This window comes from Rahnella bonaserana (assembly GCF_019049675.1).
Taxonomy (GTDB): Bacteria; Pseudomonadota; Gammaproteobacteria; order Enterobacterales; family Enterobacteriaceae; genus Rahnella; species Rahnella bonaserana.
This window is the reverse complement of record NZ_JAFMOW010000067.1, coordinates 57,672-115,342: the sequence shown is the minus strand read 5'-3', so window position 1 is coordinate 115,342 and position 57,671 is coordinate 57,672. Positions and strand designations below refer to the sequence as shown.

Sequence of the window (57,671 nt, the reverse complement as noted above, 5' to 3'; positions counted from 1 at the left end):
GTTTTCGAAACACATGCACGTTCACTTTAAACATATTTATCTAAGGTGAACTATTTTAAATAAATCGGAGGGTTACATTATGGCAGATCAAGATATTTATCTTATTAAAAAAAGCTCGGGAGTGGACAATTGCCCGGACGGTAAATTATGCTTATTTACTAACGTGGGTTTCAACAAGGTAGTAGGCGATATTCTGGTCATTTCTCCTGATATTCAGGTAGATCAGGCACAATTAGAAAGCTATGGATTCATCCTTGGCGAAGGGGGCGGCGTTTCGAGCGTCGTCAATAATATGAGTCAGGCTGCTACATTGGTGTCGGGAATTTATCTTGATGGGCAGACGCTGGCAGTCTCTGCGGGGAAGGAAATTTCTTCACTTTATGATTATCCTCTTGGAAGCAATTCCTGGAATGACGCGGTGCGTTCGGTGGTGAGTGCCCCGGTGAATGAAGTAAATCTGGTAATACTGGCTGAAAGTGATTTTAGTGTTGGTATTGATGAACGGTATTTATTTAAATGTAAAATTGAAAATAATAGTGCAACCACAGTAGAAAATGTCACGATTAATGTGACGATTAATAATACAGATATTATCTCTGTGTCTACGGTTCCTGCCGTTACTGTTCCTGCGAACAGTTCCGTTATTCTTCGAATTCCGGTAACAGGAAAAGCGGTAGGTTCAACAGAACTGGTGTGCAGATTACATGCCCCCATTGGTGTGATCAATACGGGTAATAATGTGGTCACTACATTGGTTCATGTGACTGAACCAAAACCATTACAAGTTACTCAGCAATTAATGTCCCACTGGAAATTAGTCTGGGACCAACCCGAATATATTTACAGTTATCATCTGGTGCTCACATCCCGGGATGAACAAGTGAGTTCCTGGGAATTGTCGTTTGTTCTGCCTGAAAGTGCAGAGGTCAGCCCTGATTGGCTGAAAACGAATGCTAACTGGATCATTTTGAATATTGAAAAGTCTGTAGAGGGCCACGTTTATCTGGAAAGCAGAGCGGGACACATTATCGGGCCAAATCAAGATGTGCCCCTTGATATACAGATTATTTACCCTGGAGAATCAAGTGATTACGACGTAATCAATAATTTACGGCTTGAGCAACTAAGCTAAAACGCCGGGTATCTTCAACGCGAGATAGCGTCTGGCAGGCGATTTAAGTGCAGGAAATGCACGCAAAATCAGCAAATGATCATCAGCTGGTTCCATCCGGACGTTAAGACGCCCGCTACCGAAAGGGGCGGGCGTTTTTTATATCCGTTCGGCTAAATGTTAAATATAATAATTAAATATGTTTTACATTAAAGCTATATTTTTTATCTATTCATACCTTCATATGAAAGCTATTTTCACATAAGCTATTATTTTAGATCGATTTTTTTGGTTAATGTGATGAGTGTCATGCTGTTTTAATGTTTAATTATTGTTATGTGTTTGTGTCTGATTTTATACTCAAGGCCTTGGTTAGTTCACATCAAGAATTAACCCTTCTTGCAGCGCTTTCAGTCAAAATGAGGTATTTCACATGTACAAAACTCCTGTCAGCCTTCTGGCTTTGCTTATCGGTTCAGTTCTTGCGCCGGTCTCACAGGCTGCACTTCCCGGAAAGCCAGGCCTCGGTGCGGATGAGACGACGTTTTCCATCGTTGATATTAACCAGTCAGCCACGGCCTATAACCAGCTGGTCACAGTGAAGAATGCGGCAAATGTTACTGTAACCTGGAATTTGTGGACGGGTGACGCCGGGCAGACGGCCAAGGTGTTACTGAACGGTACGCAGGTATGGAGCGGTCCGTCCGGGGCGACGGGTAGCGCAACATTTGCGGTCAGTAAAGGTGGGCGTTATCAGTTGCAGGTCGCGTTATGTAACAGCGAAGGCTGTACCACCAGTGACGCCAAACAAATTGTGGTGGCAGATACCGACGGCAGTCATCTGCTGCCGTTAACCAGCACTCTGAAGGAAAACAACCAGCCTTATAACAACAAGTCTGGCAAGGTCGTTGGTGCATATTTTGTGGAGTGGGGCGTTTATGGTCGCGGATTCTCCGTGGATAAAATCCCTGCGCAGAACCTGACACATATCTTGTACGGCTTCACGCCGATTTGCGGCGGGGACGGTATTAACGACAGTTTAAAAAGTATTGAGGGCAGTTTTCAGGCCTTGCAACGCGCCTGTGCGGGACGTCAGGATTTTAAAGTTGCAATACACGATCCCTGGGCTGCGGTTCAGATGCCTCAGCAAGGTGTCAGTGAATATTCAGCACCTTATAAAGGTAATTTTGGCCAGCTGATGGCGCTGAAGAAAGCCTATCCAAACCTGAAAATTGTCCCTTCCATCGGTGGCTGGACGTTGTCAGACCCGTTCTATTTCATGAAGGATAAGGCGAAACGAGACGTCTTCGTGGCTTCGGTAAAAGAATTTCTGCAAACCTGGAAATTTTTCGACGGTGTGGATATTGACTGGGAATTTCCGGGCGGTGGCGGTGAAAACCCTGCACTGGGCAGCACGGCGGATGGCGATACCTATGTGCAGCTGATGAAAGATCTGCGGGCGATGCTTAATGAATTGTCCGCCCAGACAGGAAAAACCTATGAACTGAGTTCGGCGATCAGTGCAGGCCGGGACAAAATTGATAACGTGGATTACAGCGCTGCGCAGCAGTATATGGATCACATTTTCCTGATGAGTTACGACTTCTATGGGGCTTTCTCACTGACGACGCTGGGGCATCAAACTGCGTTGTACGGATCCGCCTCGAAGCCCGATACCGATTACACCACCGATCATGGTGTGCAGGCATTGCTGTCACAAGGTGTGACGCCGGGCAAAATCGTGGTGGGCGCCGCTATGTACGGGCGTGGCTGGACAGGGGTGAAGAATTTCCAGAATAACGATCCTTTCACCGGTACCGCGACTGGACCTACCGCAGGTACCTGGGAAAATGGCATTCTCGATTACCGTCAGGTGGCGAAGCTTAAAGCCAGCAGTGACTGGCAGTACAACTATGATACGGCGGCTGAAGCACCGTATTTGTGGAAGCCTTCCACCGGTGATTTGATCACTTACGATGACAACCGCTCAGTGATCGCCAAAGGTAAATATGTTCTGGCTAATCAGCTTGGCGGCCTGTTTGCATGGGAAATCGATGCGGATAATGGCGATATTTTGAATGCCATGCATGAAGGCTTGGGGGACGGCAGCGGCGGCGGCACAACGAATCTTGCGCCACTGGCCAGTGCGGGCACGAACCAGAACGTGACCGGTCCGGTGACTGTGGTACTTGATGGTTCAGCCTCCCGTGACCCGGAAAATAGTGCGCTGACGTATCAGTGGACCAAAGTCTCCGGCCCGGCAGTGACGCTGACCAACGCAGACAAAGCCAAGGCGCAGTTTAACGTCCTTACTACCGCACAAGATCAGGTGTGGGTATTCCAGCTCAAGGTGACTGACCCGCAGGGGCTAAGTGCTACCGCGCAGGTTCAGGTGACAAACTCGGCGGTTCAGGCGAACCAGCCGCCGGTGGTGACGCTGCCAGCGACCATGACCGTAACGGCAGGTAACACCTTCGCGCTGGTCGCACAGGCAACGGACGCTAACAGCGATCCGCTAACCTATCAGTGGACGTTACCTGCCGGTCTGAACGCCAATTCGCTGACCACCAGCGCCATCAACGTTACAGCCCCGGCGGTCACCAGCAGCACGGTGTATCCGGTCAGTGTAATGGTCAGCGACGGAAAATCATCCGGTACGGCCAGCTTACAGCTGACAGTAAACCCGGCGACCTCGGGCGGATGTGGCGTGACAACGGATCCTGCGGCAGCACAAGTGCCTGCCTGGGAGAGCAGTAAAATCTATAATACCGGTGATGCCGTAAGCTACAACCAGCTGATATGGAAAGCGAAATACTGGACACAAAACAATCCGCCATTGCGCAGCAGCGATCAGTGGCAACTCGTCAGCAATATCACTTTGCCTTACGACAATGCGGCCACCTATGTTCAGGGTGAAATGGCCACTTACGGCGGCCATAACTGGAAAGCGAAAGTCTGGACACAGGGTGTGACGCCGGTTGCGGGTGACAACTGGCTGGATCTCGGGGCCGTCAGTTGTCCGTAAATCCTTTCATGGAATTCAACAGGGCCTGAGGGCCCTGTTATTCATCGTGTTTACGGCAGTTATTAAATGTTAAAAATACTTTATGATGAATGCATATTTTGTCGATATGAGTTCACTGATGATTTTAATAATTTATGCCCATCCCTATCCGCGCCATTCAAGAGCCAATCAGGGGCTGCTGTCGGCAGTCAGTGATTTGCCCGACGTCGAAGTGCGCTCGCTCTACGACCTCTATCCCGATTTCAATATCGATATCGCCGCCGAACAGAAAGCGGTTGAACGCGCGGATCTGGTGGTCTTCCAGCATCCGATCCAGTGGTACAGCCTGCCGCCGCTGATGAAGCTGTGGATCGACAAAGTGCTAGAGCACGGCTGGGCCTACGGTCATGAAGGCAATGCGCTGAACGGAAAACATTGCCTGTGGGCGGTGACGACCGGTGGCAACGAGCACCATTTCGAACTGGGCGATCACCCTGATTTTGATGTGCTGGCGCAGCCGCTACAGGCGACCGCGATTTATTGCGGCATGCACTGGCTGCCGTATTTTGCCGTTCATAACACCTTCATTTGTGACGAAGTTGCGCTGAAGGCGGCGGGCGAAGAATACCGCCGTCGTCTGACAGCATGTCTGAGCCTGAAAGAAGGCTGTCCGCCGGAGGTGAGTCTTGGATAACCATAACCTGATGATTGAGGGGCTGATTTATCTCGGCTCGGCGGCGCTGTTTGTGCCGATTGCGGTGCGTCTGGGTCTGGGTTCCGTACTCGGATATCTGATTGCCGGTTGCATTATCGGTCCATGGGGACTGAAGCTGGTGTCAGATGCGGAGTCGATTCTGACCTTTGCAGAAATCGGCGTGGTGCTGATGCTGTTTGTCATCGGGCTGGAGCTGGATCCTAAACGGTTATGGACTATGCGTGCTTCGGTCTTTGGCGGTGGCAGCATCCAGATGGTCGGCTGCGGCGTGGTGCTCAGCGCGTTCTGTTATTTCCTCGGGCTGGACTGGAAAATCGCGTTGCTGATTGGCCTCACGCTGGCGCTGTCCTCAACGGCCATCGCCATGCAGGCAATGAGCGAGCGCAGCCTGACAGCGTCACCGATTGGACGCAGCTCGTTCGCCGTGTTGCTGTTCCAGGATATCGCCGCCATCCCGCTGGTGGCGATGATCCCGTTACTGGCAAGCACCGGTGAAGCGACTACGCTGATGAGTTTTGGCCTGTCGGCGGCAAAAGTGGCCGGTGCGCTGGTGCTGGTTATTCTGCTCGGACGCTATGTCACGCGGCCATTACTGCACTTCGTGGCGCGCTCAGGCATGCGTGAAGTGTTCAGTGCCGTTGCGCTGTTTCTGGTATTCGGTTTCGGCATCTTGCTGGAAATGGCTGGCATGTCGATGGCGATGGGCGCGTTTCTGGCTGGCGTATTGCTGGCAAGTTCTGAATACCGTCACGCGCTGGAAAGCGATATTCAGCCATTCAAAGGCCTGCTGCTCGGCCTGTTCTTCATCGGCGTCGGGATGTCTATCGACTTCGGCACGCTGGTCCATCAGCCATTACTGATTGCCACATTGCTGATCGGATTTATGGCGCTGAAAGCCGCTTTGCTGTGGCTGATTGCACCCTGGCTGGGTGTGCCGAAAAAACAGCGTGGCCTGTTTGCCATTCTGATCGGACAGGGCAGTGAATTTGCCTTTGTGATTTTCAGCACTGCGCAAATGGCCGGCGTGTTGCCGGTGGAATGGTCAAAGGCGCTGACGCTGGCCGTTGCACTATCCATGGCGGTGACGCCATTGCTGCTGGTACTGTCCGCGCGGCTTGAACGTAATGCGCCAAAAGATGATCGTCCGCAAGACACCATTGATGAAGAAAATGCGCAGGTAATTATCGCCGGGTTCGGGCGTTTTGGTCAGATTGCCGGTCGTCTCTTACTGGCAAATAACGTGCATACCGTGGTTCTTGACCACGATCCGGACCACATCGAAACGCTGCGTAAATTTGGTACCAAAGTATTTTACGGCGATGCCACGCGCGTTGATTTGCTGGAATCGGCAGGGGCTGCGCAGGCCAAAGTGCTGATTAACGCCATTGATGATGTGGAAGCAAATCTTCAGCTGACTGCGCTGGCGAAAGAGCATTTCCCGAATCTGAAAGTGATTGCCCGTGCGCGTGATGTCGATCACTGGTATCAGCTGCGCCAGTTAGGTGTCGAAGCGCCGGAGCGTGAACTGTTTGAAGGTTCGCTTCGTGTCGGTCGTGATGTGCTGGAAGCGCTGGGGCTGGATGCCTACGAAGCCCGCGAGAAAGCCGATCTGTTCCGCCGCTATAACCTGAAAATGCTGGAAGCGACTATCGAGAATTACGAAGATACTGAATTCCGCATCGCCAGTATGCAGCGTGCGAAAGATATGCTGACGGCTGCCATCGAGCAGGATCAGGTTCGTCTGGCTTCCGGTCAGCAACAGGGCTGGCGCGGCAGTATTGACGGAAAAGCCCCGGAGAAAGAGGTGATTGAAGCGAAGGGGTAAAAGACTTAAACAGAAAACCGGTGCCTGATGCACCGGTTTTTTTCTTTCAGAACTCAGCTCAGTGCGACTTTAATACCTAAACCAATCAGCACGCCACCCAGCAGCTTATCGATAATTTTTTGCGCTTTTGCCAGACCGCGACGAACCGGCGGACTCTGGATCAGTAATGCCAGTGACGGCCACCAGATAGCGGATAAACCAACGATAATCGAGGCATACCACAGCTTCTCGCCAAGGCTTGAGTTGATCTGCAAAACCTGGGTGAACATCGCCAGGAAGAACAGCGTTGCCTTAGGATTCAGCAGATTACACAGATAACCCTGCACGAACGCCGTACGCAGTTTCACCTGCTGCGGTGCCAGCCCGTCGAGATTCATTTTACTGTTGCTGCGTGAAAATAAGGCCTGAATACCGACCCAGATCAGATAAGCCGCACCGACATATTTCAGCAAATCGAATAACCACGGCGTGGTGGTGATCACCACCGCCAGACCCGCCACGCAGTAAGACATATGCGTGATCACGCCACAAATCACACCCAGTGACGTCATGAGTGCAGCGATGCGCGGATAGCGGGCCGCATTTTTGATGACCAGAAAGAAATCAGGGCCGGGAGAAAGCATGCCGAGGAAGGCAATACTGGCAACAAAAAGGGTGGTTTCAAGCATGAAAATAACCGTCGTCAATGTTCAGAACAAAAGAAGGCGGCATGATACGCCAATCCCCGGTAAGTTAAATCACTCTTATTGCTTTTTTTGCGGGCGGTGAATGGTATGCAGGATCCGGTCATAGAATACCCGGTGCGTGAAAGCCCTGAGGCGCATCATCAGCGTGAAATTACCCGGTTGTGCATCGAATGTGCCCTGATGCTGTTGCAGCATGGCGCGGAAAGTATGCTGGTCGAACAACTTTCGGCCAGGCTGGGTATCGCGCTGGGAATGGACAGGGTTGAAAGCTCGATCTCTGCCAATGCCATTGTGCTCAGCACGCTCAGCGGTGGTTACTGCCTGACGTCAACGCGTAAGAATGTCGATCGCGGGATCAACATGCAGGTGGTGACGGAAGTTCAACATACGGTGATCCTGGCCGAGCATAAACTGCTCGACAGCGCGCTGGTGGCAAAGCGCCTGCAAAAAATCCAGCCGCTGCGCTATCCGCGCTGGCTGATGGTGCTGATGGTGGCGCTATCCTGCGGGTGTTTCAGCAAGCTTAACGGCGGCGGATGGGATGCTTTCATCGTGACCTTTTTAGCCAGCGGCGTCGCTATGGCCGTACGTCAGAGCCTCACTGCGCAACACATGAATCCGCTGATCAACTTTTGCTGTACCGCCTTTGTGGCGACGTCCATTTCAGGGCTGCTGTTGCGGCTGGGCATTTTTGAACAGTCATCAAACGTCGCAATGGCCGCCAGCGTGTTATTGCTGGTGCCAGGCTTTCCGCTGATTAACGCCGTGGCGGATATGTTCAAGGGACATGTGAATACCGGGCTGGCACGCTGGGCGATGGCAAGTTTGCTGACGCTGGCAACCTGCATTGGTGTGGTCATGGCAATGGCGTTTTGGGATTTGCGGGGTTGGTCATGAATCTTTTATGGGCACTGATCGAGGATATGCTTTTTGCCGCGGTGCCTGCCCTGGGCTTTGCAATGGTATTTAATGTCCCGCGCCGGGCATTACCCTATTGCGCACTGCTCGGCGGGCTCGGCCATGGCACCCGGATGTTACTTATTCATGGCGGGATAAACATTGAGTGGGCGTCCCTGCTGGCGGCTTTACTGATTGGCATTATGGGTATTCGCTGGTCACGATGGTTACTGGCCCATCCTAAAGTTTTCACCGTTGCCGCCGTTATACCCATGTTCCCCGGAATATCAGCCTACACGGCGATGATTTCCGTGGTAGAGATTTCACACCTTGGGTATAGCGAGGCATTGCTGTCGACGGCGCTCACTAATTTTCTGAAAGCCAGTTTTATCGTCGGGGCTTTATCTATCGGATTATCATTACCGGGATTGTGGCTGTACCGTAAACGCCCCGGTGTGTAAGGGTTGTTGTACAACACAGCGATACAGGACGAAATGCAGTTTAACAGTTCAGCATTTTCGACTGAATTACGGCGAAAGCTTCCGGCTTTTGACCACTCTTTCGGGTCTGAGCTGGCACTTTTGACGGGGAATATCCCGGCAGGGTTAACGCTCTCTTATATCTTTGTAAAGCGCAGGTCTTCCTATCGACGGCTGATAGGGCTTTCCGTATAGTGTCAGCTCTTTTTTCGGGTCACGCTCCAATTCCTTTTCTACACAGGGCTTCACAATGATTATTAGCCTGATCGCCGCACTGGCGACCGATCGCGTTATTGGCATGGAAAACGCTATGCCTTGGCATTTACCCGGTGATCTGGCCTGGTTCAAGCGTAATACGCTGAACAAACCTGTCATCATGGGACGCAAGACGTTTGAGTCAATCGGACGCCCATTGCCTGGCCGGCTGAATATCGTCATCAGCTCTAAACCGGGCGAGCATGAAGGCGTGACCTGGGTAACGTCCGTTGACGCTGCGCTGGCGGCTGCCGGAGATGTGGAAGAAGTGATGGTGATGGGCGGGGGCCGCGTTTACGAGCAGTTGCTGCCAAAAGCTAACCGCTTATACCTGACTCACATCGACGCAGAAGTCGAAGGCGACACGCATTTCCCTGATTACGAGCCGGATGACTGGGAAAGCACTTTCAGCGAATTCCATGATGCGGATGAGCAGAACTCCCACGGTTATTGCTTCGAAATTCTGGAACGCCGCGCCTGATCTCTGATCAGTCCAAAATAAAAAAGGCACCCTTTGAAGGTGCCTTTTTGCTGTCTGAATGTTGACGATTGAGTTAAATCGCTTTCGGGATCTCAGACTGCTCTTTTTCACTTTGGCGTTTTGACGGCTGCGTGAAGTAGGTTTTATCTTCCCAGCGTAACATCGTCAAATCTCCGCCCCAGCAACAGCCGGTATCGAGTGCGTAAATACCTTCCGGTGCGCCTTTTCCTTCCAGTGACGCCCAGTGACCAAACGCAATGCTGTAACCCGCTTCCTGTACCGGACCCGGAATATCAAACCAGGGTTTGAGAGGTTTTGGCGCGCTTTCCGGCACATCTTTGCAAATCATATCCAGCTGACCGTTAGGGAAACAGTAGCGCATACGGGTAAAAGCATTGGTACTGAAACGCAGGCGTGCCAGACCGGAAAGCTCAGGGTGCCAGTTGTTTGGCATATCGCCATACATTGCATCCAGAAATAGCGGATAGGTATCGCTGCTCAGCACGGATTCCACTTCACGGGCGCACATCTGCGCTGTTTCGAGATCCCACTGAGGCGTGATCCCGGCGTGCGCCATGACCAGCTTCAGTTCCTCGTCTACCTGCAACACCGGCTGGCGTCGCAGCCAGTTGATCAGCTCATCAGCATCCTCGGCTTCAAGCAAAGGCGTGATGCGATCTTTCGGTTTGTTAAAGCTGATACCGGCGTAAACCGCCAGCAGATGCAGATCATGGTTACCAATTACTATGCGAACCGAGTCGCCCAAACCGCTGACAAAACGCAGCACTTCGAGAGAGGATGGACCGCGGGCAACCAGATCACCGGTCAGCCACAGGACATCATTTTGCGGATCAAAATCCACCTGCGCCAACAGCGCCTTGAGTTCATCGATGCAGCCGTGAACGTCACCAATAAGATATGTCGACATGAGGATTAATTTATCAGCGTAGGGATGGCGAGGCGGAAGACCGGAACAGGCACACGGAAGGATTCACCGTCTTGTGCGACCATTTCATAATGGCCTTCCATCGTGCCCAGCGGCGTTTCTAAAATCGCGCCGCTGGTATAGTGAAATTCATTGCCAGGCAGGATCAGCGGTTGTTCACCGATAACCCCTTCGCCCTGAACTTCTGTCTGACGGCCATTACTGTTGGTAATCAGCCAGTAACGGCGAAGCAGTTGCACATTAAAACGCCCCAGATTGCGGATGGTGATGGTGTAGGCGAAGACAAAACGTTCTTCTTCCGGTATCGACTGTGACTCAACGTAGATACTTTGCACCTGAACACAAACGCGGGGCGAATTAAGCATAACGCTACTCCTGAAGTTCCGGGGTTTTAGGTCGTGTAGACAACCAGTTAGCCAGTTTACAGAATTGCTCTACAGAGATATTTTCAGCACGCATGCTGAGATCTAAGCCCAGTTCGGTCATTTGCTCTGGTGTGAACAGGTGGCCGAGGCTGTTGCGTATTGTTTTACGACGCTGGTTGAATGCATCGGTGGTCAGACGGCTCAGAATACGAATATCCGGTACCGGGTATGGGATCACTTCATGCGGCACTAAACGAACCACAGCGGATTCCACTTTAGGTGCTGGTGTGAAGGATTCTGGTGGAACTTCCAGAACCGGGATCACGTTGCAATAATATTGCGCCATCACTGTTAAACGACCATACGCTTTGCTGTTCGGACCTGCAACCAGACGGTTTACCACTTCCTTCTGCAACATAAAGTGCATGTCTTTGATGGCATTGGTATAGGTGAACAAATGGAACATCAGCGGCGTAGAGATGTTGTAAGGCAGGTTACCAAAAACGCGAAGTGGCTGACCGAGTTCCTCAGACAGTTCGCCGAAATTGATTTTCATCGCGTCAGACTGGATGACACGCAATTTGCCCTGAAACTTAGGATTGTTTTCCAGACGCGTAGCCAGATCACGGTCGAGTTCGATCACCGTCATGCTGTCCAGGCGTGAAGCGACAGGCTCAGTTAATGCCGCCAGACCCGGACCGATTTCAACGACAGCCTCGCCCGGCATAGGATGAATGGCCGATACGATGCTATCGATAACAAACTGATCGGTTAAGAAGTTTTGCCCAAAACGTTTACGGGCAAAGTGACCTTGGTGGACTCTACTATTCATTGTTGTTATTTATCGTTGCTGTTATTTGCCATGTGAATGGCGAGATTTATTGCTGTCTTGAAACTGCCCGCATCGGCGGTGCCGGTGGCGGCGAGTTCAAGGGCGGTACCGTGATCAACGGAAGTCCGGATAAAAGGCAGGCCAAGCGTGATATTCACTGCGCGACCGAATCCCTGATATTTTAGCACCGGAAGGCCCTGATCGTGATACATCGATAAAACAGCATCGGCATGTTGCAGATATTTAGGCTGGAATAACGTATCAGCGGGCAGCGGGCCGATGAGATTCATCCCTTGCTGGCGCAGTTCGTCCAGTGCAGGAATGATAATATCGATCTCTTCGTGCCCCATGTGGCCACCTTCGCCAGCATGTGGATTCAGACCACAGACATAAATTTGCGGCGCGGTAATACCAAATTTGGTTTTCAGATCATGATGCAAAATGGTGATGACTTCATGCAGACATTCGCGGGTAATCGCCCCCGGCACTGCCAGCAAAGGCAAGTGGGTGGTCGCCAGCGCAACGCGCAATTCTTCGGTCGCCAGCATCATCACAACACGGTTGCAATGGCTGCGGTCGGCGAAGAACTCTGTATGACCGATGAAGGGGATACCGGCATCGTTGATAATGCTTTTCTGAACCGGACCGGTTATCAGTGCGGAAAATTCGCCGCTGATGGCACCGTCGCAGGCACGCGCCAGCGTTTCTACCACGTAGGGCGCGTTAGCCACATCCAGTTTACCGGCTGTCACCGGTGCGGCGAGTTTAACCGGTAAAACGGTCAGTGTGCCTGCTGCCTGAGGCTCTGGCGGCCGGCCTTGCTGATAATCGCGCAACTGAATACTCAGTCCCAGTTTCTCAGCACGTTCAAGCAGTAAGGCCGGATCGGCACATACCACTAACTCAACAGGCCATGCCTGCTGAGCCAGAGCGAGTACCAGATCCGGCCCAACCCCGGCTGGCTCGCCGGGGGTGATGACCACAGATTTTGTCACGGAAGTATTATTTTCCATTACCATCCATAATTTTCACATACGCTTCAGCACGTTGTTCCTGCATCCACGTCTGAGCTTCTTCCGCAAATTTGCGGTTGAACAGCATGCGGTAAGCACGTTCTTTCTGTGCTGCATCTGTTTTATCGACCTGACGGGTATCCATCAGTTGGATCAGGTGCCAGCCGAACGAGGAGTGAACCGGTGCGCTCATTTCACCTTTTTTCAGGTTCATCAGTGCATCACGGAACGCCGGATCGTACATGTCTGGTGAAGCCCAACCTAAATCGCCGCCCTGATTGGCAGAGCCCGGATCCTGAGAAAGCTGTTTAGCTTCTTCAGCGAAGGTTGCTTTGCCGCTCTTAATATCCGCAGCCACTTGTTCCAGTTTTGCGCGCGCCTGTGCATCGGTCATTACCACTGAAGGTTTCAGCAGAATGTGACGGGCATGAACTTCAGTGACGGAAACGGTTTTGTTATCACCACGGATATCGTTCACTTTCAGGATATGGAAGCCTACGCCTGAACGGATCGGACCGATAACCTGACCTTTCTGCGCGGTGCTCAACGCCTGTGCAAACAGGGAAGGCAGTTCCTGCAATTTGCCCCAGCCCATGTTGCCGCCTTTCAGCGCCTGGGAGTCAGCAGAGTAGGTGATAGCCAGTTTGCCGAAATCCGCACCATTGTTCAGATCAGAGACGATTTTCTTCGCCAGCTGTTCTGCAGAATCAACCTGATCCTGCGTCGGGTTTTCCGGTAATGGCAACAGGATGTGGCTGAGGTTGAATTCAGCACCGCTGCCGTTTTGCGCAGCAACCTGTTTGGCCAGCTGATCCACTTCCTGAGGCAGGATCGTAACGCGACGACGTACTTCGCTGTTACGCACTTCGCTGATGATCATTTCTTTGCGGATCTGAGCACGGTAGGTGCTGTAGTTCAAACCGTCATACGCCAGACGGCTGCGAAGCTGATCAACGGAAATGTTGTTCTGCTGGGCGATACCGGCGATGGCTTTGTCGACATCCTGATCGGTTGGCGTGATCCCCATACGGGTCGCCATCTGCAACTGGATCTGATCCATGATCAGACGATCGAGGATCTGGTGACGTAACGTCGCATCATCCGGCAGCTGTTGTTTAGCCTGCTGTGCCTGCTGTTTAACGGAATTAAACAAACCATCTACGTCACTTTGCAATACCACGCCGTTGTTCACGACGGCAGCAACTTTATCAACTTCCTGAGGGGCAGCAAACGCAGTGCTGGCACAAAGCGTCACGCCGAGGAGAAGTGTTCTCCAGTTCTTCATACTTTTTCCATTTGTCTAATCCGCAAGCGCGGGTTTCAAGTTCACTGAGTTCGTAGTGTCTTCACTAAATCAGCCCTGTCCGCACGAAATTACGTGCAGACAGGAAATCAAGAGTGTTGTCGGGCTTAGAAAGCTCGCTGATATGGCAGTATGCCGGTGGCCAACATTTCTTTTGTTCCGAGGGTTTGATTGTTCCCCAGGCCTCTAAGTTCAATATTGAAACCAATCTTATTGTCATACTTACTTTCGGACTTGGTCGTGTCGTAGTTGGTGATCTTACGTTCGTAACCGACATTGATTGCCCAGCAGCAGGTATTGTATTGCAGGCCGATTAACTGATCGGCGCTCTGCTGTGCTTTGGTATCGTAATAATACGCACCCACGATGGCCCAGCGGTCGGCAATCGGCCAGCTGGCGATACCGCCGACCTGAGAAATACCGTCCTGATATCCCGGGTTGGTAACCTGAGGTAATGTCGCCTGAATATATTCCGGGCTGGCATAACGGTAGCTTAACTGAATCATTTTTTCTGAATCAGCACGATACTCAAGGACTGCATCGCCCAGCGCCAGTGCATCAAGACGGGTGTCATATTGCACACCGCCGCGAACGCCCCAGAAGTTATTGATTTTGTAATAAGTGTCACCCGCCCAAACCAGGCTGCCGGTGTCATCACTTTTATCCAGCACGCTGTTCTGATCGCCAGTACGCGGCGGCTGGAAATAATAAATCTGTCCGGCAGAGGCGTTGAAACGCTCTTCCAGATTTTCGTCGTAAATACGGGTGGTTAAACCACTCGCCACCTGATTGGCAGAAGCGATTCGGTCAAGACCACTGTAACTTTTATCGCGGAACAGACCGGTGTAGTCGGACTGCAACAACGTGGAGTCATAGGTATTGATCGAGCTCTGGTTACGATACGGAATGTACAGGTACTGCACACGCGGCTCGAGGGTCTGGGTGTAATCACTGTTCCAGTCCATCGTGCGGTCAAACACCATTTTGCCGTCGGTTTTAAACTCTGGCATAACGCGGTTCACGGATGAACGTAGTTTGGTGTCCGGGTTCGCATCATAATAGGCGTCCGGAATATCCTGCTGATAGTGGGTAGCCATCAGCTTGACTTCGTTATCCAGACTGCCCCAGCCATTACTGAGCGGCAGGCTGAGCGTCGGTTCGAAGTGTGTACGCACCGCTTCCGGGTTATCCGGGTTCACGCTGGTGAATTTCACCGCCTGACCGTAAAGGTGCAGGTCGAACGGACCCACATCGTTTTTATAGTAGTTAATGTCCAACTGCGGCTGAGCACGGTAAGCATTGCTGTTACCGTAATCAGAGAAGACCTGGAACTGTTTACTCGCCAGCGTGACGTCCCAGTTCTGATTTGCATAACCTACGCTGAATTTCTGCGTGGAATAGCCATCGGTACTGGAGCCGTATTTCGAATCGAAATCGGTGAAGTAGTAAGGATCACTGACTTTGGTGTAATCGACGTTGAAACGCCACACCTGATCGTAAACACCCGCATGACGCCAGTAGTACATCCAGCGTTTGGTGGTGTTGTCACTGGTACGGCCTTCGTCCTTCAGGAACTGATCGTCGATCTCCTTATCATTGCCCAGATAATCGAACTCCATCAGGCCTGCACCGGCGACGGTGAGATAACGGAATTCGTTCTGCAGCTGCAGACCACGATTACTCATGTAGTTTGGTGTGATCGTGGCGTCGTAGTTTGGCGCAATGTTCCAGTAATAAGGAACCGTCAGGCCGAAACCATTGTTGCTGCTGTATTTAGCGTTAGGAATAAGGAAACCCGAACGGCGCTTATCCCCAATCGGTAACTGCATATACGGGCTGTAGAACACCGGAACCGGGCCGATATGGAAACGTGCGTTCCAGATCTCAGCCACTTCTTCCTGGCGGTCCTGAATCACTTCTGAACCGACGACGCTCCAGCTGTTATCACCTGGCAAACAGGTGGTGAACGTGCCGTTATCCATGATGGTGTAGCGGTTATTGTCACGCTGCTTCATCTTGTCAGCCTGGCCACGACCCTGACGGCCAACCATCTGATAGTCACCATCCTGAACATCAGTGTCTTTCGTGGTCAGGTTTGCAAAGCCTTTCGGGCCCTTCAGCTTGATTTGATTATCGTTATAACGCACGTTGCCGGTCGCTGTGGCGGTTCGGGTCGGCGTAGGCTGATTAGGATTCGCGATTTGATTGAGCTGAACCTGATCAGCATCCAGCGTGCTATTTCCCTGAACAACGTTAACGTTGCCGCTAAACAACGCGCTGTCGGGATAATTGCCTGTCGCCTTATCGGCATTAATAGTGACAGGCAGTGAGTTAGGATCACCCTGCACTAAAGGTTTGTCATAGGTCGGAACGCCGAGCATACATTGTTCTGCGAGATCGGCCATTGCGCCGTGACTGTACAATACTGACCAGATTGTGGCGGCCAGCATTGTCGGTAAGCGTGTTTTCAGACGTCTGTTTTTCATACGTAAAATGGTGTTCCGTCATCAGAGGCATCATGCCGGCAAACGGTCAGAGACTATCTCACTCATCATGGTTGCGCTAGTGTTAAATCCCACCTGTTACGTTGCTGCCGTTAGGCACAACGATAAATGCCGGTTATGATAAAGCAATTTTTAAGCGACGGCATGGCGAATTGAGGAGTATATGCAGTATTGGGGAAAACTGCTCGGACTTATCCTTGGCTTATGGTCAGGTTTAGGGTTCTGGGGAATTGTTGCAGGGCTGGTGATAGGGCATATGTTTGATACCGCGCGTTCCGCGAAACGCCGGGGATATTTTGCCGATCAGCAGACACGTCAAACCATTTTTTTCCGCACCACCTTTGAGGTGATGGGGAATCTGACTAAATCAAAAGGCAGAGTTACCGAAGCAGATATTCAGATCGCCAGTCTTTACATGGAACGTATGCAACTGCATGGCGAGCAACGTGAAGCCGCGCAACGCGCCTTCCGCGATGGCAAAGAAGCCGATTACCCTTTGCGGGAAAAAATGCGTGAATTGCGTAGTGCGTGTTTTGGTCGTTTTGATCTGATACGGACTTTTCTGGAAATTCAGATCCAGGCCGCATATGCCGACGGTTCATTGCATCCTAACGAACGCGAAGTGCTGTATGTGATTGCCGAAGAGCTGGGTATTTCACGGATGCAGTTCGATCAGTTCCTGCGCATGATGGAAGGCGGTCAGCAGTTTGGCGGCCATCAGCAGGGCGGGCGTTCCTACGGCGGCGGTTATCACCAGACGCAGCAAGGCCCGACGCTGGCGGATGCCTGTAAAGTGCTGGGTGTGAATGCCACCGACGACGCGACGACCATCAAGCGTGCCTATCGCAAACTGATGGGCGAGCATCATCCTGACAAACTGGTGGCGAAAGGTTTGCCACCTGAAATGATGGAAATGGCTAAGGAAAAAGCGCAGGCGATCCAGGCGGCGTATGACCTGATCAAGCGCGAAAAAGGCTTTAAATAAGTTTCTTTGGCTCGCTGCAAAACTAAAAGGCGCTGAATCAGCGCCTTTTTTTTCACTCTTTTTCACTCTGATGGATATCAGAAGTCCGGCTCGCAATTAAACACCTGCGGCACATCCGTTATCGGATGATAAAAAGATAATTCCTGCGCATGCAGTTGCAAACGGTCTGCCGCCGCCAGCGCCTGCGGATGGGCATAGAATTTATCCCCCAGAATCGGATGCCCCAGCGCCAGAAGGTGCACGCGCAGCTGATGAGAACGTCCGGTGATTGGCCGCAGTTTCACCCGCGTGGTGCCGTCATCATCCCATGACATCACTTCGTATTGCGTCAGCGCCTTTTTACCGGTTTCATGGCAGACCTTCTGCTTTGGCCGGTTGGGATAATCGCAAATCAGCGGTAAATCAATAATGCCGTAATCTTCTTCAACCCGTCCCCAGACCCGCGCGATGTACACTTTCTTGGTTTCACGCTCGCGGAACTGACGTTTTAGTTCGCGCTCGGCGTCCTTGGTCAGCGCCACCACAATCACACCGCTGGTCGACATATCCAGACGATGGACCGACTCGGCTTCTGGGAATTCCTGCTGAATCCGGGTCATCAGGCTGTCCTGATGCTCGGCCAGTTTGCCGGGTACCGAAAGCAGCCCGCTCGGTTTATTGACCACCATGATGTGCTCATCCTGAAAAATCACCTGTAACCAGGGATCGGTCGGCGGATTGTAATTCTCCAGCGGCCGGGTTTTGGAAGGCTCAGGGATTGTCGGTTGATGTTCGCTCATAGCGGTTTCAGTCTGCTTTCGGGTTGAAATAAAGAAGGGATGCAGACCGGCTGCATCCCGTCGGGCTTACTGGTGGCTGACCACCACCAGGCGGATAGCATCCAGACGCCAGCTGGCATCGTTCAGATTCGCCAGTACCTGCTTCCGGTTAGAGTCTACCGATTCCAGTTCGTCATCACGAATGTTCGGGTTCACTTCCTTCAGCGCTTTCAGGCGATCCAGCTCTTTGGTCAGTTGCTCGTCGGCTTCAACTTTCGCCGCTTCAATCAGCGCGCGCGCCTGCTCAGCAATTTCCGCTTCTGCCTGTTGCAGCATCGCGTGAACGTCCTGCTGCACCGCATTCACCAGCTTGCTGGAGTTATGACGGTTGATGGCGTTCAGCTGGCGGTTAAAGCTCTCAAATTCGACCTGAGCCGCCAGATTGGTGCCTTTGCGATCCATCAGCATACGCACCGGCGTCGGTGGCAGGAAGCGGGTCAGTTGCAGATGTTTTGGCGCCTGACATTCCACCACGTAAACCAGTTCAGCCAGCAGTGTACCGACCGGCAGCGCTTTGTTTTTCAGGATCGATACCGCACAGCTGCCGGTATCGCCGGACAGGATCAAGTCCAGACCGTTACGCACGATCGGATGTTCCCAGCTGATAAACTGCGCATCTTCACGGGACAGTGCCTGTTCACGATCGAAAGTCACGGTACAACCGTCTTCCGGCAGCCCCGGGAAATCCGGTACCAGCATGTGATCTGACGGTGTCAGTACGATCAAATTGTCGCTGCGATCTTCCTGATTAATGCCGACGATATCGAACAGATTCAGCGCAAAGTTAACCAGATTAACGTCGTTATCCTGCTCGCCGATTTCCTTCGCCAGTTGCTGAGCACGTTCGCCACCGTTGGAATGCATCTCCAGCAGGCGGTCACGGCCATTTTCCAGCTTCTCTTTCAGCGCGTCATGTTCTGCACGGCATTTAAGAATAAACTCGTCCAGACCTGTCTGTTCGGCAGGGATCGCCAGGAAGGCAATCAACTGCTCATACGCGCTGTCGTAAATGGTACGGCCCGTCGGACAGGTATGTTCGAACGCGTCCAGACCTTCATGGAACCAGCGAACCAGCACCGACTGTGCGGTCTGTTCGAGGTAAGGCACCATGATGTCGATATTATTTTGCTGACCGATACGATCCAGACGACCAATACGCTGTTCCAGCAGATCCGGGTTAAACGGCAAGTCGAACATCACCATTTTGCTGGCGAACTGGAAGTTACGGCCTTCGGAGCCGATTTCAGAACACAACAGAACCTGTGCGCCTTCTTCCTGAGAAGCAAAATAGGCGGCAGCGCGGTCACGTTCAATGATCGACAATCCTTCGTGGAACACGGCGGCGCGGATCGCTTCGCGCTCACGCAGAACCTGTTCCAGCTGCAGTGCGGTCGCCGCTTTGGCGCAGATCACCAGCACTTTCTCGTCGCGGTTGGCGGTCAGATAACCGAGCAGCCATTCGACGCGCGGATCAAAGTTCCACCAGGTGGCGTTCTCGCCTTCGAACTCCTGATAAATCTGCTCCGGGTACAGCATGTCGTGCGCACGGGCTTCGGCAGTTTTCTTCGCGCCCATAATGCCTGAGACTTTAATCGCAGTCTGATACTGAGTGGGCAGCGGCAGTTTCACCGCGTGCAGATGACGCTCCGGGAAACCTTTCACGCCGTTACGGGTGTTACGGAACAATACGCGGCTGGTGCCGTGACGATCCATCAGCATGGAAACCAGCTGCTTCGCTGCCGCTTCATCGCCTTTATTGGCGGCGGTCAGCAGGGCATCGGTATCGGCGTTGCCCACGCTTTCACCAAGCAATGCCAACGCTTCCGGCGTCAGTGGTTCTTTGTTGAGTAACAGCGTGACGGCATCAGCCACCGGCTGATACTGCTGCTGTTCTTCGATGAATTCTTCGTAATCGTGGAAACGATCCGGATCCAGCAGGCGCAGACGCGCAAAGTGACTTTCCTGACCCAGTTGTTCCGGCGTCGCCGTCAGCAGCAGGACGCTGGGGATTTGCTGGGAAAGCTGCTCGATGACCTGATATTCACGGCTCGGCGCATCTTCGCTCCACACCAGATGGTGCGCTTCGTCGACCACCAGCATGTCCCAGGCCGCATCAGAAAGCTGCTCAAGACGGGATTTATTGCGGCGCACGAAATCAAGTGAACAGATCACCAGCTGTTCAGTTTCAAACGGATTGGTCGCTTCATGCACCGATTCAGCGTAGCGGTCGTCATCAAACAGGGAGAAACGCAGGTTGAAGCGGCGCAGCATTTCCACCAGCCACTGGTGTTGCAGGGTTTCCGGCACCACGATCAGCACGCGTTCGGCACGGCCAGACAGCAGTTGCTGATGAATAATCATGCCGGCTTCAATGGTTTTACCCAGACCCACTTCATCGGCCAGTAACACGCGCGGCGCGTGACGCTGGCCGACTTCGTAAGCAATGTGCAACTGATGCGGGATCAGGCTGGCGCGCATACCGCGCAGGCCGCCGAATTCCAGACGGAACTGCTCGCGCTGATATTTACGGGCGCGGAAACGCAGGGCGAAGCGATCCATACGGTCAATCTGACCGGCAAACAGACGGTCCTGCGGCTTACTGAACGTCAGCTTGCTGTCGAGCAGCACTTCACGCATCGCGACGCCGGTTTCTTCGGTATCCAGACGGGTACCGATGTAAGTCAGCAGGCCTTTATCTTCTAAGACTTCTTCGACCTGTAACTGCCAGCCTTCATGACTGCTGATGGTGTCACCGGGATTGAACATCACGCGGGTGATCGGGGAATCATTTCGGGCATACAAACGGTTTTCACCGGTGGCGGGGAAAAGCAAAGTAACCATGCGCACATCCAGTGCTACTACGGTCCCTAATCCTAATTCGCTTTCCGTATCGCTTATCCAGCGTTGACCCAATGTAAACGGCATAATCTCTCTCTGTGTTGTTTGCTCGGTATACGACGACTGCGCAATGCTTGTTCAGCCCGTGAACTTTCTCGGGCAATAGTTTTCTTTCCCCGCCGGATGGCGCGGAGTAGTTCGCTGTGTGAGGATGTTTCAGAAATGGGAAAGGGCGCTATGGTAATGGAAGGTAAGCCTTTCGTCACCTGCGAATCAGAGAGCAATGCTTTTTTTGCTTAGAATAATCCCATCTGACCTGTAATCAGTGTAGCAAAGTCGTCATGCAGGAAAGGCAAAATACCGTCGGCAACCGGCTCCAGCTGACGTTCGATGTAATGATCGTAATCGATGGGAGACTGGCGGTTCTCCAGAGGTTCAGGCCCGGACGTGGTCATCACGTAACTTATCCAGCCACCGTTCTGGTACTGTTTTGCGCGCCCGTGCTGAACATTATAGTCATCCGCCAGCCTTGCGGCGCGAACATGTGGCGGCACGTTTTTTTCGTAATCACTCAGTTTGCGGCGCAGGCGTTTGCGGTACACCAGCTTGTCATCAAATTCGCCGCCAAGCGTGCGCGCCACATAATCGCGAACATAATCCTGATACGGCTGCCGGTGGAAAATGCGCTGATACAGTTCCTGCTGAAACTCCTGCGCCAGCTTCGTCCAGTCGGTGCGTACGGTTTCCAGTCCTTTATAAACGATGTGCTCGCCATCGGCGTCGTTCACCAGCCCGGCATAGCGTTTTTTGCTGCCGGTTTCCGAGCCACGAATGGTTGGCATCAGAAAGCGCTGGTAGTGAGTTTCAAATTCCAGTTCCAGCGCACTCTCCAGCCCGTATTCCTGCTGCAGATGGGCTTTCCACCAGACATTGACCTGTTCCACCAGATGACGGCCAATGACATTGGCGTCTTCCTGTGAATGGGCTTTATTGAGCCAGACAAAGGTGGAATCGGTGTCACCGTAAATCACCTGATAGCCTTCAGCCTCAATCAGTTCACGGGTCTGGCGCATAATGTCGTGTCCGCGCAGCGTAATAGAAGACGCCAGGCGTGGATCAAAGAACCGGCAGCCGCTGGAACCGAGGACGCCATAAAAGGCGTTCATGATGATTTTCAGCGCCTGCGAGAGCGGTTTGTTTTTCTGCTTTTTAGCTTCCTCACGCCCCATCCAGATCTGGCGGACGATCTCCGGCAGACAATGTTTTTCTCTCGAGAAACGGGCGTTACGATAGCCCGGTACGGAATGTGCGTCGTCCGGTTGTTGCAGTCCGGCAACCAGTCCGACCGGGTCGATCAGAAAGGTGCGGATAATCGACGGGTACAGACTTTTGTAATCGAGCACCAGCACCGAATCATACAAACCGGGGCGCGAGTCCATCACAAAGCCGCCGGGGCTCATTTCGCCCTGTAATTCGCCCAGATTGGGCGCGACATAACCGGCGCGGTGCATGCGTGGTAAATAAAGATGGGTGAATGCTGCCACGGAACCGCCGCTGCGATCTACCGCCAGACCTGTGACCGAGGCACGTTCCAGCAAAAACGGCATCAGCTCGGTTTTGGCAAAAATACGCGTCACCAGCTCGCAGTCTTTCAGGTTATAACGTGCCAGCATCGGTTTATCTTCGCGAAAACGCTGCTCGATTTCGGCCAGCCGCTGATAAGGATTGTCGCTGGCTTTGCCTTCGCCTAATAAACTTTGCGAGACGAATTCCAGGCTGAACGAGTTGAAGTTCCAGAATGCGGATTTCAGTGCTTCAATGCCGTCAATGATCAGACGACCGGCGGCTGCCGCGAAAAAATGTCCCTGTTTGAACCCGTGCTCGCGCCATTCGAGTTCACCGCCGCCACGCCCGAATTTCAGCGGGATTTTGTAGCGGTCAGCATGTTTCTGTAAAACCCGCAGGTCAAACTGCACCACGCTCCAGCCGATAATCGCGTCGGGATCGTAAGTTTCCAGCCATTCATTGAGCTTTTCCAGCAATTGCGGACGGCTGTCGACGTAGACCAGGTTGAAATCGAACTGAGCATCAGGATCGCCGTTGGGCGGTCCTAGCATATAAACGTGGCGCTGCCCGCAGCCTTCAAGCCCGATGCTATACAACTCGCCGTTGCCGCTGGTTTCGATATCCAGAGAACACAGTTTGAGCGGTGGCCGGTAGTCCTCTGCCGGTTTCATTTTGGTGTCCAGCAACAGCTTGTCCGGCCCCGTTTTACCGCTGAACCAGACCGGCGCGGTGATATAACGCTCCATCAGGAAGCGTTCCGGCGGGCGGATATCCGCTTCGAAAACATTGACGCCATTTTCTTTCAGGAGTTTTTCAATCCGCATTAACTGCCGGTGTTGCGGGCAATAAAGCCCAAGGACGGCGCGGGAATGAAAATCCTGCAACGGCAACGGCCGCAGACTGATATTTTTTTCATCGGCGAGAATACGCTCCGCCGCCGCACGCTGTTCGGCGGGAATAAACGCCACCGATTCCTGCATGGGCAGGCGCACTTTTTGCGGGCCGTCGTCTGTCGCCAGCCATAAATCCACCTCCGTACCCCGCGGCGTGTCGCGCCAGTGACGGGTCAGCACAAATCCCTGACGCGGCGCCGTGTCAGTGGTTCGGGCAGAAGCAGGTACGGATTTTGCGTTAATAAGCGCCTCGGAACAGATGAAATAAAAGATGAAATGCGAAGACAGAGTATGGTTATTTATACAGTCTTTGTCTACGCCTCAGGTTTCTGCCAAATACGCATACAATTACTCGGTTGACTGTGATAGTTCATGCGCTGACAATTCAGCCGCTTGATGTATTTACTACAATGAGAATGCAGAAAACTCACACTTGTCTCATTTATCTGCGCAATTGGCGCAGGCGTAACTGAATTCTGGGAATTTATGGAAGCCTATCTACAACATCTGGTCGCTCAGTCGGTGGGCTTCGCATTAATTATCGTCGCTGTGGTGGCTTTCTTCGAGTCGCTGGCGCTGGTCGGGCTGATCCTGCCCGGTACCGTAATGATGGCGACGCTTGGCACGCTGATCGGCAGTGGTCAGGTCGGGTTATACGAAGCGTGGCTGGCGGCGGGTATCGGGTGTTTCCTGGGAGACTGGGCCTCGTATTTCATTGGCCGGGGTTTCAAGGAACCGCTGCACCGATGGCGTTTCCTCAGGCGTTATCAGTCATTGCTGGATAAAACCGGCCACGCACTTGATCGACACAGTTTTGCCACCGTGATTATCGGGCGTTTTATCGGCCCGACGCGTCCGCTGGTACCTATGGTGGCGGGAATGCTGAACCTGCCGCCTTATAAATTTGCACCGCCGAATATCATCGGTTGCATCACATGGCCGCCGGTGTATTTCCTGCCGGGCATTCTGGCGGGCGTTGCGATTGATATTCCGGCCAGCCACAACAGTTCAGTCTTCAAATGGATGCTTTTTGCCGCCGTAGTGCTGATCTGGCTGAGTGTCTGGTTACTATGGCGCTGGTTCCGTTCGGGCAAAGCTTCGCCTGATGCGATGACTAAATGGTTGCCTCTGCCACGTCTGCGCGTCGTTTGTGTGCTGAGCCTGATCGCAACAGTAGTGAGTCTGGTCATGCTGAGCAAACAGCCAATGATGCCGGTTTACGGTCATCTGCTGTGGAAAGTGATCACCCGCTGATTTCAGGCAGACTCTCTGAAACGTCTGGTTTTGAAACGGTTATCCCTAATACTCTGGCCTCCGGCGCGCTGCCGTCGGCCAGTGCCTGCGTAGGCCCGTCGTAGAAAATCCGGCCATCAACAACCAGTAGCGTGCGTGGTGCAATCCGCGCCGCGTCGTCCAGATTATGCGACACCATCAGCAACGTGAGATTACGCTGCCCGCACACTTTATCCAGCAAACTCAGCATCTCACTACGCAGTGCCGGATCGAGTGCCGAAAATGGTTCGTCGAGCAACAGGATTGGCTGGCTGCGTAACAGGCAGCGCGCCAGAGCCACACGCTGGCGCTGGCCGCCGGAAAGCTGCGACGGTAAGCGATCCAGACAGTCTGCCAGCCCGACTTGTCGGGCGATGTCCTCCAGTTCGCGCTTCTGTTGCGCGCTGAGTTTCAGCCCCGGATGTAACCCCAGCCCCATGTTCTGACGCACCGTCAGATGCGAGAACAGGTTGTTTTCCTGAAACAGCATCGACACCGGACGTTTTGCCGGTGGCGTCATACTGTGATCGGCGCCGTTGAGCAGGATCTGCCCGCTGACCGGAGCCAGAAAACCGGCGACCAGGCTGAGCAGGGTACTTTTACCTGCGCCGCTCGGACCGAGAATTGCCACGCGTTCACCGGCTTCGATCTGCAAATCGAAGCGCATTGGCAGGTGTTCGTACAGGTACGTCAGTTTATTCAGCGTCAGCATGGCGGCCCGGTAATTTCTCAATCAGGGTGAATAACAGGAAGCATAACATCAGCAATAACAGCGCCGTCACCGCACCGTCCTGGCTGCGATAAGAACCGATCTGCTGATACAGATAAAAAGGTAAGGTGCGGAAATTCTCGTTGCCGAACAAAGCAATCACGCCGAAATCACCCAGCGACAGCACGCAGGCAAACGCCAGCGCCTGTGCGATCGGGCGTTTCAGTGCGCTGAGTTCCACCCAGCGCAGTCGCTGCCAGCCGTGCATATCCAGTGAAAGGCATAGCGGTGTGTAACGTTCTGCCACGTCGCGCATCGGGTTATCCAGCACTTTTAAGGCATAAGGTACAGCCATCAGCGCATTGGTCATGATCACCAGCGGCCATGGCGATTGTGGCAAACCGGTGGTGTCGCCAAGCAGCAGGAAAAAGCCGGTTGCCAGCACAATGCCCGGCATCGCGAGGATCAGCATACCGCTCATATCCATCGCCTGCGCCCAGCCGTTTCGCTGGCGTAGACGCAGCTCGCGACTGCTCCACAACAGCATCATGGTCAGCAGGACACACACTATCCCGCTGCCCAGCGCGATACGCACGGATGTCCATAATGCCTGCCAGAGGACGGGTTGTTGTAAAACACCGACCGCTGCCCGGTTGATACCGTCAGCCATCACCGCGAGTAACGGCGGGAGAATCAGCAACAATGCCAGACCCACCAGCACGCTATCGGTAATGCGCCTCAGCAGAGAATCATCGGGATTTCGCCAGCGCTGTGCATGCGTCTGCCCGACCGGCAGCGCCTGACTGAGTTTCTGGCTGAGCAACACCAGCGTCAGACAACAAAACAGCTGAATGAGTGCCAGCGTGGCCGCGCGGCTTAAATCATAGTCGTAACTCAGCGCCTGATAGATCGCCAGTTCAATGGTGGTGGCCTGCGGACCGCCGCCCAGCGAAAGCACCGTGGCGAAGCTGGCGAAGCACAACATAAAGATCAACGAGGCGGCAGGGAAAATCTGCCGGCGAATCGCAGGCCATTCAACAAAGCGGAATTGCTGCCAGGCATTCATCCCAAGCTGCGCAGCCAGCTGTCGCTGCTCGACGGCGATATTTTCCAGCGCCTGTAATAAGAGCCGGGCTGCCAGCGGCAGATTGAAAAAGACGTGGGCCAGTAAAATGCCCTGTAAACCATAAGGCGAGAAACGGTAATCCACGCCCAGCCAGCCGCAAATCTGCGCCAGCCAGCCCTGTCGTCCGTAGACGCTGAGAATGCCAAATACCGCCACCAGAACCGGCAATACCAGCGTCATGGCGCATAAACGTAATAACAGCTGACGGCCGGGGAAGCGGCGGCGGAACAGCGCACGGGCCAGTAAAATGGCGGGCAGCACCGAGCAAATCGCTGAAAGCAACGCCTGCCAGAAGGTAAAGCGGATCACATGCCAGAGATAGGGATCCTGCCACAGCGAAGCGCCGCTCATCTGTGGCGCGTGACGCCACAGAGAGCCTAACGCCAGCGCCGCCACCAGCAACATCACCAGTGAAGCGATGGCGCCCGGCCACAGCCAGCGCGGGATCAATGGCTGACGGCGCTCTGCCATGCCTGGATCCATTGTGAACGGTGAGTGGCGACATCCTGTGCGCTGTATTGCAGAGATTTAGCCGGGATCGTCAGCTGTTTAAAGGCGTCAGGCAGCGGCGTATTAATCACCGGATACATCCAGTTGCCGGCCGGGATCACTTTCTGGAAATCTTCCGTAGTAACGAATTTCATGAACTCTTCGGCCAGTTTCGGTTGCTGGCTGTTCGCCAGCTGACCCGCCACTTCGACCTGCATGTAATGGCCTTCGGTGAAATCTGCTGCCGCGTAGTTATCTTTCTTTTCTTCCACGATGTGGTAAGCCGGAGACGTGGTGTAGCTCAGCACCAGATCGCTTTCACCTTTGAGGAATAACCCGTAGGCCTCGCTCCAGCCTTTGGTGACGGTGACGGTTTTCTTCGCCAGTTTTTCCCACGCTTGCGGTGCTTTATCACCATAGACTTTCTGCATCCACAGCATCAGACCCAGACCCGGCGTACTGGTGCGCGGATCCTCGTAAATCACTTTCCATTTCTGGTCGCTGTTGATCAGTTCATCAAGACTTTTTGGCGGGTTCTTCAGTTTGTTTTTGTCGTAGACGAACGCGAAATAACCGTAATCGTAAGGCACGAAAGTGGTGTTGTCCCAGCCGCCAGGCACCGTCAGTCTGGCATCAGTTTTAGGCGCTTTGGTGAATAACCCGGTTTGTTCAGCCGCCTGCAACAGGTTGTTGTCCAGCCCGAGAACGACATCGGCTTTGCTGTTTTTGCCTTCCATCCGCAGACGGTTAAGCAAAGAGACACCGTCTTCCAGCGCAACGTATTTCAGTTCGCAGCCGCATCGGGCTTCAAAGGCTTTTTTGATCGCCGGCCCGGGACCCCAGTCGGCAGAGAAAGAATCGTAGGTATAAACCGTCAGAACAGGTTTTGCAGCCAGTGCAGGTGCAGAAAGTAACAGCAGGCAGGACAATAATTTTTTCAACTTTGCGCTCCAAAAAAATGAAAGGGCAAAGGATTTTGAGTAAGCATCGCGCAGTCTCAAATCCCTCCGCCGGTATAAACCGGATCAGGTTCGACGGGTTTCAAATCTCAGCCTTTTAAACTTGCAGTGCGTGTGTTGATCGGGCGTCGTGCAGTGCTCGAAATGCTCACGTACTTTGGTACGCTCCGCTTTCTGTGCGCTGGACTTCACCCGCTGAACACGCGCTCGCGGCGTTTAAAGATCGAGTTCATTCTTCTTGAAAAAGAACGCACTCTGGCACCCCGTTGAGAACGGATGTCATTCTAGAGATTAACGGCGCGATGCGATAGTCCGATTAACTGTCCGGCGGCGCAAACCAGGCGGATTTGAAGTCGAACCAGCCGAGGGTGTTCATGCGTACGCCGCGCATACTGCGCTGCCCCTGCAACACCAGCCAGTGATGGAACAGCGGATGGATCTGATGGCTGACCGTTTGTTTCTGACTCCATTTGGCGATGGATAAATTCCCCGCGTGCCACTGCGCGGCGTCATCTTCCATCTTTTCACTAAAGCAGTGTTTCGCCAGCGGCAATTCGTAGAAATGCGCGAACAATGAAAATTCCAGCGGCAGGGTAAAGTTGGCGCTGCCGAGCCACAGATCACTTTTGGCGTCGCCGCGGTGCCAGACAGCATAATCCACGACCTGAATAATCAGCTCAATGCTTTCCGCCGCCAGCAGCGGCTGCAGCGCATTGCAGATCGCCTGATGCTCGGAATGCTCGCCGTAAAAAGTCAGTGTCACCTGCCTCAGGTTTTGCGGTTTGGCCGGCCGCGGTTGTGGCGCTTTATGGTGCCAGCGTGGCAGCAGACCGTAGGCCGGAGACCAGTAGCGCTGATAAATCGGTTCTGCATTATTCAGCAGGGCGATGGGATTAAGTAAATCGCACAGCCACTGGCGGGTTTCCCCGGATTGTCCGACCGGCGAACGCTGGTCAAATAACAGGAAATAGCAGCCTTCTTCGAGACGACTTTCCAGCTCGCTTTTGCCGGATTCATCGGCCTGAAGCTGTACGCCGGAATGCACCAGTTCTTCACTCAGTTCCGGCAACACCCAGATATTCACTTCGTCAATCAATGCCCGGAAGCCAAAATAATCGTCAAAGGCGCGGATACGCAGCTGTGTTTTCAGATTACGCACCACGGCGTAAGGGCCGGTGCCGACAGGATGGCGGGCGAAATCGGGCAGCGACTGCCACTCCTGTGGCAGGATCATCGCGTGAATATTGCCAAACAGCCACGGCAGCCAGCGATCGGGTTCATTCAGGTAGATATCAATAACATTTGGCGTAGGTGTCGTGACTGACTTCAGGTTACTGAACAGCGGATGCGTTTTGAGCCGGGTGAAGGTGGCAATGATATCCGCCATCTCCAGTTCACGTCCGTGATGAAAATGAATGGCAGGGCGCAGATAAAAACGCCATTGCAACGGCGAAATTTCCTGCCAGTGATGGGCTAAATCGCCTTCGACTTCCCCTTTTTCCTCATTTATGCGCGTCAGGCCGCTGAAAATTTGCCGGGCAATATGGGTTTCTGAGCGGCGCAACATGGTGCCGGGCAGCAGATTAACCAGCGGACGGTAATACAACACACGCAGGATATGCTTACCCTGACGGAAGCTGCGGCCAAGCTGGGATAAGAGCATCTGGCGCACCAGGTTTTTGTCGCCAACCAGTTGTACCAGCTGATCAATGCGATCCTGCTCCAGCAGCTCTTCAGCGCGCTGTTGCTGGAGTGCGAGGCCGGTATACAGAAATTTCAGCGTGGAACGTTTGCCGCGTCCGGCTTCCGCATCCCATGTCAGCCAGCCCTGTTCCTGCATGGTGTTGAGCAACGAGCGCATGTGCCGGCGTGAGCAACTCAGAACTTCCGAGAGCGCCTGTAGCGTTGTTTCGGTTTCTTCACCGTGACAGCTTTGCCACAGGCGGATGAACTGTTGTTGCAAACGGGACGAGGACATAAAAGAGGAACTCCGGGGCGATTTTCATCAATTTATCTTTCCTCATATTACGCTGATACTGTTTCTCAACGAAAGCCTGTTGTGAATCACCGGAGGTCAGCATGAAACGCAGTCTGAACGCCCGTTTCTACCAGCGTTACTTCGAAGCCATTAAAAGGAACGCCTCTAAAAATCATGCAGACTGGCTGTCCTGGGTTCCGGTGCAATACCGTCTGGATATTCTGTCCCGTCTGACACAGTGGGACATGGAAACGCTGGACGACGAGCAATACCGCCGGCAACTGTGACTTCAGGTCTGACTACATTCGATTTTCTGAGTAATGGTGTATTGTCACCAGCCAGTGAGGAAACTCACTGGTTTTTTTATTCGTATACCCTTTACATTTCGAGCCGCAGACGCGTTGGCCGCTCTTACTCACCCGAATCACAGACCTGTGTCAGCTCATCGGGATTCGTACGCTTGCCGCCTTTCTGCAACTCGAACTGTTTTGGGTATACACTGTATGTTGTGCTGTAAGACATTCATTTCTCAGGGACGACGTCATGCCAAAACCTCGTTTTAATCGTATTTATGTCACCTTTCTGGTGGTCTCCTTGCTGTGCGGCGTGGCGGGGGCATTGCAGGCGCCGACGCTGAGTCTGTTTCTGACTAATGAAGTGAAAGTCCGGCCGCTGTGGGTCGGGTTCTTCTATACCGTTAATGCCATCGCCGGGATCGCCATCAGCTTTCTGCTGGCAAACCGTTCCGATAACAAAGGTGACCGGCGAAAATTGCTGATGTTCTGCTGTCTGATGGCACTCGGTAACAGCCTGGTCTTTGCCTTTAGCCGCGATTATCTGGTGCTGATCACCGTTGGCGTGCTGCTGGCGGCAATTGGCAATGCGTCAATGCCGCAGCTGTTTGCGCTGGCGCGTGAACATGCGGATCGCTCCGCCAGTGAAGTGGTGATGTTCAGCTCGATGATGCGTGCGATGCTCTCGCTGGCCTGGGTGCTCGGCCCGCCACTGTCGTTTATGCTGGCGCTGAATTACGGCTTTACCCCGATGTACCTGAGTGCCGCCGCAGTGTTTGTCGGCAGCATTCTGATGATCCTCTTTTTCCTGCCTTCGGTGCCGCGCCTTGAACAGCCGGTGGACGAAAAAGTGGTGCCGGTTAGCGCCTGGCGCAACAAAGATGTGCGGCTGTTGTTCTTTTCCTCCCTGCTGATGTGGACCTGCAATATCATGTATGTCATTGATATGCCGCTTTACATCACCAGCGATCTAGACCTGCCGGAAGGGCTGGCTGGGCTGCTGATGGGAACAGCTGCCGGGCTGGAAATCCCGGCGATGTTGCTGGCGGGTTATCTGGTCAAACGTACCGGCAAACGTAAACTGATGCTGTATGCCGTGGCGAGTGGTGTGATTTTCTATGCCGGACTGGTGGCGTTTCAGTTCAAAGCTGCACTGATGATCCTGCAACTGTTCAATGCGATTTTCATCGGCATCGTGGCGGGGATCGGCATGCTGTATTTTCAGGATCTGATGCCGGGAAGGGCGGGTTCAGCGACGACGTTATTCACCAACAGCATTTCCACCGGTGTGATTTGCGCGGGTTTGTTGCAGGGCTTTATTGTGGAAAACTTCGGCCATTATCCTGTCTACTGGGCAGCAACCGGGCTGGCGGTAGTGGCGCTCGGGCTGATGTATAAAGTGAAAGATGTTTAAATGCCGCAAGGTTAATGAGTGATTTATTCGCTCTTTAACCTATTTAACTGAATAATATATTCCGTTTTTTGCTTGTGCTGGTAACGTCTTAGTTATTTTGAAATGTCTGTATTTATCCTCGAAAACGTAATGTTTTAAGTGCTACACATCCTTCTAGCCTGTATGGCTAATGAAAAGTATTTTCTATAACATAGTCTTTCTTAACGCTCTTATGCAGGGCATTAAATATGATTCCAGTTGTACTTATCAGGAAAACATATAAATCATTTATTGATAATCAAAAAAATCTGAGGACTGCTGTATTGAGTTATGCCTGACGTGGCTGGGCGATTTATTAAAAGAAAGGCCGGTACAACAAACGGGTGGCTGGTTTTCCGGCTGGCTTTGCGGTGGGTTCTCTCCGCCACTGACACCTGATAAAAAAGCCTTAATCCCCCTCTGATACTGCAAAGCTGAGGCTATTGCTTGAACCATCATACCGGCGGCACGAGAGCAATCTGATGAGCTGCAAGGAGAGCCTGCAGGATCGGAAACGTCATGCGGAATACGATCAGTTCTTTGTTAATTATAAAAAATTTTGTCAGGCTGAAATGCCGTTACGCTACAGTGCTTAAGAATGTTTATTTCTCGCTCCTAATTTAGGATTGATTAAAATATCATCTTCTTATCCTATGTGGGATATCACTAAATATATTAATAAACTATACAAGGAGGTAGTGCCATTATTAGAATTTATAATTACCAGGAATAATTAACGAAAAGTGGCGGTTTTACGCGCAGCACCGGCAGTTGAATAAAAACATTGGAAGTTTTTTAATATGATTAATATTATTTCTATAGAAAAAAATTATGCTTCGTTTCTTGCTGAGCAACAAGCTAAGGGATGTTGTTTTGGTTTTTGTCTGACCTGGCTGGGAGACATTATAAAAGAACGGCCATTACAGCACTCCGGCCGCTGGTTGTCCGGATGGTTTTCATCCGTACCGTCTGCTGATAAAAAAGCTCTGTTACCTGCAAAAGCTGCCCGTCAACGTCTGCTTTTCGAACGGGCGATGAGGAAGCAAAAAAACTATGTCAGACGTTATGAGGAGAATCACTTAGACAGCTTTGATGCGTTAACTTATGACGAAGTCACGGTGAACTATAAAAATGCGCGTCAGCAGGCAAAAGAAAAAATAACCGGTATTCCGGGGCTGCATTACTCGCTGAGTGAGCGAAGTGATTTTATGTCATTTAAGGGGATGGAGTCTTACAGAGATAAAAAAACCATCTCAGGCGTGGTCATTTTATTCCGTTTCACAAAAGGAGAGGGCAAAGCGGCATTCCATGCCGTCGCTGCATTTCGTCATAGTGAGTTCGAGGCTTTTTTCCTCGATCCTAACTTCGGTTTATTTAAGACAGTTTCAAAATATCCCATGCTGGAAATTACTCAGTTCTTATCAGGGAAGTACAGGAATGTTTTGCCTCTAAGTGAGATAACCATCTCAAGACGCTTGCAGATAGCATGAGTCTGTCAGGAGAAAAGAGACTTGCCATGCGCAAAAAAGCGGGAGGATTTCCCGCTTTTGCTTTTTCTTCGCAGGCCAGTAAATAATTAGCGCATAAAGGCAGGCTGATTTTTCTCGTAGCTGGAGATGTTTCCTTCGTGCTGTAACGTCAGGCCGATGCTGTCCAGACCATTGATCATACAGTGACGACGGAAGCTGTCGATCACAAACGGATAGCTTTTGTCGCCAGCTTTCACGGTCTGCGCTTCCAGATCTACTTCAAACTGAATGCCTTCGTTATCTTTCACCAGTTCGAACAGTTCGTCGATTTCCGCTTCGCTCAGCGTGATCGGCAGCAACTGATTGTTGAACGAGTTGCCGTAGAAGATATCGGCGAAGCTCGGCGCGATTACAGCATGGAAGCCGTAATCGGTCAGTGCCCAGGGCGCATGTTCACGTGAAGAGCCGCAACCGAAGTTTTCGCGTGCCAGTAAAATGCTCGCGCCTTTATAACGCGGTTTGTTCAGCACGAAATCAGGATTGGGTACCTGACCTGCATCGTCCAGAAAACGCCAGTCGTTAAACAGGTGCTGACCGAAACCGGTGCGGGTCACTTTCTGCAAAAACTGTTTCGGGATAATGGCATCGGTATCGACGTTAGCTGCATCCAGCGGAACCACCAGACCGATGTGTTGGGTAAATTTAGCCATGGTGTTTTCCTCAGTTCAGTTCACGGATATCAGCGAAACGGCCGGTAACCGCAGCCGCAGCCGCCATCGCCGGGCTGACCAGATGCGTACGGCCGCCACGACCCTGACGGCCTTCGAAGTTACGGTTACTGGTGGACGCGCAACGCTCGCCGGGTTCCAGACGGTCATTGTTCATTGCCAGACACATTGAGCAGCCTGGCAGACGCCATTCGAAACCAGCTTCAATGAAGATCTTATCCAGACCTTCTTCTTCCGCCTGCGCTTTTACCGGACCGGAACCTGGCACGACAATCGCCTGTACGCCGGTCGCGACCTTACGGCCTTTAGCAATGGCTGCCGCTGCACGCAAATCTTCGATACGGGAGTTGGTGCAGGAACCGATGAAGACTTTATCGATCGCCACGTCGGTCATTTTAATGCCCGGTTGCAGATCCATATACGCCAGCGCTTTTTCAGCGGATGCACGCTCTACCGGATCGGCAAAGGAGGCCGGATTCGGGATGGTCTGGTTCACCGCCATCACCTGACCTGGATTGGTGCCCCAGGTAACCTGTGGTGCGATTTCAGACGCGTCCAGTGTGACAATGCTGTCAAACTTCGCGCCATCTTCCGTTTTCAGGGTCTTCCAGTACTCAACTGCCGCATCCCAGTTCTGGTCTTTCGGCGCGAACTGACGGCCTTTCAGATAGGCAAACGTGGTTTCGTCCGGCGCAACCAGACCGGCTTTCGCGCCCATTTCGATCGCCATGTTGCACAGGGTCATACGACCTTCCATGCTCAGCGCCTCGATGGCTTTACCGCAGAATTCTACAACGTGACCGGTACCGCCAGCGCTGCCGGTTTTACCGATGATCGCCAGAACGATATCTTTCGCCGTGATGCCGACAGGTGCATCGCCAGTCACTTCGATTTTCATGGTTTTGGCACGGCCCTGTTTCAGGGTTTGCGTCGCCAGAACGTGTTCCACTTCTGATGTACCGATACCGAAGGCCAGTGAACCAAACGCACCGTGCGTGGCAGTATGGGAATCGCCGCACACAATGGTCATGCCCGGCAAGGTCATGCCCTGCTCAGGGCCGATAACGTGAACGATGCCCTGATACGGGTGGTTCAGGTCATACAACTGCACGCCGAATTCCGCACAGTTTTTAATTAATTCCTGCATCTGGATGCGCGCCATTTCGCCGCTCGCATTGATGTCTTTGGTTTGTGTGGACACGTTGTGGTCCATCGTCGCAAAGGTTTTACCCGGCTGGCGCACCTGACGGCCCATCGCGCGCAGGCCGTCGAACGCCTGCGGAGATGTCACTTCGTGAACCAGGTGGCGATCGATGTATAACAATGGCGTTTCGTTTTGTGCTTCATAAACGACATGCGCATCAAACAATTTCTGATACAGAGTTTTGGCCATGTTATGCCCCTTCTTTCACAAAGCGGGCAATGATATCGCCCATTTCACTGGTACCCAGTGCCTGCTGACCGTTAGCCAAATCACCCGTACGGTGGCCGGCTTCCAGTGCTTTATTGACAGCCTGCTCGATGGCATTGGCCGCATCATCCGCACCCAGGCTGTAACGCAGTAACAGCGCGGCAGACAGGATTTGTGCAATCGGGTTAGCGATGTTTTTACCGGCGATATCCGGCGCTGAGCCACCCGCAGGTTCGAACAACCCAAATGCCTGCTCGTTCATACTGGCAGAAGGCAGCATGCCCATCGAGCCGGTGATCATCGCGCATTCATCGGACAGGATGTCGCCGAACAGGTTTGAACACAGCAGTACGTCAAACTGGGACGGGTCTTTAATCAGCTGCATAGTCGCATTATCGATATACATGTGGCTCAGGCTGACATCCGGATAATCTTTGGCGATTTCGTTAACCACTTCGCGCCACATGATGGAGGTCTGCAGCACGTTCGCTTTATCGATGGAGGTCACTTTGCTGCGGCGTTTGCGCGCAGATTCAAAGGCGATGCGGGCGATACGCTCAATCTCAAAGCGGTAATACACTTCGGTATCAAACGCTTTCTCATGCATACCCTGACCTTCGCGGCCTTTAGGCTGACCGAAGTAAATACCCCCCGTCAGTTCGCGCACACACAGAATATCGAAACCTTTTGCGGCGATGTCGGCACGCAGCGGGCAGAATTCTTCCAGACCCTGATACAGACGGGCAGGGCGCAGGTTGCTGAACAGTTTGAAATGTTTGCGCAGTGGCAATAATGCGCCGCGCTCAGGTTGATCGTTTGGCGGCAAATGTTCCCATTTCGGGCCACCGACGGAACCGAACAAAATCGCATCAGCTTGTTCGCAACCGGCGACGGTCGCTTCCGGCAACGGGCTGCCGTGTTTGTCGATGGCTGCGCCACCCACATCGTATTCGCTGGTGGTGATCTTCAGACCAAAACGCTGACGTACTGCGTCCAGAACTTTATATGCCTGGGCCATAACTTCCGGGCCAATTCCGTCTCCGGGTAAGACGGCAATATGATGGGTCTTGCTCATGTTCACACCGTTTCCTGATTATTTTGAATGTTGTTGTGTTGCTGACCTGCGTGCTGCAAACGTTGTTTTTCAATCTCAACTTGTTTGCTGCGCCAGATGTTATTCAGTACGTGCACCATCGCTTTTGCGGAGGATTCCACAATGTCCGTCGCCAGACCGACACCATGGAAACGGCGGCCATTGAAGGAGACGACCACGTCAACCTGACCCAGTGCATCGCGGCCCTGGCCTTTGGCGCTCAGCTGGTATTTCACCAGTTCAATCTGATAACCGGTGATGCGGTTGATGGCCTGATATACGGCATCAACCGGACCGTTGCCGGTGGCGGCTTCGGTGATGATTTCTTCGCCGCAGGACAGATTGACTGACGCAGTGGCGGTAATTTTGGAACCGGACTGCACGCTGAAGTTATCCAGACGGTAGAATTCAGGCTCTTCCTGCTGCTTGTTAATGAAGACCAGTGCTTCTAAATCGTAGTCGAAAACCTGGCCTTTCTTGTCGGCCAGCTTCAGGAAAGCGGCATACAGATGGTCCAGATTGTAATCGGCTTCTTTGTAGCCCATTTCTTCCATACGATGCTTAACGGCAGCACGACCGGAGCGGGAAGTCAGGTTCAACTGAACCTGATTCAGCCCGATGGATTCCGGGGTCATGATTTCGTAGTTTTCGCGGTTTTTCAGCACGCCGTCCTGATGGATACCAGAGGAGTGCGCGAAGGCGTTAGAACCGACAATCGCCTTGTTGCCCGGGATCGGCATGTTGGTTATCTGGCTGACAATCTGGCTGGTGCGGTAGATTTCTTTGTGATTGATGTTGGTGTGAACGTTCATGTAGTCGCTGCGGGTGCGGATCGCCATGATCACTTCTTCCAGCGCAGTATTACCGGCACGTTCGCCGATACCGTTCAGTGTGCCCTCAACCTGACGCGCACCGGCCTGAATGGCGGCGATGGAGTTACCGACCGCCATGCCCAGATCGTCGTGGCAGTGAACGGAAATAATGGCTTTATCAATGTTAGGCACGCGTTCATACAGGTTGGTGATAATGCCACCGAACTGAACCGGCGTGGTGTACCCAACGGTGTCTGGAATATTAATGGTGGTCGCGCCGGCTTTGATGGCAGCTTCTACAACGCGGCACAAGTTATCCAGCGGGGTACGTCCTGCATCTTCGCAGGAGAATTCGACGTCGTCGGTGTAATTACGGGCGCGTTTCACGGAGTGAGTTGCCATCTCCAGCACCTGATCAAATGAACGCTTCAGTTTGGATTCAATGTGCAGGGTAGAGGTGGCCAGGAAGACGTGGATGCGGAAAGCTTCTGCTACGCGTAACGCTTCGGCTGCCGCGTCGATATCACCATCTACGCAACGGGCCAGACCACAAACACGGCTGTTTTTAATCTGGCGGGCAATGGTTTGTACAGACTCGAAATCGCCGGGAGAGGAGACCGGGAAACCGACTTCCATCACGTCAACGCCCATCCTTTCCAGCGCCATTGCAATTTGAATCTTCTCTTTAACACTCAGGCTGGCCTGTAACGCCTGTTCACCGTCACGCAGCGTGGTATCGAAAATAATGACTTGCTCGCTCATGGGTTGTTCCTTGTCTGCTTTTATTTTCGCGCCCTGCGGAGAGATAAAAAAAAACCCGCGCATCGGCGCGGGTTTATTGTCTGTGGAGGTTGAAATCAGTTCTGATTTTCGCCCACTGGCTTACCGCGCAAATTTTCTGCGTTGAGTAGTAGGCCTAGGAGACGGGTGATCATGAACATGTGTTTTCAGCTTCTCGTAATTGGGTGGTCAGAACGGACATCGTTCAAACAGTGCCTAAAGTGATACGGGAATGTGTGTGGTATGTCAACCTTCACAATGTGGAAATTCCAGTAAATTTAAAAAATGATAATTCATCTCATTTAGCATTAAACACTAGTTTACCAAATGTATCTGGAACGAAGGATTTGTTCATTCAGGCGGCAGTAAAGAGAAAAAAAAAGTCCATAAATGGACATTAATTTTTCGACTCATCAGTAATAATCTATTTAATACAACTGGTTAGAGGTAGTTTAGTGCAGCTTAACTTATTATTCATTTTCAGCATGTTGTTTCTATAAACATTTTATTGTTCTATATCATCAGTTTTGCCAAGACGAAAAGAAGATAGCATTTATCTTTCTGATTATTGGAAATGAAAGTCGATTTCTTTCTGAAATTAGAACGCATTAATCTACTTAATTTATCTGTCGGTTTTTCTGTATGCCCGAATTCATTTCGGTGACATTTTTAATAAAACAAATAATTAAAGATAATCAGCCTTAAACAGGTTTAGGTATCTTGAATAGGAAATGAAATGTCCGATCTGACTACTGACAATCAAACTAAACCTGCTGAAGCGGAAACACATCTTCGCAATGTTGATTTGAATTTGTTAACGGTATTTGATGCCGTTATGCAATTACAAAATATTACGCGCGCAGCTAATATGCTGGGGATGTCCCAACCGGCGGTGAGTAACGCTGTCGCCCGTTTAAAAATCATGTTCAATGATGATTTGTTTGTCCGCTTTGGCCGTGGGATCCAGCCTACAATGCGCGCGCGCCAGTTATTTGGCCCTATCCGCCAGGCTCTGCAGTTGGTGATGAACGAGCTCCCGGGAGCGGGTTTCGATCCTAACGTGAGTATTCGTGAATTCAATGTGGCGATTTGCAGCCCGCTGGATAAGCGTCTGACTTCGCAGGTACTGAATGCAGTCGAAACTTTATCGACGGATGTCAGTATTAAATTGCAAACCATTGTGAATGACAATATAGAGCATCAGCTACGTTATCAGAATATTGAATTCATGATCAGTTATCGTAAGTTTGACCGCCCGGATTTTTGTAATCAGGCGTTATTTAATGATGAACTGGTTCTGGTTGCAGCACAAAAACATCCGCGGATCAGTCCGCATATGTCAGATGAGAAATATCTGAAAGAAAAACACGCAGTCATGATGCTTGACCGTTTTTATTCATTCAGTTCACCCTATTATGATGACCCTGAATTGCATTCGCAGATTGCTTATCAGGGAACGGATCTTTCCAGCGTAATGGAAATCGTGTCGAAAACAGAGATGGTCGCGCTGGTGCCGCGCTGGATGGCGCAATCGAGTGCCGGAATATTAAATCTGTCCGTTATCCCGTTACCCTGGATGAAGAACAACCTGACTTGTTATCTGTCATGGCATGAATCTTCCAGTAAAGATAAAGGCAATATGTGGATGAAGTCGTTATTAAGCCAATGCATTCTTTCTTTATAGCGTGTGACTCTGATACATCCCATTTTTACTGTGTTTCCTCCCACAGTAAAAATGGCTGGTTATAGTTTTTTTTGTGGTTTTTTATCCTGCCTGGTTTTTGCTCCTCGTTAGAGCCATGCAGGTTTTTTTCATTTCTAAAAACCCCTCTCTGGTTTTCCAAAAGAGCACTTCTGCTTCTACAATTTGATTTCACCGTGCAATGTTTGCCGGTAGACTGTGTTAAATCTTTGTAACAGAGCAATGCAGTCAGCTCCCTCCTTTATCTGATTGCGCTGGACGCCGGTATAGACGCTCAATGAATCCAACCCTAAATGACTACCATCTGATCACCCGTTTTCGCCAGCAAGTCATCAGCCGTGCTGACAATATTGCATTCCGTGAATGGTCGCCTGCGGCTGAAAGCACACTTACCTGGCGTGAACTTGGAGAGAAAGTCGATGCGCTGTCCGACGTTTTGCTTCAGGAGAACGTGGGTATCCAGGAGCGGATCGCCATTTGCGGAAATAACTCGATCGCCTGGGCGATGACCGATCTGGCTATTTTGCAGTTACGGGCCGTCACCGTTCCCGTGTATGCGACCAATACGCCCGCGCAGTCTGCGTATGTCCTTAATGATGCCGATATCCGCATTTTGTTCGTTGTCGGGCAGAGTCAGTATGATGCGGCGGTGGCTTTGCGAGAACTGTGCCCGCAACTGAAACATATCTTTGTGCTCGATAACGACGTGGATTTGCGCAGTGTGCCCATTGCCCGGCATGTTTCAGGCATTGTTCCTCAGGACAGAGTTCTGGCTGCGGAACGTGAGGCGCGGGTTAACACCTGTGAACTCAACGATCTCTTTACGCTGATTTACACCTCGGGAACAACGGGGGAGGCGAAAGGGGTCATGCTCGATTACGTCAGTATTGCGACGCAACTCAAACAACATGAAAAGCGTCTGAGCATTTCTGACCGCGATGTTTCGTTATGCTTTCTGCCACTGGCACATGTTTTTGAACGCGCATGGAGTTTCTTCGTCATGCACAGCGGTGCGCAGAATGTTTTCCTGCGTGAAACCGATCTGGTGCGTGATGCATTGCAGGCCGTGAAACCCACGGTGATGTGCGCCGTTCCGCGTTTCTATGAAAAGGTATTCAGCGCCATACATGACAAAGTGGCCCGCGCCGGAACCGTAAAAAAACGGCTGTTCCACTGGGCTGTCGCGCAGGGCAAAGAGAAGTTTCTGACGGAACGCCGCAAAGCGCGTTATCCCTTCTGGCTTACCCCGGCGTATTTCATCGCCGATAAACTGGTACTGAAAAAACTGCGCAATCTGCTGGGCGGAAATTTACGCTTCCTGCCGGCAGCGGGCGCCAGTCTCGATGATAACGTGATTCTGTTTTTTGAATCTTTTGGTTTAAAAATCAAATACGGTTATGGCCTGACAGAAACCTGCGCCACCGTTACCTGCTGGGAAGAAAATGATTTCCGCTTCGGTTCGGTCGGTACAGCGTTACCCGAAATTGAAGTGCGCATTGGCGAAGAGAATGAAATACAGGTTCGGGGCCCGACGCTTTTACGGGGTTATTTCAATAAGCCGGAAGAAACGGCGGCCAGTTTTACGGCTGATGGCTGGTTTAAAACCGGTGATGCCGGAAAAATGGACACAGAAGGTAATGTATTTATTACCGAACGCCTGAAGGATCTGATGAAAACCTCAGGCGGCAAATACATTGCGCCGCAGCGCATCGAAGGCACTCTGGTGCAGGATCGTTACATTGAGCATGCGGCGGTTATCGCCGATGAACGTCACTTTGTTTCCGCGCTGATTGTTCCCGATTTTGACGTGCTGAACGTATACGCGCAAAACCATCATATCGATTATCTCAACCGTACCGGGCTGGTTAAAAACGAGCAAATCCTTTCACTGTTTGCGCATCAGCTGCGCGAAATCCAGCACGAGCTGGCCGGTTTTGAGCAGGTGAAAAAATTTGTGCTGCTGACCAAGCCTTTCACGATGGAGGATGGCGAGCTGACGCCGACGCTTAAGTTGCGGCGCAAAATCATCTTCAGCCGTTACCAGAAAGAAATCGACCTGCTTTACCGCGAGTAATTCCTTTCGGATCTGTTTTTCCACTTTCCCTGCGCAATCCCCGGCAAACATGAGTTTGCCGGTTTCATCCTCATCTGTATGTCAGTCACGGACATAATTTAATACTGTAATTTTTCCGGCCTTCCTGATATTTCTGACTGGTTGTTACTCTCAGGCAGTGTTTTGTGCCGGGCAGAAGAATGAAGGCAGTGTGAGCCGATATAACGATATTTCCTGACCCTTTTTGGCGTTTGCCTGACTCAGATTCTGACGCTAAGGTACTGAGTTAGGTTTGTGAACGCCAATAAGAACAGCAGGGTTTTTTAATCCCGATAGAAAGTCCTAAAATTCAGCGGTTTAACCATAAACCGTTGCCTGATAGAACAGCTGGCTGAAATAAAAAGTCATCCTATACAAGAAGCAAAAAGCCTGGAGGCAAAACCATGGAGATGTTGTCAGGAGCCGAGATGGTCGTCCGGTCGTTAATCGACCAGGGCGTTAAGCACGTATTCGGTTATCCCGGCGGAGCGGTGTTGGATATCTATGATGCCCTGCATACGGTCGGTGGGATAGATCATGTGCTGGTGAGACATGAACAGGGTGCTGTTCATATGGCTGACGGTTATGCGCGCGCCACGGGTGACGTGGGCGTAGTGCTGGTGACTTCCGGTCCCGGCGCAACCAATGCTATCACCGGTATTGCCACGGCTTATATGGATTCCATTCCACTGGTGGTGCTATCAGGCCAGGTCCACAGTTCACTCATTGGTTATGACGCGTTTCAGGAATGCGACATGGTGGGGATTTCCCGTCCGGTGGTGAAACACAGTTTTCTGGTAAAACGCGCGGAAGATATTCCGACAGTGCTGAAAAAAGCGTTTTATCTGGCGTCTACCGGGCGTCCTGGCCCGGTCGTCGTCGACTTGCCAAAAGATGTGGTAAACCCGCAGATTAAACTGCCTTACGCCTATCCTGAACAGGTGACGATGCGCTCCTACAACCCGACGGTGCAAGGCCATCGCGGGCAAATCAAACGTGCCGTACAAACCTTGCTGGCGGCTAAAAAACCAGTGCTGTACGTCGGCGGTGGTGCGATCAACTCTGAGTGTGATGCTGAGTTGCTGCAACTGGCGGAGAAACTCAATTTGCCAGTGACCAGTTCCCTGATGGGGCTGGGCGCGTTCCCTGGCACACATCGCCAGAGCCTTGGCATGCTCGGTATGCACGGCACTTACGAAGCGAATATGGTCATGCACAACGCGGATCTGATTTTCGGCGTGGGTGTGCGTTTCGACGACCGTACTACTAATAATCTGGCGAAATACTGTCCGAATGCCACGGTCATGCACATCGATATCGATCCCACGTCAATCTCCAAAACCGTGAATGCGGATATTCCGATTGTCGGTGATGCAAAACAAACCCTGGTCCAGATGCTGGAGTTGCTGGCACAAAGCGATGAAAAGCAGGAATTCGATGCGCTGCGCGACTGGTGGCAAAACATTGAAAACTGGCGTGGTCGCGAATGCCTGAGCTACGACAAAAATACCGGTACCATCAAGCCGCAGGAGGTTATCGAAACGCTGCACCGTCTGACCAAAGGCAATGCCTACGTGACGTCCGACGTCGGCCAGCATCAGATGTTTGCTGCGCTGTATTATAAATTCGACAAACCGCGTCACTGGATCAACTCCGGCGGCCTCGGCACGATGGGCTTTGGCCTGCCAGCCGCGCTGGGTGTAAAACTCGGTCTGCCGGATGAAACAGTGATTTGCGTGACCGGTGACGGCAGTATTCAGATGAACATTCAGGAACTGTCGACTGCGCTGCAATACGATTTGCCGGTGATCGTGGTGAACCTGAACAACGGTTATCTGGGCATGGTGAAGCAGTGGCAGGATATGATTTACTCCGGCCGCCATTCCCAATCTTATATGCAATCGCTGCCTGATTTCGTGAAACTGGCGGAAGCTTACGGACATGTGGGGATCGCTATCCGCACGCCGGATGAACTGGAAAGCAAACTGGCGCTGGCGCTGGAACAGAAAAATCGTCTGGTATTTGTGGATATCAGCATAGATGAAACAGAACACGTTTACCCGATGCACATCCGTGGCGGTGCGATGGACGAAATGTGGTTAAGCAAAACGGAGAGGACCTGATCATGCGCCGGATTTTATCAGTATTACTGGAAAACGAATCGGGCGCGTTGTCCCGCGTAGTCGGCCTGTTCTCTCAGCGTGGCTACAACATTGAAAGCCTGACCGTAGCACCCACTGACGATCCGACCCTGTCGCGTATGACCATTCAGACCGTCGGCGATGCCAAGGTGCTCGAGCAGATCGAAAAGCAACTGCACAAGCTGGTCGACGTACTGCGCGTGACCGAACTGGTGCAGGGCGCTCACGTTGAGCGTGAAATCATGCTGGTGAAGGTGCAGGCTTCCGGCTATGGTCGTGAAGAAGTTAAACGTTCAACGGAGATTTTCCGCGGTCAGATCGTGGACGTCACTGCAACGCTTTACACCGTTCAGCTTGCGGGAACCAGCGACAAGCTTGACGCTTTTTTAGCCAGCATCCGTGATGTGTCTGAAATTGTGGAAGTTGCACGCTCCGGCGTGGTCGGTGTTTCGCGTGGCGACAAGATTATGCGTTAAAGCTCAAATAATCAGCAAGATGTAAAGTTCTGCTGATAGTTAAAAGCCCGGCTCATGAGCCGGGCTTTCTTTTTTGCGAGCCAGGTGAAGCGATTCGGTAAAACACCTTGCCCGGCAGGGGCTTCTGCGGTTAGATAAAGCATTATCTTTATTAAGGGGTTTGCTCAGTGAAGCTGGATGAGATCGCGAGGTTAGCGGGCGTTTCGCGTACCACGGCCAGTTATGTGATTAATGGCAAGGCGAAACAGTATCGTGTCAGCGATAAGACAGTCGAGAAAGTCATGGCTGTCGTGAAGGAACATAACTATCACCCTAACGCGGTGGCAGCAGGTTTGCGCGCCGGTCGTACCCGCTCTATTGGTCTGGTGATCCCTGACCTGGAAAACACCAGCTACACCAAAATTGCCAATTTCCTTGAGCGGCAGGCCCGTCAGCGTGGCTATCAGCTGCTGATCGCCTGCTCTGAAGATCAGCCTGATAATGAAATGCGTTGCATCGAACATCTTCTGCAACGTCAGGTTGATGCCATTATTATTTCCACGTCTTTGCCGCCGGAACACCCTTTCTATCAGCGCTGGGCTAACGATGATTTCCCGATCATTGCGCTCGACCGTGCCCTTGACCCTGAGCACTTCATCAGCGTGGTCGGGGCAGATCAGGAAGACGCACTGATGCTGGCGCAGGAATTGCGGACTTTCCCTGCTGAATCGGTACTCTATCTCGGCGCACTGCCGGAGCTTTCCGTGAGTTTCCTGCGTGAGCAGGGATTTCGTCAGGCATGGGCTGATGATCCCCGTCAGCCGAAATACCTTTACGCCAATGCGTACGATCGCGAATCGGCTGCCGTAGTCTTTGCTGAATGGCTGAAAACCAACCCAATGCCGCAGGCGTTATTTACCACCTCCTTCCAGCTGTTGCAGGGCGTAATGGACGTGACGCTGAAAACGGAAGGGCGGCTGCCGGTCGATCTGGCGATTGCCACATTTGGCGATAATGAGTTGCTCGATTTCCTCGAGTGTCCGGTTCTCGCTGTGGCGCAGCGTCACCGGGACGTGGCTGAACGCGTGCTGGAGCTGGTGTTGGCCTGTCTGGATGAGCCGAAGAAACCGAAAGCCGGGCTGACCCGTATCCGGCGTAATCTGTTCCGCCGTGGCCGTCTGAGCCGCAAATAAACCTGCTGCGGGCATTCATCCTGACTGCCCGTTGTTTTCCCGTCTCTGCAAAACCTTCATAAGTAAGAATGAATAAAGCCTCTTGCCGGTTGTGATAATCAAATACGAAAATTCCCATACAATCAGAATGGATAATTTAAGAACATTCCCAGACTGCTGAATTATTAACAAATGTTTTTGTCATTCCTGCGCTGATATAAACCTGCCAATCAATTTCTAAAATACGTTAATACTCCTCACAAAAGTGCTGTAGAATTCCCCGCTTAATATCCCGCCGTGCGGGTCTGAAGCGTTGCTGATGAGTTTTGAATCAGCCGGAAGACTGATGCTGTGCGGGTTGACAGGCAAAATGATGAAGATTTAGACGTGACGGCCAGAAAAAAACTGAAAATGATTTTTGTTATGGCAAAACGGTCAGGAAATGAGAGTTAGCTAGCAGAAGAATATAAATAGTTAAATAATGTTCAGTTTGGCTTTTTTTTAAACGAAATTATTAACCCTCCGAAATTTCTTCAACTAATCATGACGTTATTTTCTCTCCCCTTCTAAAAAACATCATCACCTTGCGCTAAGTAATTGCCTGGCTGCGTAAATAATGCCAAACCTTCTCTGCTCTGGCTTGACAAGGTTTTAAAAGCATCCGTAAACTCTTTTCTGTGGGAATTTGTGGGGGAAAGTGGTGAAAAGGGTCACAGAGGGGTAGATCGGTCATGTTTCGTGGCGCGACGATGGTTAACCTCGACAGCAAAGGGCGACTTGCCGTACCCACCCGTTATCGGGATTTGCTGAGCGAAGAATCGCAAGGTCAAATGGTTTGCACCATAGACCTCCATCACCCATGTCTCCTCCTTTACACTCTCCCTGAGTGGGAAGTGATCGAACAAAAATTGTCCCGTCTGTCGAGCATGAACCCTGTTGAGCGCCGTATTCAGCGCCTGTTACTCGGTCATGCCAGTGAGTGTCAGATGGATAACGCCGGGCGCCTGCTGATAGCGACGACACTGCGACAGCACGCCGGGCTCGAAAAAGAAGTGATGCTGGTTGGGCAGTTCAATAAGTTTGAACTGTGGGATGAACAGACCTGGTATCAACAAGTTAAGGAAGACATCGACGCTGAACAATCGTCTCAGGAACCTCTTTCTGACCGATTACAGGACTTGTCATTATAAGCATGGTTGAAAACTACAAACACACTTCCGTTTTGCTGGATGAAGCCGTTAACGGCCTCAACATTCGTCAGGACGGCATTTACATAGACGGAACTTTTGGCCGCGGTGGCCACTCACGTCTGATTCTGTCCCAGCTTGGGCCGGACGGACGCTTGCTGGCGATTGACCGTGATCCACAAGCGATCAAAGCCGCAGAATCCATTAATGATCCTCGTTTTTCGATTGTTCACGGACCTTTTTCTGATCTCGCTGACTATGTGCGTGATCGCGGTCTTGAAGGCAAGATCGACGGCGTATTACTGGACTTAGGTGTTTCATCTCCGCAGCTTGACGATCCTGAACGCGGATTCTCATTTATGCGCGACGGGCCTCTGGATATGCGTATGGATCCAACCCGCGGTTATTCAGCAGCTGAATGGCTGATGAAAGCCGAAGCCGAAGACATTGCCTGGGTGCTGAAAACGTTCGGCGAAGAACGTTTTGCCAAGCGAATTGCGCGCGCAATCGTTGAGCGTAACCGTGAGCTGCCGATGACCCGAACGAAAGAGCTGGCGGATTTGATTGCCAACGCTTCACCGGTTCGTGAAAAGCATAAGCATCCGGCCACGCGCAGCTTCCAGGCTATCCGTATTTACATCAACAGTGAGCTGGAAGAAATCGAACGTGCGCTCGATGGCGCTCTGGAAATTCTGGCGCCTGAAGGTCGTTTATCGGTGATCAGTTTCCACTCTCTTGAAGACCGCATTGTGAAGCGTTTTATTCGCCAGCACAGTCGCGGTGCGCAAGTGCCAGCGGGTATTCCGATGACAGAAGCCCAAATCGCTGAGCTCGGCGGCCGTTCGCTGAAGTCCGTCGGTAAAATGATGCCTTCAGAAGCTGAAGTCGCGGAAAACCCTCGCGCACGCAGTTCAGTTCTGCGTTTTGCTGAGAGAACAACAGCGTGATCGGCAACGAACGCCACGGTTTAGTAGGGGTCATTGCCAGCGATATTCTGCGCAATGGCAAGATCCCGCTGATTTTGCTGATTGCTGTTCTGATCAGCGCAATCTTAGTGGTGACAACTGCTCACCGTACGCGTTTGCTGACGGCTCAGCGCGAACAATTAGTTCTGGAACGGGATGCGCTGGATATTGAATGGCGCAACCTGATCCTTGAAGAGAATGCCCTCGGCGATCACAGCCGGGTAGAACGCATCGCAACGGAGAAATTGCAGATGCAGCACGTTGACCCATCTCAAGAAATTATTGTGGTTCAGCCTTAAAATGCGCACGGAGAATACAGGCAGCTAATGAAAGCAACACGCACCGCGAAGTTAAAGCGTCCAGAAGATCAAGCCAGCTTTATCAGCTGGCGTTTTGCGTTGTTGTGCGCCTGTATTCTGCTGGCATTGGTTGGCCTGATGCTACGTGTGGCATACCTGCAGGTCATTAACCCGGATAAGCTGGTGAGAGAAGGGGATCTGCGTTCCCTGCGCGTGCAAACCATTCCTACTTCGCGTGGCATGATTACCGATCGTTCCGGTCGCCCTCTGGCGGTCAGCGTTCCGGTCAATGCTATCTGGGCAGACCCGAAAGAAATTAACGATCGCGGCGGCATTACCGTCGATACCAAATGGAAGGCGCTGGCTGACGCGCTGAACATGCCGCTTGCCCAGCTTTCCGCCCGTATCAATGCCAATCCAAACGGACGCTTCGTTTACCTTGCCCGTCAGGTCAACCCTGCCGTTGGCGAATATGTCCATAAACTCAAACTGCCGGGGATTTCCCTGCGACAGGAATCGCGCCGTTATTATCCGGCCGGGCAGGTGACGTCGCATGTCATCGGCGTGACCAACATTGATGGCGAAGGCATTGAAGGCGTTGAGAAGAGTTTTGACCGCTGGCTGACCGGTAAACCCGGTGAACGTACCATTCGTAAAGACCGCTTTGGTCGCGTTATCGAAGATATTTCTACCGTCGACAGTCAGGCCGCTCACAACCTGGCACTGAGTATCGACGAGCGTTTACAGGCGCTGGTTTACCGCGAACTGAATAATGCGGTGGCGTTTAACAAAGCCGAATCAGGTACCGCCGTGCTGGTTGATGTCCAGACCGGTGAAGTGCTGGCGATGGCTAACAGCCCGTCTTACAACCCAAACAACATGCCGGATACGCCCAAAGATGTGATGCGTAACCGTGCGATTACCGACATTTTTGAACCGGGTTCCACAGTGAAACCGATGGTGGTGATGACGGCACTGAAAAACGGTGTGGTACGCGAGAACAGTGTGCTGAACACCTTGCCGTACCGGATCAATGGCCATGAAATTAAAGATGTTGCGCGTTATGGGGAGCTTTCCGTTACGGGCATCTTGCAGAAGTCGAGTAACGTCGGTGTTTCACGACTGGCGTTATCGATGCCATCCGCTGAGCTGGTAGATACTTACTCGCGATTCGGATTGGGAAAACCCACCAATTTGGGGCTGGTTGGGGAAAGCAGTGGCATATACCCTAAAAAACAACGGTGGTCTGACATAGAGAGGGCCACCTTCTCTTTCGGCTACGGGCTAATGGTGACACCTCTCCAGCTAGCGCGAGTCTACGCAACGATCGGCAGCATGGGCGTTTATCGCCCATTGTCGATCACAAAAGTTGATCCGCCGGTATCCGGCGAACGTGTTTTCCCTGAACCGCTGGTACGTACTGTCGTACACATGATGGAAAGCGTCGCATTACCTGGCGGCGGTGGCGTGAAAGCCGCGATCAAGGGTTACCGTATTGCGATTAAAACGGGTACCGCGAAGAAAGTCGGTCCGGACGGTAAATACGTTAACAAATACATTGCCTATACCGCCGGCGTTGCGCCAGCAAGCAATCCAAGATTTGCACTTGTGGTGGTGATTAACGATCCACAAGCAGGGAAATATTACGGTGGGGCCGTTTCCGCACCGGTGTTTGGCGCCATCATGGGCGGCGTATTGCGTACCATGAACGTTGAACCGGATGCGCTGACTGCCGATGAAAACGCAGACATAGTGAATAATCAAAAAGAGGCTTCAGGTGGCAGATCGTAATTTGCGCGACATCTTAGCGCCCTGGGTGAGTGATGCCCCGGCAGTAGCGCTAAAAGACATGATTCTGGACAGCCGCGTTGCGGCTGCCGGCGATCTGTTTGTCGCGGTTTCAGGCCATACCAGTGACGGGCGTCGTTTTATTCCCCAGGCAATTGCCCAGGGCGTCGCTGCCGTCGTGGCCGAGGCAAAAGGTGAACAAGAGCACGGAACGGTCTGCCAGATGCATGGTGTACCGGTCATTTATCTCGAAGATCTCAACGTCCTGCTGTCAGAACTGGCGGGACGTTTTTACCAGCAACCGGGCAAAGCGTTACGTCTGGTTGGCGTAACCGGTACCAACGGTAAAACCACCACCACGCAGTTGCTGGCGCAGTGGAGTCAGTTACTGGGTGAAACCAGCGCAGTAATGGGCACCGTCGGCAATGGTTTGCTGGATAACGTGGTACCGGCAGAAAATACCACCGGTTCCGCCGTGCAGGTTCAGCACATTCTGGCCGATCTGGTGAGGCAGGGCGCAACCTTTGCCGCAATGGAAGTTTCTTCCCACGGACTGGTTCAGCACCGTGTTGCCGCATTGCCGTTTGCGGCGGCCGCCTTTACCAACCTGAGCCGTGATCATCTTGATTATCACGGTGATATGCAAAGTTACGAAGACGCCAAATGGCAGCTTTTCTCTTCGCATCAGGTGGGGCAGAAAATAATTAATGCTGACGATGAAGTCGGGGCGCGCTGGTTAGTGAAAACGCCTGATGCCATCGCCGTCAGTATGGAAGACAAAATCCCGGCGGGCTGGAAAGGCCGCTGGCTGGTGGCGCGCAGCGTGAATTATCACGATAACGGCGCTACCGTAAATATCGATTCAAGCTGGGGCGAAGGTAAGTTTGACAGCCGCCTGATGGGCGCCTTCAACGTCAGCAACCTGCTGGTTGCGCTGGCAACGCTGCTTTCCCTGGATTATCCGCTGGCGCAATTACTGGCTACGGCTTCTCAGCTACAACCGGTTTGCGGTCGCATGGAAGTCTTCAATGCAGCGGGCAAACCTACCGCTGTCGTTGATTACGCCCATACGCCTGACGCGCTGGAAAAAGCGCTGGCGGCAGCGCGTCTGCATTGCCGCGGCACGCTGTGGTGTGTGTTTGGTTGCGGCGGTGACCGTGATAAAGGCAAGCGTCCTTTGATGGGTGGCATTGCGGAGCAATACGCTGATCGTGTAATCGTCACCGATGACAATCCGCGCAGCGAAGAGCCGCGCGCTATTGTTGCGGACATTCTTGCTGGCCTGCTTGATGCAGGGCGTGCGCAGGAAATTCATGGTCGTGCAGAAGCCGTCACCAGCGCAATTATGCAGGCGAAAGAAGAAGACGTCGTGCTGATTGCCGGTAAAGGGCACGAGGATTACCAGCTTGTTGGTAACCAGCGCCTCGATTATTCCGACCGCGTAACGGTTGCACGTTTGCTGGGGGTGATCGCATGATCCGCGTTTCCCTGCAAACTCTGGCCGATGCGCTCAACGCTGAGCTTATCGGCACAGATACCCAAATCGACAGCGTGACGACAGATACCCGTCAGGTCACGGAAGGCTGCCTGTTTGTTGCGCTGAAAGGCGAAAAATTCGATGCCCACGATTTTGCGGCTGATGCCGTAAAAGCCGGTTCAGGGGCTTTGCTGGTAAGTAAGCGCTTACCGGTGGATGTTCCTCAGTTAGTGGTTGCTGACACCCGCATTGCCCTTGGGCAACTGGGTGGCTGGGTGCGTCAGCAGGTTCCGGCCCGCGTCGTAGGCCTGACCGGTTCATCCGGCAAGACGTCTGTGAAAGAGATGACTGCTGCGATTCTGCGTGAGTGCGGCAACGTGCTTTACACTGCAGGCAACTTTAATAACGACATCGGCGTGCCGCTCACATTGCTGCGCCTGACGGCAGATCATGATTTTGCCGTCATTGAAATGGGCGCGAATCATGCGGGTGAAATCGCCTATACCACTGCGCTGGCCCGCCCTGAAACGGCACTGGTGAATAACCTGTCAGCCGCACATCTGGAAGGTTTTGGTTCTCTGGCGGGCGTCGCGCGTGCGAAAGGCGAGATTTTCGATGGCCTGCCGGAAAACGGCATCGGCGTGATCAATGCAGATAACAATGACTGGGCGAACTGGCAGCACAAGCTCACCGGTAAAACTGTCTGGCGTTTCTCCCCGACTTTCGGTGAAGGCATCGATTTCAGTGCTTCTGACGTCAAAATCAGTCCGCTGAATACTACGTTCACCTTGCATTCTCCTCAGGGCAGCATTGATGTTTCGCTGCCGGTGCCTGGTCGTCACAATATCGCTAATGCACTGGCTGCGGCTGCGCTGGCCATGTCGGTCGGAGCATCGACGGAGAACGTGCGCGCGGGTCTGGTGACCCTGCAATCTGTCAAAGGGCGTTTGTTCCCCATTGCACTTTGCGAAGGTAAAACCCTGCTGGATGACAGCTACAACGCTAACGTCGGTTCCATGACAGCCGCTGCGCAGGTGCTGGCAGAGATGCCTGGCTACCGCGTGATGGCGGTGGGTGATATGGCTGAGCTGGGCGCGGAAAGCGAAAGCTGCCACCGTCAGGTCGGCGAAGCCATCCGTGACGCAGGTATCGACAAAGTATTCAGTATTGGTCATGACAGCCGCATCATCAGTGATGTCAGCGGATGTGGTGAACATTTAGAGGATAAGGCAGCCCTGACGGCCCGTTTAACGAGCTTACTGTCTGAACACGCGGTAATTACCGTTTTAATTAAAGGTTCACGTAGTGCCGCAATGGAGCAGGTAGTACGCGCGTTACAGGAGAATGCAACATGTTAGTTTGGCTGGCCGAACACTTGGTCAAATATTATTCCGGCTTCAACGTCTTTTCCTATCTGACGTTTCGCGCCATTGTCAGCCTGCTGACTGCTTTATTCCTGTCGCTGTGGATCGGGCCCCGCATGATTGCCCGTCTGCAAAAAATGTCTTTCGGCCAGGTTGTCCGTAACGACGGTCCTGAGTCGCATTTCAGTAAACGTGGTACGCCAACCATGGGCGGCCTGATGATTCTGGCGTCCATTACGATTTCCGTATTGATGTGGGCGTATCCGTCCAACCCGTACGTGTGGTGCGTACTGTTTGTTCTGATTGGCTACGGCATCGTTGGGTTTATCGATGACTACCGCAAAGTGGTTCGTAAAGACACCAAGGGCCTGATTGCCCGCTGGAAATATTTCTGGCAGTCGGTGATTGCGCTGGCGGCGGCCTTCACTATGTACGCCATAGGTAAAGATACGCCAGCGACCGAACTGGTGGTGCCGTTCTTTAAAGACATCATGCCGCAGCTCGGTCTGATGTACATCCTGCTGAGCTACTTCGTGATCGTGGGAACCAGTAACGCCGTTAACCTGACCGATGGTCTGGACGGTCTGGCGATTATGCCAACGGTCTTTGTTGCAGCAGGCTTTGCGCTGGTGGCATGGGCGACCGGTAACATGAATTTCGCCAGCTATCTGCACATCCCTTATCTGCGCCACGCGGGTGAACTGGTGATTGTGTGTACGGCGATTGTCGGTGCCGGACTTGGGTTCCTGTGGTTCAACACCTATCCGGCACAAGTTTTCATGGGCGATGTCGGCTCTCTGGCTCTGGGTGGCGCGCTGGGTACCATTGCCGTGTTGCTGCGTCAGGAGTTCTTACTGGTGATTATGGGTGGTGTATTCGTGGTCGAAACACTGTCGGTGATCCTGCAGGTTGGGTCCTTCAAGTTACGTGGACAGCGCATTTTCCGTATGGCGCCTATCCATCATCACTACGAACTTAAAGGCTGGCCGGAACCGCGCGTCATCGTGCGCTTCTGGATTATTTCGCTGATGCTGGTGCTGATTGGCCTGGCGACGCTGAAGGTACGGTAATTATGGCTGACTATCAGGGTAAAAAAGTGGTCATCATCGGGCTGGGTCTTACCGGCCTGTCCTGTGTTGATTTCTTTGTTGCACGTGGCGTGATGCCGCGTGTCATTGATACCCGCGTCAGCCCGCCAGGACTCGATAAACTGGCGGATAACATTGAGCGTCATCTGGGTTCGCTCAACGAAGACTGGCTGCTGGATGCTGATTTAATTATTTCCAGCCCGGGCGTTGCGCTGGCGACGCCAGCACTGAGCGCTGCTGCTGATGCAGGCGTGGAAATTGTCGGTGATATCGAACTGTTTTGCCGTGAAACGACGACGCCAATTGTTGCGATCACCGGTTCTAATGGGAAGAGCACCGTCACCATGCTGGTGGGCGAAATGGCCAAAGCGGCGGGCTGGCGCGTCGGCGTTGGCGGCAATATCGGCCTGCCGGTGCTGACCATGCTGGATCATGAATACGATCTTTTTGTGCTTGAGCTTTCCAGCTTCCAGCTGGAAACCACGTACAGCCTTCACGCGGCGGCGGCGACCATTCTGAACGTGACGGAAGATCATATGGATCGCTATCCGTTTGGTTTGCAGCAATACCGTGCGGCAAAGCTGAAAGTGTATGAAAACGCTGCGCTGTGTGTTGTTAACGCAGACGATGCCCTGACCATGCCGGTGCGTGGCGCGGATAAACGTTGTGTGAGTTTTGGTGTCGATGTGGGTGATTACCATCTGACCCGTCAGCAGGAGGATATCTGGCTGCGTGTTCATGGTGAAAAAGTGCTGAACACCAATGAAATGCCGCTGACCGGACGCCATAACTACACCAATGCGCTGGCAGCACTGGCGCTGGCGGATGCGGCAGGTGTACCTCGTGCGTCCAGCCTGAAAGCGCTGACTACTTTCACCGGTCTGGCTCACCGCTTCCAGATAGCCTGGCATCACAATGGCGTGCGCTGGATTAATGATTCCAAAGCCACCAATGTGGGCAGCACTGAAGCGGCGCTGAACGGTTTGCACGTTGAAGGCACGTTACATCTGCTGCTGGGCGGAGACGGAAAATCTGCTGATTTCTCTCCCCTGACCCGTTATCTGCAAGGCGATAATCTGCGTATTTATTGCTTTGGCCGTGATGGTGCTGAGCTTGCAGAGCTGCGACCTGATGTTTCCTCCTTGTTTGAAACCATGGAACAGGCGATGCGGGAAATCAGCAAGCACGTGGCTTCCGGCGATATGGTTCTGTTATCTCCGGCTTGCGCGAGTCTCGATCAGTTCCGCAGTTTTGAACAACGTGGTGATGTCTTCACCGCGCTGGCGAAGGAGCTGGGCTGATGCGGTTGCGTATTCCGGGGATGAGCCTCATCGCAAAATTTAATGACTGGGTGATGGGTGCAAAGGAAAGCGACTCCGTCACGCTGGTGCTGTACGACCGGACATTGTTGTGGCTGACCTTTGGTCTGGCGATTGTGGGTTTTGTGATGGTGACGTCGGCTTCTATGCCTATCGGTCAGCGTCTGGCAGACGATCCGTTCCTGTTTGCTAAACGTGATGCCATTTATCTCGGTCTGGCTTTTGGTTTATCGCTGGTGACGCTTCGGGTGCCGATGGCCGTCTGGCAGAAGTACAGCAACGTTCTGCTGCTGCTTTCGGTGGTGATGTTGCTGGTGGTTCTGGTGGTCGGTAGTTCCGTCAACGGGGCCTCGCGCTGGATTTCTCTCGGGCCGTTGCGTATTCAGCCTGCTGAGTTCTCGAAGCTGTCGCTGTTTTGCTATCTCGCCAGTTATCTGGTGCGCAAGGTCGATGAAGTGCGCAGCAACTTCTGGGGCTTTTGCAAACCCATGGGCGTCATGGTGGTGCTGGCCGTATTACTGCTGGCTCAGCCTGACCTCGGTACCGTCGTCGTATTGTTTATCACCACGCTGGCGATGTTATTCCTGGCGGGGGCGAAAATGTGGCAGTTCCTGGCGATTATCGGTTCCGGTGCGTTTGCGGTTGTGCTGCTGGTTCTTGCCGAACCGTACCGTATGCGCCGTGTCACCTCGTTCTGGAATCCGTGGGCCGATCCGTTTGGTAGCGGCTACCAGTTAACCCAGTCGCTGATGGCATTTGGCCGTGGTGAATTCTGGGGACAGGGCTTAGGGAATTCAGTACAGAAACTGGAATATTTACCGGAAGCGCATACCGACTTTATCTTCTCCATTTTGGGTGAAGAGCTGGGGTATTTCGGTGTGGTTTTGGCCCTGTTGATGGTATTCTTCGTCGCTTTTCGTGCGATGTCCATCGGGCGCCGTGCATTAGAGATTGATCAGCGTTTTTCCGGATTTTTGGCCTGCTCCATCGGCGTGTGGTTTAGCTTCCAGGCGCTGGTCAATGTGGGCGCTGCGGCGGGTATGCTGCCGACCAAAGGTCTGACGCTGCCGCTGATCAGTTACGGTGGTTCGAGCTTGCTAATTATGTCGACGGCAATCGTGTTATTGCTGCGAGTGGATTTTGAAACGCGGCTGGCTAAAGCCCAGGCGTTTGTAAGGAGTGCCCGATGAGTGGCAATACCCGGCGTTTAATGGTGATGGCTGGCGGTACAGGTGGACATGTGTTCCCGGGGCTGGCAGTGGCGCATCATCTTATCGCGCAAGGTTGGGAAGTTCGCTGGCTGGGTACAGCAGACCGGATGGAAGCGGATTTAGTGCCGAAACATGGCATCGACATTGATTTCATTAAAATCACAGGATTACGTGGGAAAGGTCTGAAAGCGCAACTCACAGCGCCGATTCGCATATATCATGCGTGGCGTCAGGCGAAGGCCATCATGAAACGCTTTCAGCCAGATGTGGTGTTAGGCATGGGCGGATACGTTTCTGGCCCGGGCGGTCTGGCGGCATGGTCACTGGGGATTCCGGTGGTGCTGCACGAACAAAATGGCATTGCGGGCATGACCAATAAGGGTTTGTCGCACATTGCCACCAAAGTATTGCAGGCGTTCCCCGGTGCTTTTCCGAAAGCGGATGTCGTGGGAAATCCGGTGCGCACGGATGTGCTGGCGCTGGAATTGCCCGAAACGCGCTTAGCCGGACGTGAAGGCCCGATCAGAGTCTTGGTGATTGGGGGCAGTCAGGGCGCGCGGGTGCTTAATCAGAGCATGCCTGAAGTGGCGGCGCTGATGGGCGATAAAATTACGTTGTGGCATCAGGTGGGTAAAGGTGCGCTGGAGTCAGTGAATCAGGCTTACGAAAAAGCCGGTCAGACTCAGCACAAAATTACCGAATTCATTGATGACATGGCAGCGGCTTATGCCTGGGCGGATGTGGTGGTTTGTCGCTCCGGCGCGTTAACGGTCAGTGAAATTGCTGCCGCAGGTTTGCCCGCCATTTTTGTGCCATTCCAGCATAAAGACCGCCAGCAATACTGGAACGCTTTACCGCTGGAAAAAGCGGGTGCTGCAAAGATTATTGAGCAAAAAGATTTTAGTGCCGCCGCTGTCGCTGATCTGATGGCCGGATGGGACAGAACCCATCTGATGGAAATGGCAAGAGCCGCCCGTGCAGCCGCCATTCCTGATGCGACAGAGCGTGTTGCCGCAGAAGTGGTTGCCGCCAGTAAAAAATGAAATTGAACGGGCCATGCAGTGCGTGGTCCTAGCCGTAAGAAACGGATTAATCAGTAACCTGAAATAGTGAATAAAAACGTGAATACACAACAATTGGCGAAACTGCGTACCTTCGTGCCCGAGATGCATCGTGTCCGGCACATTCACTTTGTTGGCATCGGTGGTGCCGGCATGGGTGGTATCGCCGAAGTGTTGGCAAATGAAGGCTATCAGATCAGTGGATCTGATCTGGCACCGAACGCGGTGACACAGCAACTGACGGCTCTGGGCGCGACGATTTATTTTAATCACCGTCCTGAAA

The 57,671-nt window shown here is 52.5% G+C and carries 46 protein-coding genes (1 of these 46 only partly in view); 28 read left to right on the top strand and 18 right to left on the bottom strand.

Annotation, left to right across the window (positions count from 1 at the left end):
• The first annotated feature begins 79 nt into the window (after positions 1-79).
• From J1778_RS20045 to kefC, 4 genes are all read left to right on the top strand, one after another.
• The gene (locus J1778_RS20045) at positions 80-1,132 is read left to right on the top strand and encodes a peptidase inhibitor family I36 protein (protein WP_217174657.1); all 1,053 of its coding nucleotides are present in this window, start codon (positions 80-82) and stop codon (positions 1,130-1,132) included.
• Positions 1,133-1,544: 412 nt separating this feature from the next.
• On the top strand, positions 1,545-4,136 hold the full coding sequence (locus J1778_RS20040; RefSeq protein WP_217174656.1) for a glycosyl hydrolase family 18 protein: 2,592 nt from the start codon (positions 1,545-1,547) through the stop codon (positions 4,134-4,136).
• A 118-nt stretch (positions 4,137-4,254) separates the two neighbouring features.
• Complete coding sequence (kefF, locus tag J1778_RS20035; RefSeq protein WP_217174655.1) at positions 4,255-4,809, top strand: glutathione-regulated potassium-efflux system oxidoreductase KefF; 555 nt, start codon at positions 4,255-4,257, stop codon at positions 4,807-4,809.
• Positions 4,802-6,655, top strand: coding sequence for a glutathione-regulated potassium-efflux system protein KefC (gene kefC, locus J1778_RS20030; protein WP_217174654.1), 1,854 nt, complete (start codon positions 4,802-4,804; stop codon positions 6,653-6,655). The genes kefF and kefC overlap by 8 nt, the downstream gene beginning before the upstream one ends.
• A gap of 53 nt (positions 6,656-6,708) precedes the next feature.
• Here kefC and J1778_RS20025 read toward each other — a convergent pair whose 3' ends face one another.
• Positions 6,709-7,323, bottom strand: a complete 615-nt coding sequence (locus J1778_RS20025; protein ID WP_217174653.1) for a LysE family translocator — start codon at positions 7,321-7,323, stop codon at positions 6,709-6,711.
• A gap of 105 nt (positions 7,324-7,428) precedes the next feature.
• On the opposite strand from J1778_RS20025, the gene J1778_RS20020 reads away from it, so the two are divergent.
• The 3 genes from J1778_RS20020 (at position 7,429) to folA (ending at position 9,453) form a co-directional block, all read left to right on the top strand.
• A complete protein-coding gene (locus tag J1778_RS20020) occupies positions 7,429-8,238 on the top strand; it encodes a threonine/serine exporter family protein (protein ID WP_217174652.1) in 810 nt (269 codons plus the stop codon).
• Entirely contained in the window at positions 8,235-8,699 is a 465-nt protein-coding gene (locus tag J1778_RS20015) for a threonine/serine exporter (RefSeq protein ID WP_217174651.1), read from the top strand. The genes J1778_RS20020 and J1778_RS20015 overlap by 4 nt, the downstream gene beginning before the upstream one ends.
• A gap of 268 nt (positions 8,700-8,967) precedes the next feature.
• Positions 8,968-9,453, top strand: a complete 486-nt coding sequence (gene folA / locus J1778_RS20010) for a type 3 dihydrofolate reductase (RefSeq protein ID WP_217174650.1) — start codon at positions 8,968-8,970, stop codon at positions 9,451-9,453.
• Positions 9,454-9,526: 73 nt separating this feature from the next.
• On the opposite strand, the gene apaH is transcribed toward folA, so the two are convergent.
• The 6 genes from apaH to lptD form a co-directional block, all read right to left on the bottom strand.
• Positions 9,527-10,381 carry a bis(5'-nucleosyl)-tetraphosphatase (symmetrical) ApaH gene (gene apaH / locus J1778_RS20005; protein WP_217174649.1) on the bottom strand — a complete coding sequence of 285 codons (855 nt, stop codon included), beginning with the start codon at positions 10,379-10,381 and terminating at the stop codon, positions 9,527-9,529.
• A gap of 5 nt (positions 10,382-10,386) precedes the next feature.
• Positions 10,387-10,764, bottom strand: coding sequence for a Co2+/Mg2+ efflux protein ApaG (gene apaG, locus J1778_RS20000; RefSeq protein ID WP_095924618.1), 378 nt, complete (start codon positions 10,762-10,764; stop codon positions 10,387-10,389).
• A gap of 4 nt (positions 10,765-10,768) precedes the next feature.
• Positions 10,769-11,596 carry a 16S rRNA (adenine(1518)-N(6)/adenine(1519)-N(6))-dimethyltransferase RsmA gene (gene rsmA / locus J1778_RS19995; protein WP_217174648.1) on the bottom strand — a complete coding sequence of 276 codons (828 nt, stop codon included), beginning with the start codon at positions 11,594-11,596 and terminating at the stop codon, positions 10,769-10,771.
• 5 nt (positions 11,597-11,601) lie between these two features.
• On the bottom strand, positions 11,602-12,609 hold the full coding sequence (gene pdxA / locus J1778_RS19990) for a 4-hydroxythreonine-4-phosphate dehydrogenase PdxA (RefSeq protein WP_217174647.1): 1,008 nt from the start codon (positions 12,607-12,609) through the stop codon (positions 11,602-11,604).
• Positions 12,599-13,894 (bottom strand): peptidylprolyl isomerase SurA, encoded by a 1,296-nt coding sequence (gene surA / locus J1778_RS19985; RefSeq protein WP_217174646.1) that lies wholly within the window; start codon positions 13,892-13,894, stop codon positions 12,599-12,601. Before surA ends, pdxA begins: the two co-directional genes overlap by 11 nt.
• 125 nt (positions 13,895-14,019) lie before the next feature.
• Positions 14,020-16,398: an LPS assembly protein LptD gene (lptD, locus tag J1778_RS19980; RefSeq protein ID WP_217174645.1), complete on the bottom strand. Its 2,379-nt coding sequence runs from the start codon at positions 16,396-16,398 to the stop codon at positions 14,020-14,022.
• A 181-nt stretch (positions 16,399-16,579) separates the two neighbouring features.
• On the opposite strand from lptD, the gene djlA reads away from it, so the two are divergent.
• Positions 16,580-17,401, top strand: a complete 822-nt coding sequence (gene djlA, locus J1778_RS19975) for a co-chaperone DjlA (protein ID WP_217174644.1) — start codon at positions 16,580-16,582, stop codon at positions 17,399-17,401.
• 77 nt (positions 17,402-17,478) lie between these two features.
• On the opposite strand, the gene rluA is transcribed toward djlA, so the two are convergent.
• From rluA to J1778_RS19960, 3 genes are all read right to left on the bottom strand, one after another.
• Complete coding sequence (gene rluA / locus J1778_RS19970; RefSeq protein WP_217174643.1) at positions 17,479-18,180, bottom strand: bifunctional tRNA pseudouridine(32) synthase/23S rRNA pseudouridine(746) synthase RluA; 702 nt, start codon at positions 18,178-18,180, stop codon at positions 17,479-17,481.
• Positions 18,181-18,246: 66 nt separating this feature from the next.
• Complete coding sequence (gene rapA / locus J1778_RS19965) at positions 18,247-21,144, bottom strand: RNA polymerase-associated protein RapA (RefSeq protein WP_217174642.1); 2,898 nt, start codon at positions 21,142-21,144, stop codon at positions 18,247-18,249.
• A 209-nt stretch (positions 21,145-21,353) separates the two neighbouring features.
• Complete coding sequence (locus J1778_RS19960; protein WP_217174926.1) at positions 21,354-23,759, bottom strand: DNA polymerase II; 2,406 nt, start codon at positions 23,757-23,759, stop codon at positions 21,354-21,356.
• 243 nt (positions 23,760-24,002) lie between these two features.
• Here J1778_RS19960 and J1778_RS19955 point away from each other — a divergent pair, with 243 nt between their 5' ends.
• Positions 24,003-24,770 carry a DedA family protein gene (locus J1778_RS19955; RefSeq protein WP_217174641.1) on the top strand — a complete coding sequence of 256 codons (768 nt, stop codon included), beginning with the start codon at positions 24,003-24,005 and terminating at the stop codon, positions 24,768-24,770.
• Here the strand turns inward: J1778_RS19955 and thiQ are convergent.
• The 4 genes from thiQ to sgrR form a co-directional block, all read right to left on the bottom strand.
• Complete coding sequence (thiQ, locus tag J1778_RS19950) at positions 24,760-25,500, bottom strand: thiamine ABC transporter ATP-binding protein ThiQ (protein ID WP_217174640.1); 741 nt, start codon at positions 25,498-25,500, stop codon at positions 24,760-24,762. The genes J1778_RS19955 and thiQ overlap by 11 nt on opposite strands.
• Positions 25,484-27,094, bottom strand: coding sequence for a thiamine/thiamine pyrophosphate ABC transporter permease ThiP (gene thiP, locus J1778_RS19945; protein ID WP_217174639.1), 1,611 nt, complete (start codon positions 27,092-27,094; stop codon positions 25,484-25,486). Before thiP ends, thiQ begins: the two co-directional genes overlap by 17 nt.
• Positions 27,070-28,053: a thiamine ABC transporter substrate binding subunit gene (gene thiB, locus J1778_RS19940; protein WP_217174638.1), complete on the bottom strand. Its 984-nt coding sequence runs from the start codon at positions 28,051-28,053 to the stop codon at positions 27,070-27,072. Before thiB ends, thiP begins: the two co-directional genes overlap by 25 nt.
• Before the next feature lie 334 nt (positions 28,054-28,387).
• Positions 28,388-30,049 (bottom strand): HTH-type transcriptional regulator SgrR, encoded by a 1,662-nt coding sequence (gene sgrR, locus J1778_RS19935; RefSeq protein ID WP_217174637.1) that lies wholly within the window; start codon positions 30,047-30,049, stop codon positions 28,388-28,390.
• Positions 30,050-30,150: 101 nt separating this feature from the next.
• Here sgrR and sgrT point away from each other — a divergent pair, with 101 nt between their 5' ends.
• The 3 genes from sgrT (at position 30,151) to J1778_RS19920 (ending at position 33,264) form a co-directional block, all read left to right on the top strand.
• Entirely contained in the window at positions 30,151-30,336 is a 186-nt protein-coding gene (gene sgrT, locus J1778_RS19930) for a glucose uptake inhibitor SgrT (protein WP_120132485.1), read from the top strand.
• Between the two features lie 256 nt (positions 30,337-30,592).
• Complete coding sequence (locus J1778_RS19925) at positions 30,593-31,756, top strand: MFS transporter (protein ID WP_217174636.1); 1,164 nt, start codon at positions 30,593-30,595, stop codon at positions 31,754-31,756.
• An 818-nt stretch (positions 31,757-32,574) separates the two neighbouring features.
• Complete coding sequence (locus J1778_RS19920) at positions 32,575-33,264, top strand: hypothetical protein (protein ID WP_217174635.1); 690 nt, start codon at positions 32,575-32,577, stop codon at positions 33,262-33,264.
• Positions 33,265-33,350: 86 nt separating this feature from the next.
• On the opposite strand, the gene leuD is transcribed toward J1778_RS19920, so the two are convergent.
• Genes leuD through leuA form a run of 4 tightly spaced genes read right to left on the bottom strand, consistent with a single transcriptional unit; the run spans position 33,351 to position 38,049 of the window.
• Positions 33,351-33,953 carry a 3-isopropylmalate dehydratase small subunit gene (leuD, locus tag J1778_RS19915; RefSeq protein ID WP_217174634.1) on the bottom strand — a complete coding sequence of 201 codons (603 nt, stop codon included), beginning with the start codon at positions 33,951-33,953 and terminating at the stop codon, positions 33,351-33,353.
• A gap of 10 nt (positions 33,954-33,963) precedes the next feature.
• Positions 33,964-35,364, bottom strand: a complete 1,401-nt coding sequence (gene leuC / locus J1778_RS19910; protein ID WP_217174633.1) for a 3-isopropylmalate dehydratase large subunit — start codon at positions 35,362-35,364, stop codon at positions 33,964-33,966.
• A 1-nt stretch (position 35,365) separates the two neighbouring features.
• Positions 35,366-36,457, bottom strand: a complete 1,092-nt coding sequence (leuB, locus tag J1778_RS19905) for a 3-isopropylmalate dehydrogenase (RefSeq protein WP_217174632.1) — start codon at positions 36,455-36,457, stop codon at positions 35,366-35,368.
• A gap of 2 nt (positions 36,458-36,459) precedes the next feature.
• The gene (leuA, locus tag J1778_RS19900) at positions 36,460-38,049 is read right to left on the bottom strand and encodes a 2-isopropylmalate synthase (RefSeq protein ID WP_217174631.1); all 1,590 of its coding nucleotides are present in this window, start codon (positions 38,047-38,049) and stop codon (positions 36,460-36,462) included.
• 754 nt (positions 38,050-38,803) lie between these two features.
• On the opposite strand from leuA, the gene leuO reads away from it, so the two are divergent.
• From leuO to murC, 16 genes are all read left to right on the top strand, one after another.
• Positions 38,804-39,751: a transcriptional regulator LeuO gene (gene leuO, locus J1778_RS19890; RefSeq protein WP_217174630.1), complete on the top strand. Its 948-nt coding sequence runs from the start codon at positions 38,804-38,806 to the stop codon at positions 39,749-39,751.
• A gap of 295 nt (positions 39,752-40,046) precedes the next feature.
• Positions 40,047-41,843, top strand: coding sequence for an AMP-dependent synthetase/ligase (locus J1778_RS19885; RefSeq protein WP_217174629.1), 1,797 nt, complete (start codon positions 40,047-40,049; stop codon positions 41,841-41,843).
• Between the two features lie 422 nt (positions 41,844-42,265).
• Entirely contained in the window at positions 42,266-43,984 is a 1,719-nt protein-coding gene (ilvI, locus tag J1778_RS19880) for an acetolactate synthase 3 large subunit (protein WP_217174628.1), read from the top strand.
• A gap of 2 nt (positions 43,985-43,986) precedes the next feature.
• Entirely contained in the window at positions 43,987-44,478 is a 492-nt protein-coding gene (gene ilvN / locus J1778_RS19875) for an acetolactate synthase small subunit (RefSeq protein ID WP_217174627.1), read from the top strand.
• Positions 44,479-44,645: 167 nt separating this feature from the next.
• Positions 44,646-45,650, top strand: a complete 1,005-nt coding sequence (cra, locus tag J1778_RS19870; RefSeq protein ID WP_113876342.1) for a catabolite repressor/activator — start codon at positions 44,646-44,648, stop codon at positions 45,648-45,650.
• A 710-nt stretch (positions 45,651-46,360) separates the two neighbouring features.
• Positions 46,361-46,819 (top strand): division/cell wall cluster transcriptional repressor MraZ, encoded by a 459-nt coding sequence (mraZ, locus tag J1778_RS19865; RefSeq protein ID WP_112286955.1) that lies wholly within the window; start codon positions 46,361-46,363, stop codon positions 46,817-46,819.
• 2 nt (positions 46,820-46,821) lie between these two features.
• Positions 46,822-47,763 (top strand): 16S rRNA (cytosine(1402)-N(4))-methyltransferase RsmH, encoded by a 942-nt coding sequence (gene rsmH / locus J1778_RS19860; RefSeq protein ID WP_217174626.1) that lies wholly within the window; start codon positions 46,822-46,824, stop codon positions 47,761-47,763.
• The gene (gene ftsL, locus J1778_RS19855) at positions 47,760-48,080 is read left to right on the top strand and encodes a cell division protein FtsL (protein WP_217174625.1); all 321 of its coding nucleotides are present in this window, start codon (positions 47,760-47,762) and stop codon (positions 48,078-48,080) included. Before rsmH ends, ftsL begins: the two co-directional genes overlap by 4 nt.
• Positions 48,081-48,107: 27 nt before the next feature.
• Positions 48,108-49,871, top strand: coding sequence for a peptidoglycan glycosyltransferase FtsI (locus J1778_RS19850; RefSeq protein WP_217174624.1), 1,764 nt, complete (start codon positions 48,108-48,110; stop codon positions 49,869-49,871).
• On the top strand, positions 49,858-51,345 hold the full coding sequence (gene murE, locus J1778_RS19845) for a UDP-N-acetylmuramoyl-L-alanyl-D-glutamate--2,6-diaminopimelate ligase (RefSeq protein WP_217174623.1): 1,488 nt from the start codon (positions 49,858-49,860) through the stop codon (positions 51,343-51,345). The genes J1778_RS19850 and murE overlap by 14 nt, the downstream gene beginning before the upstream one ends.
• Complete coding sequence (murF, locus tag J1778_RS19840) at positions 51,342-52,703, top strand: UDP-N-acetylmuramoyl-tripeptide--D-alanyl-D-alanine ligase (RefSeq protein WP_217174622.1); 1,362 nt, start codon at positions 51,342-51,344, stop codon at positions 52,701-52,703. Before murE ends, murF begins: the two co-directional genes overlap by 4 nt.
• Positions 52,697-53,779, top strand: coding sequence for a phospho-N-acetylmuramoyl-pentapeptide-transferase (gene mraY / locus J1778_RS19835; RefSeq protein ID WP_112286949.1), 1,083 nt, complete (start codon positions 52,697-52,699; stop codon positions 53,777-53,779). The genes murF and mraY overlap by 7 nt, the downstream gene beginning before the upstream one ends.
• Positions 53,780-53,781: 2 nt before the next feature.
• Positions 53,782-55,098, top strand: coding sequence for a UDP-N-acetylmuramoyl-L-alanine--D-glutamate ligase (gene murD, locus J1778_RS19830; RefSeq protein ID WP_217174621.1), 1,317 nt, complete (start codon positions 53,782-53,784; stop codon positions 55,096-55,098).
• Between the two features lie 5 nt (positions 55,099-55,103).
• The gene (ftsW, locus tag J1778_RS19825; RefSeq protein ID WP_420804095.1) at positions 55,104-56,306 is read left to right on the top strand and encodes a cell division protein FtsW; all 1,203 of its coding nucleotides are present in this window, start codon (positions 55,104-55,106) and stop codon (positions 56,304-56,306) included.
• Positions 56,303-57,370, top strand: coding sequence for an undecaprenyldiphospho-muramoylpentapeptide beta-N-acetylglucosaminyltransferase (gene murG, locus J1778_RS19820; protein ID WP_217174620.1), 1,068 nt, complete (start codon positions 56,303-56,305; stop codon positions 57,368-57,370). The genes ftsW and murG overlap by 4 nt, the downstream gene beginning before the upstream one ends.
• A gap of 78 nt (positions 57,371-57,448) precedes the next feature.
• Positions 57,449-57,671, top strand: partial view of a UDP-N-acetylmuramate--L-alanine ligase gene (murC, locus tag J1778_RS19815; RefSeq protein WP_217151556.1) — the 5' portion only. Its footprint extends 1,253 nt past the window's final position; the window shows 223 of its 1,476 coding nt (coding positions 1-223); the start codon lies at positions 57,449-57,451; its stop codon lies off the right edge, out of view.

Coding starts and splice junctions, on each gene's coding strand:
- J1778_RS20045 (WP_217174657.1), top strand. CDS start 80: ATGGCAGATCAAGATATTTATCTTATTAAAAAAAGCTCGGGAGTGGAC.
- J1778_RS20040 (WP_217174656.1), top strand. CDS start 1,545: ATGTACAAAACTCCTGTCAGCCTTCTGGCTTTGCTTATCGGTTCAGTT.
- kefF (WP_217174655.1), top strand. CDS start 4,255: ATGATTTTAATAATTTATGCCCATCCCTATCCGCGCCATTCAAGAGCC.
- J1778_RS20025 (WP_217174653.1), bottom strand. CDS start 7,323: ATGCTTGAAACCACCCTTTTTGTTGCCAGTATTGCCTTCCTCGGCATG.
- J1778_RS20020 (WP_217174652.1), top strand. CDS start 7,429: ATGCAGGATCCGGTCATAGAATACCCGGTGCGTGAAAGCCCTGAGGCG.
- J1778_RS20015 (WP_217174651.1), top strand. CDS start 8,235: ATGAATCTTTTATGGGCACTGATCGAGGATATGCTTTTTGCCGCGGTG.
- folA (WP_217174650.1), top strand. CDS start 8,968: ATGATTATTAGCCTGATCGCCGCACTGGCGACCGATCGCGTTATTGGC.
- apaH (WP_217174649.1), bottom strand. CDS start 10,381: ATGTCGACATATCTTATTGGTGACGTTCACGGCTGCATCGATGAACTC.
- apaG (WP_095924618.1), bottom strand. CDS start 10,764: ATGCTTAATTCGCCCCGCGTTTGTGTTCAGGTGCAAAGTATCTACGTT.
- rsmA (WP_217174648.1), bottom strand. CDS start 11,596: ATGAATAGTAGAGTCCACCAAGGTCACTTTGCCCGTAAACGTTTTGGG.
- pdxA (WP_217174647.1), bottom strand. CDS start 12,609: ATGGAAAATAATACTTCCGTGACAAAATCTGTGGTCATCACCCCCGGC.
- surA (WP_217174646.1), bottom strand. CDS start 13,894: ATGAAGAACTGGAGAACACTTCTCCTCGGCGTGACGCTTTGTGCCAGC.
- lptD (WP_217174645.1), bottom strand. CDS start 16,398: ATGAAAAACAGACGTCTGAAAACACGCTTACCGACAATGCTGGCCGCC.
- djlA (WP_217174644.1), top strand. CDS start 16,580: ATGCAGTATTGGGGAAAACTGCTCGGACTTATCCTTGGCTTATGGTCA.
- rluA (WP_217174643.1), bottom strand. CDS start 18,180: ATGAGCGAACATCAACCGACAATCCCTGAGCCTTCCAAAACCCGGCCG.
- rapA (WP_217174642.1), bottom strand. CDS start 21,144: ATGCCGTTTACATTGGGTCAACGCTGGATAAGCGATACGGAAAGCGAA.
- J1778_RS19955 (WP_217174641.1), top strand. CDS start 24,003: ATGGAAGCCTATCTACAACATCTGGTCGCTCAGTCGGTGGGCTTCGCA.
- thiQ (WP_217174640.1), bottom strand. CDS start 25,500: ATGCTGACGCTGAATAAACTGACGTACCTGTACGAACACCTGCCAATG.
- thiP (WP_217174639.1), bottom strand. CDS start 27,094: ATGGCAGAGCGCCGTCAGCCATTGATCCCGCGCTGGCTGTGGCCGGGC.
- sgrR (WP_217174637.1), bottom strand. CDS start 30,049: ATGTCCTCGTCCCGTTTGCAACAACAGTTCATCCGCCTGTGGCAAAGC.
- sgrT (WP_120132485.1), top strand. CDS start 30,151: ATGAAACGCAGTCTGAACGCCCGTTTCTACCAGCGTTACTTCGAAGCC.
- J1778_RS19925 (WP_217174636.1), top strand. CDS start 30,593: ATGCCAAAACCTCGTTTTAATCGTATTTATGTCACCTTTCTGGTGGTC.
- J1778_RS19920 (WP_217174635.1), top strand. CDS start 32,575: ATGATTAATATTATTTCTATAGAAAAAAATTATGCTTCGTTTCTTGCT.
- leuD (WP_217174634.1), bottom strand. CDS start 33,953: ATGGCTAAATTTACCCAACACATCGGTCTGGTGGTTCCGCTGGATGCA.
- leuC (WP_217174633.1), bottom strand. CDS start 35,364: ATGGCCAAAACTCTGTATCAGAAATTGTTTGATGCGCATGTCGTTTAT.
- leuB (WP_217174632.1), bottom strand. CDS start 36,457: ATGAGCAAGACCCATCATATTGCCGTCTTACCCGGAGACGGAATTGGC.
- leuA (WP_217174631.1), bottom strand. CDS start 38,049: ATGAGCGAGCAAGTCATTATTTTCGATACCACGCTGCGTGACGGTGAA.
- leuO (WP_217174630.1), top strand. CDS start 38,804: ATGTCCGATCTGACTACTGACAATCAAACTAAACCTGCTGAAGCGGAA.
- J1778_RS19885 (WP_217174629.1), top strand. CDS start 40,047: ATGAATCCAACCCTAAATGACTACCATCTGATCACCCGTTTTCGCCAG.
- ilvI (WP_217174628.1), top strand. CDS start 42,266: ATGGAGATGTTGTCAGGAGCCGAGATGGTCGTCCGGTCGTTAATCGAC.
- ilvN (WP_217174627.1), top strand. CDS start 43,987: ATGCGCCGGATTTTATCAGTATTACTGGAAAACGAATCGGGCGCGTTG.
- mraZ (WP_112286955.1), top strand. CDS start 46,361: ATGTTTCGTGGCGCGACGATGGTTAACCTCGACAGCAAAGGGCGACTT.
- rsmH (WP_217174626.1), top strand. CDS start 46,822: ATGGTTGAAAACTACAAACACACTTCCGTTTTGCTGGATGAAGCCGTT.
- J1778_RS19850 (WP_217174624.1), top strand. CDS start 48,108: ATGAAAGCAACACGCACCGCGAAGTTAAAGCGTCCAGAAGATCAAGCC.
- murF (WP_217174622.1), top strand. CDS start 51,342: ATGATCCGCGTTTCCCTGCAAACTCTGGCCGATGCGCTCAACGCTGAG.
- mraY (WP_112286949.1), top strand. CDS start 52,697: ATGTTAGTTTGGCTGGCCGAACACTTGGTCAAATATTATTCCGGCTTC.
- murD (WP_217174621.1), top strand. CDS start 53,782: ATGGCTGACTATCAGGGTAAAAAAGTGGTCATCATCGGGCTGGGTCTT.
- murG (WP_217174620.1), top strand. CDS start 56,303: ATGAGTGGCAATACCCGGCGTTTAATGGTGATGGCTGGCGGTACAGGT.